Origin of the sequence: Haloarchaeobius amylolyticus, from assembly GCF_042678045.1 — an archaeon.
In the GTDB taxonomy this organism is placed as follows: Archaea; Halobacteriota; Halobacteria; order Halobacteriales; family Natrialbaceae; genus Natrinema; species Natrinema amylolyticus_A.
In genome coordinates this window covers 192,825-249,232 of sequence record NZ_JBHUDI010000002.1, presented here as the reverse complement: position 1 = coordinate 249,232, position 56,408 = coordinate 192,825, and the positions used below count along the sequence as shown (strand labels likewise).

The 56,408-nt window shown below is 61.3% G+C and carries 51 protein-coding genes and 3 pseudogenes (1 of these 54 only partly in view); 35 read left to right on the top strand and 19 right to left on the bottom strand.

The window, feature by feature from the left end; translation table 11 throughout:
* Window positions 1-754 carry the 3' portion of a zinc ribbon domain-containing protein gene (locus tag ACFR99_RS03805; RefSeq protein WP_390284536.1) on the top strand. It extends 683 nt beyond the left edge of the window, so 754 of the gene's 1,437 nt are visible here — the last part of the coding sequence; its start codon lies off the left edge, out of view; its stop codon occupies window positions 752-754.
* A 4-nt stretch (window positions 755-758) separates the two neighbouring features.
* On the opposite strand, the gene ACFR99_RS03800 is transcribed toward ACFR99_RS03805, so the two are convergent.
* Window positions 759-1,895 carry a thiolase family protein gene (locus ACFR99_RS03800; RefSeq protein ID WP_390284534.1) on the bottom strand — a complete coding sequence of 379 codons (1,137 nt, stop codon included), beginning with the start codon at window positions 1,893-1,895 and terminating at the stop codon, window positions 759-761.
* Window positions 1,896-2,341: 446 nt separating this feature from the next.
* Between ACFR99_RS03800 and ACFR99_RS03795 the strand changes: the two genes are divergently transcribed.
* The 4 genes from ACFR99_RS03795 to ACFR99_RS03780 are packed head-to-tail and all read left to right on the top strand — an operon-like array spanning window position 2,342 to window position 5,118.
* Entirely contained in the window at window positions 2,342-3,040 is a 699-nt protein-coding gene (locus ACFR99_RS03795) for an AzlC family ABC transporter permease (protein ID WP_390284532.1), read from the top strand.
* Window positions 3,037-3,384 (top strand): AzlD domain-containing protein, encoded by a 348-nt coding sequence (locus ACFR99_RS03790; RefSeq protein WP_390284530.1) that lies wholly within the window; start codon window positions 3,037-3,039, stop codon window positions 3,382-3,384. The genes ACFR99_RS03795 and ACFR99_RS03790 overlap by 4 nt, the downstream gene beginning before the upstream one ends.
* 40 nt (window positions 3,385-3,424) lie before the next feature.
* Entirely contained in the window at window positions 3,425-4,309 is an 885-nt protein-coding gene (locus ACFR99_RS03785; RefSeq protein WP_390284528.1) for a 3-hydroxyacyl-CoA dehydrogenase family protein, read from the top strand.
* Window positions 4,309-5,118, top strand: coding sequence for an enoyl-CoA hydratase/isomerase family protein (locus tag ACFR99_RS03780; protein ID WP_390284526.1), 810 nt, complete (start codon window positions 4,309-4,311; stop codon window positions 5,116-5,118). The genes ACFR99_RS03785 and ACFR99_RS03780 overlap by 1 nt, the downstream gene beginning before the upstream one ends.
* An 859-nt stretch (window positions 5,119-5,977) precedes the next feature.
* Here the strand turns inward: ACFR99_RS03780 and ACFR99_RS03775 are convergent.
* Window positions 5,978-6,748, bottom strand: coding sequence for an IclR family transcriptional regulator (locus ACFR99_RS03775; RefSeq protein ID WP_390284524.1), 771 nt, complete (start codon window positions 6,746-6,748; stop codon window positions 5,978-5,980).
* A gap of 155 nt (window positions 6,749-6,903) precedes the next feature.
* Between ACFR99_RS03775 and ACFR99_RS03770 the strand changes: the two genes are divergently transcribed.
* A complete protein-coding gene (locus ACFR99_RS03770) occupies window positions 6,904-7,230 on the top strand; it encodes an EthD family reductase (RefSeq protein ID WP_390284522.1) in 327 nt (108 codons plus the stop codon).
* Window positions 7,223-8,926, top strand: coding sequence for a thiamine pyrophosphate-binding protein (locus tag ACFR99_RS03765; protein WP_390284520.1), 1,704 nt, complete (start codon window positions 7,223-7,225; stop codon window positions 8,924-8,926). Before ACFR99_RS03770 ends, ACFR99_RS03765 begins: the two co-directional genes overlap by 8 nt.
* 6 nt (window positions 8,927-8,932) lie before the next feature.
* On the opposite strand, the gene ACFR99_RS03760 is transcribed toward ACFR99_RS03765, so the two are convergent.
* Entirely contained in the window at window positions 8,933-9,328 is a 396-nt protein-coding gene (locus ACFR99_RS03760; RefSeq protein WP_390284518.1) for a RidA family protein, read from the bottom strand.
* 107 nt (window positions 9,329-9,435) lie between these two features.
* On the opposite strand from ACFR99_RS03760, the gene ACFR99_RS03755 reads away from it, so the two are divergent.
* A complete protein-coding gene (locus tag ACFR99_RS03755) occupies window positions 9,436-10,398 on the top strand; it encodes an NAD-dependent epimerase/dehydratase family protein (protein WP_390284516.1) in 963 nt (320 codons plus the stop codon).
* A gap of 15 nt (window positions 10,399-10,413) precedes the next feature.
* Here the strand turns inward: ACFR99_RS03755 and ACFR99_RS03750 are convergent, their stop codons facing one another.
* Window positions 10,414-10,887, bottom strand: a complete 474-nt coding sequence (locus tag ACFR99_RS03750) for a VOC family protein (protein ID WP_390284514.1) — start codon at window positions 10,885-10,887, stop codon at window positions 10,414-10,416.
* A 138-nt stretch (window positions 10,888-11,025) separates the two neighbouring features.
* On the opposite strand from ACFR99_RS03750, the gene ACFR99_RS03745 reads away from it, so the two are divergent.
* Entirely contained in the window at window positions 11,026-12,294 is a 1,269-nt protein-coding gene (locus tag ACFR99_RS03745) for a M24 family metallopeptidase (protein ID WP_390284512.1), read from the top strand.
* A gap of 41 nt (window positions 12,295-12,335) precedes the next feature.
* Here the strand turns inward: ACFR99_RS03745 and ACFR99_RS03740 are convergent, their stop codons facing one another.
* The gene (locus ACFR99_RS03740; protein WP_390284510.1) at window positions 12,336-14,327 is read right to left on the bottom strand and encodes an oxidoreductase; all 1,992 of its coding nucleotides are present in this window, start codon (window positions 14,325-14,327) and stop codon (window positions 12,336-12,338) included.
* Window positions 14,328-14,600: 273 nt separating this feature from the next.
* On the opposite strand from ACFR99_RS03740, the gene ACFR99_RS03735 reads away from it, so the two are divergent.
* Both ACFR99_RS03735 and ACFR99_RS03730 read left to right on the top strand, forming a co-directional pair.
* Window positions 14,601-14,768: a hypothetical protein gene (locus ACFR99_RS03735; RefSeq protein ID WP_390284508.1), complete on the top strand. Its 168-nt coding sequence runs from the start codon at window positions 14,601-14,603 to the stop codon at window positions 14,766-14,768.
* The gene (locus ACFR99_RS03730; RefSeq protein WP_390284506.1) at window positions 14,768-16,393 is read left to right on the top strand and encodes a sodium:solute symporter family transporter; all 1,626 of its coding nucleotides are present in this window, start codon (window positions 14,768-14,770) and stop codon (window positions 16,391-16,393) included. The genes ACFR99_RS03735 and ACFR99_RS03730 overlap by 1 nt, the downstream gene beginning before the upstream one ends.
* A gap of 26 nt (window positions 16,394-16,419) precedes the next feature.
* Here ACFR99_RS03730 and ACFR99_RS03725 read toward each other — a convergent pair whose 3' ends face one another.
* Window positions 16,420-16,827: an acyl-CoA thioesterase gene (locus tag ACFR99_RS03725; protein WP_390284504.1), complete on the bottom strand. Its 408-nt coding sequence runs from the start codon at window positions 16,825-16,827 to the stop codon at window positions 16,420-16,422.
* 112 nt (window positions 16,828-16,939) lie between these two features.
* Here ACFR99_RS03725 and ACFR99_RS03720 point away from each other — a divergent pair, with 112 nt between their 5' ends.
* The 5 genes from ACFR99_RS03720 to ACFR99_RS03700 all read left to right on the top strand — a co-directional run bounded on the left by ACFR99_RS03720 (window position 16,940) and on the right by ACFR99_RS03700 (window position 25,023).
* Window positions 16,940-17,944, top strand: coding sequence for an LLM class flavin-dependent oxidoreductase (locus ACFR99_RS03720; RefSeq protein ID WP_390284502.1), 1,005 nt, complete (start codon window positions 16,940-16,942; stop codon window positions 17,942-17,944).
* Between the two features lie 130 nt (window positions 17,945-18,074).
* Window positions 18,075-19,361 carry a phenylacetate--CoA ligase PaaK gene (paaK, locus tag ACFR99_RS03715; protein ID WP_390284500.1) on the top strand — a complete coding sequence of 429 codons (1,287 nt, stop codon included), beginning with the start codon at window positions 18,075-18,077 and terminating at the stop codon, window positions 19,359-19,361.
* Between the two features lie 84 nt (window positions 19,362-19,445).
* Window positions 19,446-21,446, top strand: a complete 2,001-nt coding sequence (locus ACFR99_RS03710; protein WP_390284498.1) for an AMP-binding protein — start codon at window positions 19,446-19,448, stop codon at window positions 21,444-21,446.
* A 108-nt stretch (window positions 21,447-21,554) separates the two neighbouring features.
* Window positions 21,555-21,938 (top strand): PaaI family thioesterase, encoded by a 384-nt coding sequence (locus tag ACFR99_RS03705; protein WP_390284496.1) that lies wholly within the window; start codon window positions 21,555-21,557, stop codon window positions 21,936-21,938.
* 421 nt (window positions 21,939-22,359) lie between these two features.
* A complete protein-coding gene (locus tag ACFR99_RS03700) occupies window positions 22,360-25,023 on the top strand; it encodes a penicillin acylase family protein (protein WP_390284494.1) in 2,664 nt (887 codons plus the stop codon).
* A 377-nt stretch (window positions 25,024-25,400) separates the two neighbouring features.
* Here ACFR99_RS03700 and ACFR99_RS03695 read toward each other — a convergent pair whose 3' ends face one another.
* Together ACFR99_RS03695 and ACFR99_RS03690 are read right to left on the bottom strand one after the other, a co-directional pair.
* A complete protein-coding gene (locus ACFR99_RS03695) occupies window positions 25,401-25,991 on the bottom strand; it encodes an HD domain-containing protein (protein ID WP_390284492.1) in 591 nt (196 codons plus the stop codon).
* 3 nt (window positions 25,992-25,994) lie between these two features.
* A complete protein-coding gene (locus tag ACFR99_RS03690) occupies window positions 25,995-26,711 on the bottom strand; it encodes an EthD domain-containing protein (protein ID WP_390284490.1) in 717 nt (238 codons plus the stop codon).
* A 102-nt stretch (window positions 26,712-26,813) separates the two neighbouring features.
* Here ACFR99_RS03690 and ACFR99_RS03685 point away from each other — a divergent pair, with 102 nt between their 5' ends.
* The 6 genes from ACFR99_RS03685 (at window position 26,814) to ACFR99_RS03660 (ending at window position 33,777) form a co-directional block, all read left to right on the top strand.
* Entirely contained in the window at window positions 26,814-28,175 is a 1,362-nt protein-coding gene (locus tag ACFR99_RS03685) for an NAD-dependent succinate-semialdehyde dehydrogenase (RefSeq protein WP_390284488.1), read from the top strand.
* A gap of 309 nt (window positions 28,176-28,484) precedes the next feature.
* The gene (locus tag ACFR99_RS03680; RefSeq protein ID WP_390284486.1) at window positions 28,485-29,729 is read left to right on the top strand and encodes an ABC transporter substrate-binding protein; all 1,245 of its coding nucleotides are present in this window, start codon (window positions 28,485-28,487) and stop codon (window positions 29,727-29,729) included.
* Between the two features lie 7 nt (window positions 29,730-29,736).
* The gene (locus ACFR99_RS03675; RefSeq protein ID WP_390284484.1) at window positions 29,737-31,770 is read left to right on the top strand and encodes an ABC transporter permease; all 2,034 of its coding nucleotides are present in this window, start codon (window positions 29,737-29,739) and stop codon (window positions 31,768-31,770) included.
* A complete protein-coding gene (locus ACFR99_RS03670) occupies window positions 31,763-32,530 on the top strand; it encodes an ABC transporter ATP-binding protein (RefSeq protein WP_390284482.1) in 768 nt (255 codons plus the stop codon). The genes ACFR99_RS03675 and ACFR99_RS03670 overlap by 8 nt, the downstream gene beginning before the upstream one ends.
* Complete coding sequence (locus ACFR99_RS03665; RefSeq protein ID WP_390284480.1) at window positions 32,523-33,245, top strand: ABC transporter ATP-binding protein; 723 nt, start codon at window positions 32,523-32,525, stop codon at window positions 33,243-33,245. The genes ACFR99_RS03670 and ACFR99_RS03665 overlap by 8 nt, the downstream gene beginning before the upstream one ends.
* A gap of 133 nt (window positions 33,246-33,378) precedes the next feature.
* Window positions 33,379-33,777 (top strand): universal stress protein, encoded by a 399-nt coding sequence (locus tag ACFR99_RS03660; RefSeq protein WP_390284478.1) that lies wholly within the window; start codon window positions 33,379-33,381, stop codon window positions 33,775-33,777.
* A 170-nt stretch (window positions 33,778-33,947) separates the two neighbouring features.
* Here the strand turns inward: ACFR99_RS03660 and ACFR99_RS03655 are convergent, their stop codons facing one another.
* Together ACFR99_RS03655 and rdfA are read right to left on the bottom strand one after the other, a co-directional pair.
* Window positions 33,948-34,700: an IclR family transcriptional regulator gene (locus ACFR99_RS03655; RefSeq protein ID WP_390284476.1), complete on the bottom strand. Its 753-nt coding sequence runs from the start codon at window positions 34,698-34,700 to the stop codon at window positions 33,948-33,950.
* Between the two features lie 528 nt (window positions 34,701-35,228).
* The gene (gene rdfA / locus ACFR99_RS03650) at window positions 35,229-35,852 is read right to left on the bottom strand and encodes a rod-determining factor RdfA (RefSeq protein WP_390284474.1); all 624 of its coding nucleotides are present in this window, start codon (window positions 35,850-35,852) and stop codon (window positions 35,229-35,231) included.
* 224 nt (window positions 35,853-36,076) lie between these two features.
* On the opposite strand from rdfA, the gene ACFR99_RS03645 reads away from it, so the two are divergent.
* On the top strand, window positions 36,077-38,020 hold the full coding sequence (locus ACFR99_RS03645; protein WP_390284472.1) for an archaea-specific SMC-related protein: 1,944 nt from the start codon (window positions 36,077-36,079) through the stop codon (window positions 38,018-38,020).
* A 725-nt stretch (window positions 38,021-38,745) separates the two neighbouring features.
* Window positions 38,746-39,216, top strand: coding sequence for a helix-turn-helix domain-containing protein (locus ACFR99_RS03640; RefSeq protein WP_390284571.1), 471 nt, complete (start codon window positions 38,746-38,748; stop codon window positions 39,214-39,216).
* A gap of 1,047 nt (window positions 39,217-40,263) precedes the next feature.
* Here ACFR99_RS03640 and ACFR99_RS03635 read toward each other — a convergent pair.
* The 3 genes from ACFR99_RS03635 to ACFR99_RS03625 all read right to left on the bottom strand — a co-directional run bounded on the left by ACFR99_RS03635 (window position 40,264) and on the right by ACFR99_RS03625 (window position 43,127).
* Window positions 40,264-40,752 carry a universal stress protein gene (locus ACFR99_RS03635; protein ID WP_390284470.1) on the bottom strand — a complete coding sequence of 163 codons (489 nt, stop codon included), beginning with the start codon at window positions 40,750-40,752 and terminating at the stop codon, window positions 40,264-40,266.
* Window positions 40,749-41,219: an Hsp20/alpha crystallin family protein gene (locus tag ACFR99_RS03630; RefSeq protein ID WP_390284468.1), complete on the bottom strand. Its 471-nt coding sequence runs from the start codon at window positions 41,217-41,219 to the stop codon at window positions 40,749-40,751. Before ACFR99_RS03630 ends, ACFR99_RS03635 begins: the two co-directional genes overlap by 4 nt.
* A gap of 186 nt (window positions 41,220-41,405) precedes the next feature.
* On the bottom strand, window positions 41,406-43,127 hold the full coding sequence (locus ACFR99_RS03625; RefSeq protein WP_390284466.1) for an adenosylcobalamin-dependent ribonucleoside-diphosphate reductase: 1,722 nt from the start codon (window positions 43,125-43,127) through the stop codon (window positions 41,406-41,408).
* Between the two features lie 152 nt (window positions 43,128-43,279).
* Here ACFR99_RS03625 and ACFR99_RS03620 point away from each other — a divergent pair, with 152 nt between their 5' ends.
* The 4 genes from ACFR99_RS03620 to ACFR99_RS03605 all read left to right on the top strand — a co-directional run bounded on the left by ACFR99_RS03620 (window position 43,280) and on the right by ACFR99_RS03605 (window position 46,897).
* Window positions 43,280-43,903, top strand: a complete 624-nt coding sequence (locus ACFR99_RS03620; RefSeq protein WP_390284464.1) for a hypothetical protein — start codon at window positions 43,280-43,282, stop codon at window positions 43,901-43,903.
* 246 nt (window positions 43,904-44,149) lie between these two features.
* Entirely contained in the window at window positions 44,150-44,464 is a 315-nt protein-coding gene (locus tag ACFR99_RS03615) for a hypothetical protein (protein WP_390284462.1), read from the top strand.
* Window positions 44,465-44,615: 151 nt separating this feature from the next.
* The gene (locus ACFR99_RS03610; RefSeq protein ID WP_390284460.1) at window positions 44,616-45,953 is read left to right on the top strand and encodes an erythromycin esterase family protein; all 1,338 of its coding nucleotides are present in this window, start codon (window positions 44,616-44,618) and stop codon (window positions 45,951-45,953) included.
* A 122-nt stretch (window positions 45,954-46,075) separates the two neighbouring features.
* The gene (locus ACFR99_RS03605; RefSeq protein WP_390284458.1) at window positions 46,076-46,897 is read left to right on the top strand and encodes a DUF2267 domain-containing protein; all 822 of its coding nucleotides are present in this window, start codon (window positions 46,076-46,078) and stop codon (window positions 46,895-46,897) included.
* Between the two features lie 66 nt (window positions 46,898-46,963).
* On the opposite strand, the pseudogene ACFR99_RS03600 reads toward ACFR99_RS03605, so the two are convergent.
* Window positions 46,964-47,479, bottom strand: a pseudogene (locus tag ACFR99_RS03600) (DUF2267 domain-containing protein).
* Between the two features lie 167 nt (window positions 47,480-47,646).
* Between ACFR99_RS03600 and ACFR99_RS03595 the strand changes: the two are divergent.
* On the top strand, window positions 47,647-48,303 hold the full coding sequence (locus ACFR99_RS03595) for an HAD family hydrolase (protein ID WP_390284456.1): 657 nt from the start codon (window positions 47,647-47,649) through the stop codon (window positions 48,301-48,303).
* 9 nt (window positions 48,304-48,312) lie between these two features.
* On the opposite strand, the gene ACFR99_RS03590 is transcribed toward ACFR99_RS03595, so the two are convergent.
* On the bottom strand, window positions 48,313-48,954 hold the full coding sequence (locus tag ACFR99_RS03590) for a dienelactone hydrolase family protein (RefSeq protein WP_390284454.1): 642 nt from the start codon (window positions 48,952-48,954) through the stop codon (window positions 48,313-48,315).
* 123 nt (window positions 48,955-49,077) lie between these two features.
* Here ACFR99_RS03590 and ACFR99_RS03585 point away from each other — a divergent pair, with 123 nt between their 5' ends.
* Window positions 49,078-49,716, top strand: a complete 639-nt coding sequence (locus ACFR99_RS03585) for a phosphoribosyltransferase (protein WP_390284452.1) — start codon at window positions 49,078-49,080, stop codon at window positions 49,714-49,716.
* A 410-nt stretch (window positions 49,717-50,126) separates the two neighbouring features.
* On the opposite strand, the pseudogene ACFR99_RS03580 reads toward ACFR99_RS03585, so the two are convergent.
* Window positions 50,127-50,275, bottom strand: a pseudogene (locus ACFR99_RS03580) (universal stress protein); the annotation flags it as partial.
* 118 nt (window positions 50,276-50,393) lie between these two features.
* Between ACFR99_RS03580 and ACFR99_RS03575 the strand changes: the two are divergent.
* On the top strand, window positions 50,394-51,413 hold the full coding sequence (locus ACFR99_RS03575) for a BtrH N-terminal domain-containing protein (protein ID WP_390284450.1): 1,020 nt from the start codon (window positions 50,394-50,396) through the stop codon (window positions 51,411-51,413).
* Between the two features lie 525 nt (window positions 51,414-51,938).
* Here ACFR99_RS03575 and ACFR99_RS03570 read toward each other — a convergent pair.
* A pseudogene (locus ACFR99_RS03570) lies at window positions 51,939-52,574 on the bottom strand (IS6 family transposase).
* A 104-nt stretch (window positions 52,575-52,678) separates the two neighbouring features.
* Here ACFR99_RS03570 and ACFR99_RS03565 point away from each other — a divergent pair.
* Together ACFR99_RS03565 and ACFR99_RS03560 are read left to right on the top strand one after the other, a co-directional pair.
* The gene (locus ACFR99_RS03565) at window positions 52,679-53,164 is read left to right on the top strand and encodes a universal stress protein (protein ID WP_390284448.1); all 486 of its coding nucleotides are present in this window, start codon (window positions 52,679-52,681) and stop codon (window positions 53,162-53,164) included.
* Window positions 53,165-53,710: 546 nt separating this feature from the next.
* Window positions 53,711-54,175 carry a pyridoxamine 5'-phosphate oxidase family protein gene (locus ACFR99_RS03560; RefSeq protein ID WP_390284569.1) on the top strand — a complete coding sequence of 155 codons (465 nt, stop codon included), beginning with the start codon at window positions 53,711-53,713 and terminating at the stop codon, window positions 54,173-54,175.
* Window positions 54,176-54,420: 245 nt separating this feature from the next.
* Here the strand turns inward: ACFR99_RS03560 and ACFR99_RS03555 are convergent, their stop codons facing one another.
* Complete coding sequence (locus tag ACFR99_RS03555) at window positions 54,421-55,086, bottom strand: helix-turn-helix domain-containing protein (RefSeq protein WP_390284446.1); 666 nt, start codon at window positions 55,084-55,086, stop codon at window positions 54,421-54,423.
* A gap of 135 nt (window positions 55,087-55,221) precedes the next feature.
* Between ACFR99_RS03555 and ACFR99_RS03550 the strand changes: the two genes are divergently transcribed.
* The gene (locus ACFR99_RS03550; RefSeq protein ID WP_390284444.1) at window positions 55,222-55,641 is read left to right on the top strand and encodes an SRPBCC family protein; all 420 of its coding nucleotides are present in this window, start codon (window positions 55,222-55,224) and stop codon (window positions 55,639-55,641) included.
* 189 nt (window positions 55,642-55,830) lie between these two features.
* Window positions 55,831-56,067 (top strand): DUF2249 domain-containing protein, encoded by a 237-nt coding sequence (locus ACFR99_RS03545; protein ID WP_390284442.1) that lies wholly within the window; start codon window positions 55,831-55,833, stop codon window positions 56,065-56,067.
* A gap of 29 nt (window positions 56,068-56,096) precedes the next feature.
* Here ACFR99_RS03545 and ACFR99_RS03540 read toward each other — a convergent pair whose 3' ends face one another.
* Window positions 56,097-56,360, bottom strand: coding sequence for a DUF2249 domain-containing protein (locus ACFR99_RS03540; RefSeq protein WP_390284440.1), 264 nt, complete (start codon window positions 56,358-56,360; stop codon window positions 56,097-56,099).
* Between the last annotated feature and the right edge of the window lie 48 nt (window positions 56,361-56,408).

Sequence of the window (56,408 nt, the reverse complement as noted above, 5' to 3'; positions counted from 1 at the left end):
CGACGGCAAACTGCCATATCGAGCGGCTGACGCGCTAGACGTCAGTATTTCAGACATCTCGGCTGCGGAGACGGTAAGCACGCTCGGAGACACCGGTGCGGCGAGCGTGTTCCTCGGTGCTGCGACGGCCTTCGACGACGGTGCCGAACGGCTCCTCATCGCGGCCTACGGCAGCGGTGCGGGCGCGAACGCCTTCGTCGTCGACGGGGCCGTCCCCGTGGCCACGTCGCTCGAGGGCGACACCGACCTGACGTACGCCGAGTACCTCCGACGGCGCGGCGAGATCACCAGCGACGAGCCCGAGGGTGGCGGCGCGTACGTGAGCGTCCCCTCGTGGCAGCGGACCACTCCCCAGCGCCACCGACTGGTGGCTGGGCGGTGTCCGAACTGCGGCGCGCTGAACTTCCCGCCGGACGGGGCCTGTCACGACTGTAACGAGGTCCCCGACGAGTACGAGCCCGTCGAACTGCCGGGTACCGGCACTGTCGAGGCGGTGACCCAGATCGAACAGGGCGGTGCCCCACCCGAGTTCGTCGAACAGCAGTCAAAGAGCGGGTCGTTCGTTAGCGCCGTGGTCGCGCTGGACGGCCCCGACGGTGCGGAGACGGTCAGCGCGCCGACGCAGGTCCTGACCGGCGGTGACGAAGTCGTCGGCGTCGGCGACGACGTCGAAACGACGATCCGGCGTATCTACACACAAGAAGGCGTCATCCGCTACGGCTTCAAGGCCCAACTCACCGACGCGAAACGGTAACGACTCAGGGCCGTTCGAAAATCGTCGCCACGCCCTGTCCGAAGCCAACACACATCGTCGCGAGACCGTATTTCGCGTCCTGTTTTTCCATCTCGTGGAGCAGCGTCGTCGAGATCCGCGCCCCCGAACAGCCAAGCGGGTGGCCCAGCGCGATCGCGCCGCCGTTGACGTTCACCTTCTCGTCGGGAATTCCGAGTTCGCGAACGCAGTGGACGCTCTGTGCGGCGAACGCCTCGTTGAGTTCGACGAGGTCGATGTCGTCGATCGTGAGGTCGGCGTCCTCGAGCGCGGCACGGGTCGCGGGGATCGGTCCTTTCCCCATGACGAGCGGATCGACGCCGACGACGGCGCGAGTTTTGATTCGGGCAAGCGGCTCGAGCCCGTGTTCCTCGGCGTAGGACTCGCTCGTGACGAGTAGGCCGGCAGCGCCGTCGGTCAGCGGCGAGGCGTTGCCCGGCGTGACCGACGCCTGCTCGTCGTCACGGAAGACGGTCGGGAGCTCGCCCAGTTTCTCGAGTGTCGTGTTCGGCCGCGGCGTCTCGTCGGCCTCGACAAGGCCATCGTCGGTGTCGACGGGGACGATTTCGTCGTCGAATCGGCCGCTCTCGGCTGCTTCGGTCGCCCGCTCGTGCGAGCGGAGGGCGAACTCGTCCTGGTCGGTACGGCTCACGTCGTGTCTGCGGGCGATGGTCTCGGCGGTCTGTCCCATCGGTAGTCGGTCGGCGTCGTAGCGCTCTTCGATCGCCGGATGGAGCCAGTCCGAGAAGGGAATCCGACTCATCTGCTCGACGCCGGCGACGGGATAGACGGCACCGTCGCCGGCCTCGATAGCACGAGCGGCGTCGTTGAGCGTGCTTAGCGAGGAGCCACAGAGACGCGTGGTGGTCGAGCCGGGAATCGTCTCCGGGAACCCGCCCGCGAGCAACGACTGCCTGGCGAGGTTGCGTCCCTGTTCGTTCTCCTGGTTTGCACAGCCAAGCCGAAAGTCCTCCCAGGCCGTCGCTGGGACCCCCGTACGCTCGACGAGCGCCTCGAGGATCGCCGTGACGAGGTCTTCGGGGTACAGGTCGGCGAGCGCGCCGTCCTTTTTCGCCTGTGGTGTTCGGACTGCATCGACGACTACTGCCGTGGCTTGCGTCATCACGCTGTAAGTCGAACGGTTCGGAGTTTAAGCCTTCGGCTCTCGGCTGTGCCGGGATCGGATGGCTGGCGCCTCGATCGTTTTGAGACACGATACCGATACTCGCTCATTATCGTTCGATACTGTTTTGAGTCGGGCATGGAAAGGACAGGTAGGCAATACCCACCACACGGTAGTGCCTCGATCGTGATCACCACACCGCTCCGGATGCCTGCGATCGCTCGGCGGAAGACGAGACGGGCACGTCCAGCCCCGACCGCCGTCGAGACCGCAGTTATCGGACCGTCTGTGGTGTCACACTCCCGCTTCGGCGGGACGCATGTCGATCTCAATATGTTAGCGTCAGATACCGCATCGACGGGGCCGTCGTTCCCGTCGATTCAACCGATCGTACAGCCCTCGAACGACACCCGCAGCGTCATTGTCGCCCACCGACCAGGTCATCCATGAACGAAGATTTCAGCGCGGGAGCACGCGACTCCATCGGAATTCTGCTCGGGCTCGTCCCGTTCGCGCTCGTCTTTGGGATCGCCGCCGACGGTGCGGGGCTGTCAGTCGTCCAGACGACGGTGATGTCTGCGGGTATCTTCGCGGGCACCGCACAGCTCGTCACCGTCGAGTTGATCGGTGCGAACGCGGGGCTCACCATCATCGTCGCCACCGGGATCGTTGTCAACCTGCGGATGCTCATGTACTCGGCGTCGATCGCACCGCACTTCACCGACTACGGGAAGCGCACGCGGGCGTACCTTGCGTACTTCCTCACCGACCACGTCTATGCGATGTCGATCGCCGAGTACGCCGCTGAAGCCCGAAGCCGTGACAAGCGGCTGTACTACCTCGGGCTCGGCGTGAGTATCTGGGTCGTCTGGGTCGCCACGACGATCGTCGGCTTCGTCCTCGGTGCCGGCATTCCGGAGTCGCTGAACCTCATGTTCGCGATTCCGCTGGTCTTCCTCGCGATTTTGATTCCGGCGATCGAGGACCTCCCGCAGGTCGTCGCCGCGCTCGCAAGCGCTGTCGTCGCGATCGCCGCGGCGTACGCCGTCGCCGAGTTCGGGCTGCCGGCAGGAGTCGACCTCCTCGTCGCCGCGGCCGTCGGAATCGTCGCCGGTGTGACTACTGAGGGGGTGATGGGCCGATGAGCGAGTTCTCAACGCTCGGTATCTGGGCTATCATCCTCGTGATTGCCGTCGCAACCTACCTCATCCGGCTCTCCTTTATCCACCTGTTCGGCCGGATCAATCAGGTTCCGCCGCGCGTCAAACTCTTCCTCAGGTTCGTCCCCGCAGCTGTGCTCGCGGCACTCGTCGCCCCCGGACTCGTCACGCCGAGCCCGGACGTCGCCGCGATGGTCGTCGACGAGCGGTTGGCCGCCGGTATCGTCGCCGCCGTGGTGGCGTGGTGGCGCGGCAACATCCTGCTGACGATCGGCGTCGGGATGGTCACCCTCTGGGTCCTCGAGTTCGGCCCCGCGCTCGTCTTCTGAAACGGAAACGGCTTTTACGCCCCCACAGTATTGCTTGTGTATGCGAGTCGCAGTACTTGGAGCCGGCACCATGGGACACGGAATCGCACAGGTAACCGCCATGGCCGGCCACGACGTGATCGTACGGGACATCGAGACGGAATACGTCGAGAACGGCCTCGAGTCGATCGAGGACAACCTCGAGGGAGGCATCGAACGCGACAAGGTCACCCGCGAGGAGGCCGACGCCGCTCTCGAACGCCTCTCGGGAACGACGGATCTCGCGGAGGCGGTCACGGACGCGGACCTCGTCGTCGAGGCCGTGCCCGAGGACCTTGACCTCAAGAAGTCGACGATGGCGGACGTCGAGGAACTCGTCGACGACGAGACGGTCATCGCGACCAATACCTCTTCGCTGTCGATCACGGAGATCGCCAGCGCCGCCGAAAACGACGGCCGTGTGATCGGACTGCACTTCTTCAATCCCGTCCACATCATGGAACTCGTCGAGATCGTCGTTGCCGAGCAGACCGACGACGAGACCCTCGAGTTCGCCCACGAGTACATCGAGGACATCGACAAGACCCCTGTCGAAGTGACCGACGCCCCCGGCTTCGCGTCCTCGCGGCTGGGCGTCGCGCTCGGTGTCGAGGCGATGCGGATGGTCGAGGAAGGCGTCGCCGACCCGCAGGACATCGACACCGCGATGGAACTCGGTTACAACCACCCGATGGGACCGATCGAGCTCGGCGACGTCGTCGGGCTCGACGTTCGACTGGATATCCTCGAGTATCTCCGCGAGGAACTCGGCGAGCGGTTCAAGCCTCCGCAGGTCCTCAAACGGAAAGTCCGAGCCGGCAAACTCGGTAAGAAAAGCGGTGAAGGGTTCTACGTCTGGGAAGACGGCGAAATCGTCGGCACGAGCGGCGACCGGGGTGATGACTGATGTCGATCGAAGCAACTGCCGCCGAGTGTGAGACAGTGAACGCCGCCGTCGGTGACCGGCTCGAGCACGTGGCGACGATCGAACTGTGCCGACCGGACGCCCGCAACGCGCTCAACGCACAGCTGCGGGCGGAGCTCAAAGACGTTCTCGACGCCGTCGAGGACAGCGACGTGCGCGTCGTCGTTCTGACGGGTGCCGAGGAGTCCGGCGCGTTCGTCGCGGGCGCGGACGTGACGGAACTGCGCGAACGGGGCATGCTGGAGCAACGCGAAGCGAGCAAGCGCCCGCGCGTCTACGAGCGTGTCGACGACTGTCCGATCCCGGTCATCGCCCGGATCAACGGCCACGCACTGGGCGGTGGCTGTGAACTCATCCAGGCGTGTGACGTCCGCATCGCCCACGAGGATGCGAAAATCGGCCAGCCGGAGATCAACCTCGGCATCATGCCGGGCGGCGGCGGCACCCAGCGCCTCCCGAAACTGGTCGGTGAAGGCCACGCCATGCGGCTCATCCTGTCCGGCGAACTCATCGACGCCGAGGAAGCCGCGGACATCGGCCTCGTCGACGAGGTACACGGCGACGAGACGTTCGACGACAGCGTCTACGACCTCGCCGAGGCGATGGCCGAGAAGAGCCCGGTCGCACTCGAGTTCGCGAAGAAGTCCGTCAAAGCTGCCTCGCGGATGGGTCTAGAGGAGGGCATCGAGTACGAGGCCGAGCTGTTCGCACAGCTGTTCGCGACCGGTGACAAGAACGAGGGCATCGACGCCTTCTTCGAAGATCGCGATCCCGACTGGCCGAGCAGCTGATCGCGATCGTTTCCTGTGAACAAGTAGCATAACTGTTCAACCCCATCGAACGATTTTTCGAAGCCGGACAGGACTATCTACTGGAGCCACCAGCTAAACGTCTATTTTTCGTTCAGTACCGGCCGTTCATCGACAATGAACGCCAGTCCGTTTCCGCTCACAGGTGTGATTCGGGTATTTCCCGTCCGATCGCACGACAGCGGTCAGATTCGACGGTGAACCAGTCCCTTGTAAGCTATTACCAGTCGATGTTGCTCGAATCTGTGTTCACCCACATTGAATCGACAGTTCTCAGCGTTCTCGAGACTGATATCTGCTGCGAACCGTGAGAACTCCTCCTCTACTTCGTTGATATCGGCCCGACGATCAGCGCTGACTGGCTGTGATCCTGGCCGGCACAGCAGAAACGAGCCGATCGTCGTGTTGGACCGTACCATGCCCGTCTGGCGATTACACTATTAGTTCTGTAATAGCAGTGGGCTTGATTTCTCGAGCCGAGTCGATACACTCGCGTATTCGAATAGTTCGAATAAGTCGGGGTGGTAACCGATCGGTTATGCCGCCGTAGCCGGCCTTCTGGGGCCTATATTCGCGTAACGACCGGTCTCGCTAGCAGCGCCCCCCAGTACGCCCCTGCACGCCGGGATTTGTGTTCACTGTGAGTGAACAGACCCGCGAACGGAAAATGAGTCGCCCCGCCCGGCTCCCTGTCGGAGTACACCAACACCCGTTCAATAATACGTATTCGCGGGCGAACCGGCCGTCTCGTGGCCGCTGTTCGGGCGGACGATTGTGGGGGTAGCGGCGACGGACGTGGCCGGGTCACACCCTCGAGAAAACGTCCTGTGACGGTCGTCCGTCAGGCGTGTGCGAGGTTGATCGTGATTTCGTTGACCGTCCCGAGCAGCAGCGTCGGGAGTTCATCCCGGAGGAACGAGCCGTCGAGGCGATTCGCGGGCCCCGAGATGCTGATCGCGCCGAGTGCGATCCCGTTCTCGTCTTTGATCGGCGCTCCGATCGCGTGGAGCCCTTCGACGGATTCCTCGATGTTCAGCGCGTACCCGCGCTCGCGAATAGTCTCGATCTCGTCCCAGAGCTCGTCCGTGGTCGTTATCGTGTGTGGCGTTCGCGCTGGCAACCCGTACATCTGGACGATCTCGTCGATGCGCTCGTCCGGCAGATATGCCAGTATCGCCTTCCCCGCGGCGTGCTGGTGGAGGTAGTTCTGATGGCCCAGACGAGCGTACGTCCGCACGGAGCGTTTCCCCTGTGCGCCGTAGATGTGGACGCTCCGCCCGTGTTCCTCGACGGCACACCAGATCTTCTCGTCGGTCTCGTCGGCGAGGGTGTCGACTTTCGGTTTCACTTCCCGATAGAACGTGTGCCTGTCTCGAGCAACGACGCCGTAGTCCAGAAACCGGATTCCGAGGCGATATTCGTCGTCTTCCTCGATAAGAAAGCTGTTCGCCTCGAGCGTCTTCAGGTGGCGATGGGCAGTGCTCTTGGCACAGCCGAGGTGGTCCGTCACCTCGGCGATCGTTGCGGGCCCGTTCTCCTTGAGGTAGTCGACGATGTCGATCGCTCGCTCGACGGTTTCGACGGGCCGGTCGACATCGGGTGGGAGTGACATGCGATACTCAATGGGCTGATTTCACTAAAGCTTGTTCAAGCTATTCGAACGAGCTGTCGGACCCAATTGGACATCTCGTCATCGATTCCGGAGAACCTGTGCGAGGATCGGTAACCGTTAAACAAAAGAGCATAGAATATGAGGTAGCTAGTACCATGATCAAGATGGTAGACTTCCTCGTCCGCAAAGACGAGTACAGCCACGAGGAGTTCGCCGAGCGCTGGCAGGGCGAACACGCAGCGATCGCAAAGGAGCTGCCGGGCCTCCGGAAGTACACGACGTCCGTCCCGACGAACCCGGATGCCGTCGAATACGATGGCGTCCTTGAACTCTACTTCGACGACATGGCGGCGCTCAACGAGGCCTTCGAGTCCGAGGTCGGACAGGAGGTCCAGGCCGACGCCGCCGAGTTCATCGACCTCGAGGCGGGGCCGACGCTCGTCGTCGACGAGACGGTGCAACTCGACGAGACCCATGACTGAGACGGGCGAACGGCTCGTTGAGGAACTCGACGCCCAGGACGTCGAGTATCTGTTCGGCTATCCGGGCGGTCGGGTCATCGAAATCCTCGATTTCGTCCCGGAGTCCGACGTGACCATGGTTCGCCCACGTGACGAGCGCGAGGCGAGTATCATGGCGGAGATGTACGGGCGGATGACGGGCAAGCCCGGCGTCCTCGCGGGGCAGGGGCCGTGGATCGGCAGTCTCGGTGCCATCGGCCAGATGGAGGGGAAACTCGCCTCCTCGCCGATGGTAGTCATCACGGAGGCCAGCGAGCGCGGCGACTATTCCACGCTCGCGCCCTACCAACAGGCACGGGGCGACTACGGCGGGCTGGATCTCCCTTCGGCGCTCGAGGCGTACACCAAGGAACACTGGTTCCCCCGGTCGCCGACGGAGACCATTCGCAGCCTCCAGTTGGCGTTCAAACACGCGACGGCCGGCCGCTCCGGCCCGACCGCAGTCATCCTCGACGGCGATGCCGTCTCCGAGGAAATGCCCGACGACCCAGTGCCCCCGGTCTGGGACGGCCACGATCAGGTGCAAAACTGGGTGGCACGTCCCGATGCTGACGACCTCGCGACCGCCGTGGACGAACTGGCGGCCGCCGAACGCCCGGTCATCATCGCCGGCAACGGCGTCCACTCCGCGGGTGCGTACGACGAGCTGATGGCGGTCGCCGAGGCCACCGACGCCGTCGTCACTACCTCCTATCTCGGGAAGTCGACGTTCCCCGAAACACACGAGCAGGCCGCAGGCGTCATCGGCTCGTTCGGCCACGAAGGAGCAAATCAGGTCGTCAGCGAGGCCGACGTGCTGCTGGTCGTCGGGTCCCGACTCAACCCGATGGACACGAACTGGCAGGCACCCGGCTTCATCCGGCCGGACGAACAGACGATCATCCACGCCGACATCGACACGCGCAACGCCGGGTGGGTCTACCCCGCCGACGTCGCGCTCATCGGCGATGCGACGCAGAGCCTTGCCGACCTCGCGGACGCACTGCCCGCCGACGTGGGCAACGACTGGGCGCGTGACAGGGCTACCGAGGCACAGGAATCGTTCTTCGATCCGAAATGTGAGTCGGACGCCTCCCCCATCAAACCCCAGCGCGCGGTCAAAGAGATCGAAGCCGTCGTCGACGAGGACACCATCGTCACGGCCGACTCCGGCAACAACCGCTTCTGGCTCCTGAACTACCTGCAGGCCCCCGATACGGGGACCTACTACGGCAGCGGCGGCGTCGGGAGCATGGGCTGGGCTACGCCGGCAGCCGTCTCGGCGGCGATCACGACGGACAAGGACGTCATCAGTGTCGCCGGCGACGGCGGCTTCACCATGACGATGACCAGCGTCGAGACGGCCGTCGAACACGGCGTGGCGCCGACATTCGTCGTCTTGAACGACACCAGCCTGGGCATGGTCCGGCAGATGCAAGACGACGAAGGCGACATCGCTGGCGTCGAGTTCCACGACACTGACTTCGTCAAGGCCGCCGAAGCGTTCGGTGCCGAGGCGACACGTGCGGTGACGCCCGACGAACTCGCCGACGCGCTCGAGACCGGGACGAACGCCGACGTCCCGTTCGTCATCGACGTGCGCATCGATCGCGAAGAAGAGATGGTCGAGTCGCTCCAGTCGTCGTTCTACGAACAGGTCGGCGGCCTCCACGAATAGCCGGGGCTACTCGTCGATCGGGACCTCGACCTCGAGTTCGACGAGTAAACCGTCCTGTGCGAGTTGCTGTGGACCGAGCAGCGTGAGACACGGGAACGGCGGCTCGCTGAACACGTCGTTCCACACCTCGAAGAACGCGTCCCGGTTCGCGTGGAGGTCGACGACGTGGGCAGTCACTTTCGTCACGTCGGCCAGCGATCGATCGACGTCCTCGAGGAGTGTCTCGACGTTCTCGAACGCCTGGCGTGTCTGTGCTGTGACGTCTTCGCCGGCGAGTTCGAACGATTCGTCCCAGCCGACTTGCCCGGACATGTAGAGTGTGCCGTCCGCGACGATGCCGTGACTGTAGCCGATGCTCGAGGCGTCGATGAGCCCGTCTGGATCTAACTGTCGCCGTGCCATGAAGTAACAGACGCCGTGGGTCTCAAAATACCTGGCGGTAGACGTGTCGGCGGGACGGTGATAATAACAAACTTTTTTGTGTTGCTCCGTCACGTCGTTGGTATACGATGACAGAGTCAACTGTACTCGTCACTGGTGGTACTGGCTTCCTCGGTTCGTACGTCGTCGAGGACTTGGTCGATGCGGGACACGACGTCGTCGCCTACGACCTGTCGACGGACGACCGCATTCTGGACAAACTCGGCGTCGCCGACGAGGTGACCATTCGGCGGGGCGACGTCTCGGAGGCGACCGACGTCATCCGCGCGGTCAAAGAGACCGGGACGACACACATCATTCACCTGGCAGCGCTGCTGACCAACACTGCCCGCGACAACCCGCGTGCGGCCCTCGACGTGAACGTCACAGGCACGAACAACGTCCTGGAAGCCGCCCGTACGCTCGACGATCAGGTCGAACGCGTTGCCTGGGCGTCCAGTGCGGCCGTGTACGCGCCGCCGCACAACTACGAGGGCGAGTACGTCGACGAGGACGAACTCGTCTACCCCGACACGCTCTACGGGGCGACCAAGGAGTACAACGAACACCAAGCCCGGGTCTACTACGAGGACTACGACGTCTCTCACGTCGGTCTGCGTCCGACCGTCGCTTACGGCCCCTACCGGGAGACCGGCGGCTCGGCGTTCCTCGCGAACATCGTCGAGAAACCGGCCCTCGAGGAGTCGTTCAGCGTCGAATACGGCGATCAGGTCATCGACTGGCAACACGCCCGCGACATCGCCCAGGCGTTTCGGAAAGCGGCCTTTACCCCCGACGAGGACCTCAGCCAGCGGGTCTACAACGTCCGCGGGGAACTCGCTACCATCCGCGAGGCCGCCGACACCGTCCGCGAGATTATCCCGGACGCTGACCTCGACGTCTCCGACGACGGTGAACTCCCGTGGACCCAGAACCTCGACATGACCGCCGCACAGGATGACCTCGGCTACGAGGTCGAATACGACCTCGAGACCGGATTCCGCGAGTACATCAACACGCTCCGCGAGGAGAACGGGCTCGAGCCGGTCTGATCGGTTTCTCTACGCTTACGATTCGTCTAACCGCTGGCCGTCGACGTAGAGCGCATCGGCCGGCGGGCGGTCCTCGCCGTACCCTTCGTGGTACTCGAACAGCTGGAACAGCGCCCCCGTCGGGTTCGACGGAGGAACGAACGCCTCCGTCCAGTCGTCGTATTCTTCGTACTCGACGACCCGGTAGCCGGCGTCCTCGAGCGCCGCGGCGACGGTCGCGATGTCCGCGACTTCGAAGGTGATGTGGTGGAGTCCGGGGCCATGGTCGTCGAGATACTCGGTCAGGAAGGTGTCGTCGGCCTCGGGTTCGATGAGTTCCAATCGCGAGGCGTCCATCCCGAAGTCGTACTGGGCCCAGCGGAAGCGGCCTTCGACGGACTCCTCGATGAGCTTCCGACAGCCGAGCGCGAACAGGATCGGTTCGGCGTCGGCGATCGATTCGACGGCGATGCCGGTGTGGTCGACGCGAATCGGCGTCTGGTGGGACATAGCCACCAGTGGTCGCGGCAGCCAGTTATAGGCTCGGGTGGTCGCACGCTGACAGCACAGCGAACTGACCGGTGGGGTGTGTCAGCTGTCACCATCAAATCCGGAGTTTGATTAGCCCCCTCTGTGTACGTTGGTGTGATGTACGAGCGCGACTTCATGGAAGGAACGCGTGGAACCATGGCTGTCGACTGGGAAGAGCGCATCAACGTCCAGCGCATGCGCCGCGAGCGCAAAGAGCGAGCGCTCGAGCGACTCCAGGACTCGGAGTTGGGATCGATGCTGCTCATCAACGACCCGAACGTCCGCTACGTGACCGGGCTCGCGATGACCGGCGGCAGCGGTGCGGACCACTACACGCTGCTCACGGAAGACGGCGATATTATCCACTGGGACACGGCCGATCACGCCTCGAACCAGCGGTTCAACTGCCCCTGGCTCGACGACATCCGGTACGCCTGTCCCGGCCTCGGGAACGTCCCCCGGGCCTCGGGGAGCGCCTCGGCGCGACGCTGGCTCAAGGACAGGATGGCCGAGACGGTCTACGAGGCCATGGAGGAGTACGGCGTCGCCAAGGAGACGATGGGCATCGACGTGGCTAACGGCGCACTCGTCGAGCGCTTCGAGGACCGCGGCGTCGACGTCGACACGGACGCAGCTACGGACATCATGCTCGACGCGCGCAAGGTGAAGACGCGCGACGAGATCGAGTGTCTCCGACAGGTCGCAGCCATCTGTGAAGCGGGCTTCCAGGCTATCACTGAGAGCGCGAAACCCGGTAAACGCGAGTCCGAGGTCTGGGGCGACGCGGTCAACGAACTCTGGCGTCACGGCGCGATGGCCCAGGGCGGCTACGTCACCTCCGGCCCGAACACGTGGCCGAAACACCAGGCCAACACGACCGACCGCATGATCCGGCCCGGCGACCTCGTCTACGCCGACTTCTACAACATCGGCTACCTGGGCTATCGCTCCTGTTACTACCGCACGTTCTCCATGGGCGAGCCCACACAGGCCCAACAGGCCGCCTACGAAAAGGCCCGCGACGACCTCTACGACGTGTTAGAGCGCATCGAGCCCGGGGCGACGACTGACGAGATCTGCAAGGGCTTCCCCGACGAGGAAGGCGAGCACATGGACTGGTACGACGCCGACGAGTTCTGGCAGATGACGACCAACCACTGGGCCCACGGCCTGGGGCTCCAGCTCTACGAGGAGCCGCTCATCTGGCGCGGCCTCTCGCCCGACCACCCCATCGAGATCGAGGAGGGAATGACGATGGCCGTCGAGACGATGCAGCCGGCCGACCGCCAGGGCGTCCGTGTCGAGGAGATGGTTGTCGTCCGCGAGAACGGTGTCGAAATCCTCAGTCAATGGCCGGTCGAAGAGATCACCCAGATCGACTGCTGAACGGCGGCGACTCACGAATACCGCCCTCTGCGGGCGATCGTCTATACCTGCCGACCGAGATCGTGACCGGAATAGACGGCGTCGGCGATCCGCCGCGGCGAGACGCAGTCGCCGATTGCATGGACTTCCTCGATTTCGGTCGACTGCCGGAGCGAGTCGAGGTTCGTCGTAAGATCGCGGTAGAGGTCGTCGTTCGACTTTCGCATCGTCGTGAAGACGACGTAGTCCGCCTCGAGCGTGGTCTGCTCTCCCGAGTGGACGTTGGCGGCGACGACGTCGTCGTCGCGGATTTCTTCGAGTGCGTGGTGAGATATGAACTCGACGCCGCTCTCGAAGAGGGCCGTGAAGATCGTTCCCCGTTCGAACGTGTGCACCGCCTGATCGAACGCGCTCGCACTCGGCGTCACGAACGTCACGTCGTTGTCGGCGGCGAGCGACTGGGCGACGCCGGCGCTCACGTTGTACCCCTCCTCGTCGAAGATCACGACATCCCGTCCTGAGGGATCGACCTCGAGCGCATCTTCGGGAGTCAGCACGTGGTCACGGTCCCAGCCCGGAACGGGACGGTGCGTTCCCGACGTCTCACCTTTCTCTGACCAGCTCGCGCCAGTCGCGACGACGACGACCTCCGCACCGTAGCTCTCGACGTCGTCGTAGCTCATCTCTGCTTTGCTTCCCGTGTGGACGGCGACGTCGTCGAGCCGCTCGAGTTCGGTTGCCCGCCAGTCGCGAACCCGATTCCATTCACCGAGATCAGGCAACGTCCCTTCGAAGTTGACCCGGCCGCCGAGTGTCTCCGCTTTCTCGTTGAGGTGAACGAGATGTCCTCGCTCGCCGGCGACCCTCGCGAACTCCATGCCAGCCGGCCCGCCGCCGACCACGAGGATGCCTTTCGGTTCGTCGACTGTTTCGTACTCCTCGGGCGGCCAAATCGCTTCCCTCCCGACCGTCGGGTTCTGCGTGCAGGTGAGTGGGATTCCCTGTCTCGATTGTGAGACGCAGACGTTACAGCCGATACACTCCCGGATCTCGTCGACGCGCTCCTCTCTCACCTTTCGCGGCCAGTGGGGGTCCGAGATCGACTGGCGTGCCATGCCGACCATGTCCACGTACCCCTCCTCGAGGAGCGCGACCGCGTCGTCCGGGTCGGTGATTCGTCCGGTGCCGCCGACGGGAACGTCGAGTTCGTCGGTGGCAGCCTTCATGAAATCTATCTGGTAGTTCTTCGAATGGCGACGACTCGGCGCGATCATGTCGTCGATCGACTGTTTGACGCCGATGTCGATATCCCAGAAGTCGAGATCGTCGCCAATTCGCCGAACGATCTCGAGCCCGTCACCGTCCGCAGTCAGCCCGCCTTCGACGCGTTCGTCGATCGTGTACCGGGCACCGACGGCCATGTCGTCGCTTACGTTCTCGCGAACGCTCTTGATGATCTCCCGGAAGAATCGCATTCGGTTCTCGAGCGACCCGCCGTACTCGTCGTCGCGGTCGTTGTAGAACGGTGATAGGAACTGTGAGATGAGGTAGCCGTGTGCTGCGTGGAGTTCGATGCCGTCGTAGTCTGCTCGCCGCGCCCGGTCTGCTCCGTTACCGAACGCCTCGACGATTTTCTGGATATCGTCGTGTTCCATCTCCTTGGGCGTATAGTAGTTGCCGGTTGGAAGTTGCGACGCCGAAAGCGGCGGGCGGCGACTTCCGTAGTTCCCGGCCGTCGCACCGCCGTGCCACAACTCGACGAACAGCTTTCCGCCGTGGTCGTGAACCGCGTCGACCATCTCTCGCTGTGGCGGGATCGTCTCGTCGTCGTGGATGTATCCCGAGTCGACGGGCGTAACATCGGTCGATTCGTGAATCTGACTGTACTCCTGGACGATCAGACCGAATCCGCCCCGTGCCTTCTCCGCACGGAAGGCCGTCTGTTGGTCACCGAGCCCGTACGCGTTCCCGTGTGGCGGCTGAAAAACCCTGTTCGGCACCGTGACGGGGCCGAGATCGATCGACTCGAAGAGTGCGTTATGCTGGTCAGACATGTATTTCGTGTACATATAGCATGCGACAAAACTGTTTCTCCCACGGTCGTCGGCGACGGTTCGTCATCGAAGCTCGAACCGTCTCGAGAGTCGGTGACCAGCCGTCGCGACGGAAGGCGGCGTAACGCTTATAAATCACAAATCTGATTGTTTGATTTGTATGTGGGACGATACTACACATCATGGGGATTCGAACCACGAACTACACTCGAGCAGCCGAGCGGTGATCGGTGCGAGAGACCAACACCAACGCGACCGAGAGGTGATCGTCCGATGAGTTACCTGCTCGGGTTCCCGACGCCGGTCGTCGAGGTGTTCCTCTCGCTCGTCGTCCTCTTTCTCGTCGTCTCGGCGTACCTCGGGACGCAGTTGGAGGGGACAGAGACGGTTCGAGAACGGGACTCTCTCGGTGAAATTGACCCCAGTGAGGTGAACGATTGATGAGCGTCAGTGCCGGCGTGTTGATCCCGCTGCAGACGTGGGGTGATGACCTCGGTGTCGACTATTACTCGGAGACCGCAGTGATATTCTTCGCCGTGTTCGCCGTCCTGATGGTCGGGATCGGGATACTGGCGAGTCGATACCAGACCAACCAGGAGGAGTACTTCGTGGCGGGACGACGGTCGGGCGTCCTCGTCGTCGCGCTGGCGGTGTTCGCCTCGATCCAGAGTGGGTGGGGAATGATCGGTGTCACCGGAACGGGCTACCTCGTCGGCTTCGAGTACTTCATTTTGGTCGGAGGGTTGATCATCTTTGGGTTCACCGCGTCGTACTGGTTGCTCGGACGGAAGATGCGCGTACTCGGCGACGTGCGCAACGCGATTACCGCGCCAGACGCGATGTACTACCGTTTTCAGGACGAACGCGTCCGGTTGCTCGGTGCGGCGTCGGTCCTGCTCGGCAGTATGGGGTACCTCGCCGCCCAGTACGCTGCACTCGGGATCGTCGGATCACTCATCCTGCCGATCAGTTTCTTCGAGGCACTGCTGATCGGGTTGGTGGTCGTCGGCTTCTACACCGTCATCGGGGGGATGCTCGCGGCCATCTGGTCCGACGCGATTCAGGGTGCGATCATGGTAATTGGCGGCGTACTGACCGCTTACTACGTCGTGACGAACTCCGGGGTCGGCTGGAACGGGATGATCGAGACGATTCAAGCGGAAAATCCCGCGTACTTCGAGTTCACGCTGCTCGGCGGCGACGGACTCATGGCTATCGGTCTGGTCATCTCGGTGATCATCATCCAGGCGACCGTCGCCGGCCAGCCCCACGCGATCACGAAGTTCTACATGGTACGTGACGTCTCGGTGCTGAAGTGGGGTGCACTCATCACGGGGTCGGCGTACCTCGCGACGGCGATGTACTGGCTCGCCGCACCGTTTCTGCGGGCTGCCATCATCGATGGGACCGTCGCCGATCCGGGCAATCCGGATGCGACCCTCCCGCTCGCGCTCATCCAGTGGGCTCCGGACGTCGTCGTCGCGTTCGTGCTCACTGCGGTCATGGCCGCGATCATGTCGACGAGCAACGCATTTCTCAACATGGGCGCGTCCGCGGTCGTCCACGATTACTTCATTGAACACCGGGACGTCGACCTCACCCAAGAGCAGGAAGTCCGCTGGGGGCGTCTGACCACGGCTGTACTCCTTATCGCGGCGGGCGTCATCGCAGCCACTTTCCCCGGCCTCATCTTCGTTCTCGGTGCCGCGGGCTGGGCGATCTTCGCGGCCGTCATCTTCCCCTGTATCGCTATCGCGTACAACTGGCGGGGAGCGACCGCCGAAGGAGCACTCGCGGGTGGCGGCGCCGGACTGGTGCTTACGATCCTCCTCGCCTATGGTGGCGAGTACGCCGGTATCGAACTTCCCCTGGGATTCCTCGGTGGCCAACTCGCCACGATCGTCGCCGTCGTTGTCTTCGTCGCCGTTTCGCTCGTTACGAGCACGAGCGACTATCACGACTTGGACGAGGACATCAAGGCGGTGATGGATCTCGGCTGTCTCAAGGGCAGTCCGGAGGAATCTACCGGCATGGTCACAGGTGATGGAACCGGAACCGACGACTGACCCCGCCGATACGCAAATCTCGCGCGCTACTCCACTGACTCGTCTTCGAACGCCGTAATGTTCTCGCGCCACGTGTCGGGCACCGATCGAGTCTCTCCCACTTCGTCGAGCACCACGTGAACGACCTCGCCGTCCGCCGCGATACCGTCGTCCGTCCGTACCTCGAAGACCGTGGTGAGGCTGGACGCGCCGATTTTCGAGACGCGGTAGCGAACCGTCACCGCGTCCTCGAGTTCGATCGGGGCGGTGTAGTCGATCTCCTGGTGGACCAGGGCACCGTCAGTCTCCTCGAGTCGTTCGCCGACGACCTCCTGGAAATACCGGGCGCGCGCTTCCTCGACGTACATCAGGATGACGGCGTTGTGGACTCGTCCCATCGGATCGAGGTCGCGAAAGCGAACTGGAACCTCCGTCTCATATGTGAACGTTGCCATGGAACGACTGTTCGACTCGACGGACTTCGGTGTGGCGGTCTGGTCGTCGCCCCCGGGCGGAACCTCGCCCCTTCGCCAAGGATTAAGGCGGCTCACCCGAATTGAGTAGTGTATGCAACTCGGTACTGGCCTGTTTACCTGTCAGCAGCGACCGGACGACGACCGTTCGATGAGCGAGATTTACGACGAGATGCTCGAGCTCGGCCGCGTCATCGACGACGCCGGCCTCGACAGCGCGTGGGTATCCGAACATCACTTCCTCGACGACGGGTACATGTCGGGGATCTCGCCCGCGCTGGGTGCGCTGGCGGCGGTCACGGACGACATCGAACTCGGGCCGTGTATTGCGCTAGCCCCACTGTACGATTCGGTCCGCTTCGCGGAGGACGTCGCGACGATCGACCAGATCGCGGATGGACGGACGACGCTCGGCCTCTCGATCGGCTCGAACGTCGATGAGTTCGACGCGTTCGGCATCTCCAAGGACGAGCGAGTCGACCGGCTGACCGATACCGTCAACGTGCTCCGCGGTGCGTGGTCGGAGGGGCCACTCGACTACGAGCCCGACTTCCACGAGATCCCGGCCGACGTCGACGTGACGCCGAAACCAGCCCACGACGTCCCGATCATGCTCGGCGGCGCTGCCAAGCCCGCCGTGCGGCGGGCCGCTCGCATCGGCGACGCCTGGTGTGCGCCCTCGGCCATCTCGCTCGAGGGCGTCCGCAAGCGCAAGGAAGACATCGAGAACGTTCGCGAACACGAGGACATCGACGGCGACTTTCAGGTGTACGTCCTCCAACACGGGTTCGTCGGTGACTCCCGCGAGGAGGCCTGGGAGGCGATGCGCGACGGCTACTTCTACATCCAGCGCCGGTACGAGGAGATCTTCTCCGGCGAGTCCGTCGACGAACTGTCCGACGAACGCAAACAGGAACTGAAAGAGCAGGCGATCTTTGGCACGCCCGAACAGGTCGTCGACGAACTCGAGACCTATCGCGAGGCGCTTGGCGACGATATTCACTTCATTTTCCGGACGTACCACCCAGGTGCCGGCACCGAGGAGATGGCCGAGTGTATCCGGCGACTCGGCGACGAGGTCCGCCCCGAACTGGTCTGAGATAGGCTGCTGTCACTGGGCCCGGCGCACCCGCATGATGTGTCACGGGTGCATCGGCACTGGCTGACAGCAGTCCGTATGCGCATCGATATCACGAATCTTTTTGAGGAGGACCGTTCATCGTTTTGGTATGCGAAGTAGTAACGAGTCACTCGATCCGGCAGCGCTCCGTGAACTACAGGCAGATCGGCTCACGAAGACGGTCGAACGTGCGTACGAAAACGTCCCGTTCTACCGCGAGCGACTCGAGGAAGCCGGCGTCGAACCGAGCGACATCGAGAGCCTCGACGACATCACGAAGCTCCCGATGACGACCAAAGAGGACTTCCGCGACGAGTATCCCGATGGCCTGTTCGCCGTCGACGACGAAGAGATCGCGCGAATCCACGCGTCGTCCGGGACGACCGGCAAGCCAAAGATCGTCTCCTACACCGACGACGATCTCGATATCTGGGGCAAAGCCATGGCGCGATCACTGGCCGCGGCCGGCGTCGAACCCGGCGACACCGTCCAGAACGCCTACGGTTACGGCCTGTTCACAGGCGGGCTGGGATTCCATCAGGGCGCCGAGGAACTCGGCACAACGGTCGTGCCGACGAGCAGTGGCGGTACGCAACGGCAGATCGAACTCGCACAGGACTTGGAGAGCGACGTCCTCGCGTGTACGCCCTCCTACGCGCTGTATTTCGCCGAGACGGCCGAAGAGATGGACCTGGATCCATGCGACCTCCCGATTTCCGTGATTGCCTACGGTGCGGAGACCTGCACCGAACCGATGCGCGAGGAGATCGAAGAGCGACTCGACGCGACCGGTATCAACAACTACGGGCTGTCGGAGATCATCGGCCCGGGTGTCGCCGCGGAGTGTCACGAAGCCCAGGACGGCCTGCACATCTGGGAAGACCACTTCTATCCGGAAGTCGTCGATCCGCGCACGGGCGAACCCGTCGCGGAAGGTGAAGAGGGCGAACTCGTGTTGACCACGCTTACGAAAGAGGCGCTGCCAGTGCTGCGCTACCGGACCGGCGACCTCACGACGCTGAACTACGACGAGTGTGAGTGTGGCCGCACGATGGTCCGCATGGACAACGTCACCGGCCGTGCGGACGACCTCCTCATCGTTCGCGGTGTCAACCTCTACCCGAGCGAGATCGAACACGTTATTCTCGACGTCGACGGCGTCGCCCCCCACTACCGCATCGATCTCCACAAGGAGGGGAGCCTCGACGTCATGAAACTCACCATCGAAAAAGCCGAGGAGAGCGACCGCAGCGAGAACGAACTGCGAGACGTGATCCTCTCCCGGTTGCAGAACGTCCTCTCGTTTACGCCGGACGACCTCGAGCTCGTCGACCCAGGCGGGATCGCCCGCACCGAGGTCGGCAAAGTCCAGCGCGTCTACGACCATCGCAGGTGACCGCGACCGGACGCATCACGCATCGTCGAACTGGCACGCACAAATTTTTAAGAGGATACTGTCACCAGTTGTGCATGGGTTACAATGGCAGGATCACTCGACGGACTCGAGGAGATACGCTACGAACCGGACGAGCAATTCGTTCAGGACAGCAACGTCTACGCGTTCATGCAGGAACACGGCATCGATGACTTCGAAGAACTCCACGAACGGACCGTCAGCGAGGTCGACGGGGTAGCGGCCTCCGGCCTCGACTGGTTCTGGGACGAGGTCGTCGACCACCTCGGTCTGGAGTTCTACGAGGACTACGATCGGGTCCGCGATGCGAGCGACGGACCACAGTTTACGGACTGGTACCCCGGTGGCGAACTCAACATCGCCCACAACGTCGTCGACCGTCACGCCCAGCCGGACGCCGAAGCCCGGAACAGAGTCGCGACCATCTGGGAAGGCGAAGACGGGGAGGTCCGCGAGATCACCTACCACGAACTGCACCGGCAGGCGAATCAGGTCGCCAACGCCCTCGAGGAGCGCGGCATCGACACCGGCGACACCGTCGGCCTCTACATGCCGATGGTTCCCGAGATCGTCCCGCTTCTCTATGGGTGTTTCAAGGTGGGCGCGATCGCGGTCCCGATCTTTTCCGGCTTCGGCGTCGATGCCACCGCGACGCGCATCGCGGACGCCGAGTGTTCGGTACTGTTCACCGGCGACGGTTTCTACCGGCGCGGCAGCGAAGTCGCACTCAAAGCACAGGCCGACGACGCCATCGACGAAGCCGGCTACGTCGAACACACGATCGTCTACGACCGGCTGGGAACCGACGAGACGTCGATCCCGTGGGACGACGACCGCGACGAGTGGTGGGCCGACGCCGTCGGGACACAGTCCAACGAGTACGAGACGAAGTCGCTCCCCGCGGATCAGGAGTCAATGCTCCTATACTCGTCGGGAACGACGGGACAGCCAAAGGGGATCGTCCACACCCACGCGGGTGGACTGGTCCAACCGGCGAAGGAGATCTACTTCTCGTTCGACCACAAGCCGTCGGATCGGTTCTTCTGGGTGTCCGATATCGGCTGGATGATGGGGCCGTGGACACTCATCGGCAACCACGCACACGGCGGCACGATTTTCCTCTACGAGGGCGCACCGGACTACCCCGAGCCGGATCGGTTCTGGCAGCTGATCGACGAGCACGGCCTGACGGTTTTCGGGATTTCACCGACTGCCATTCGCGCACTCCAGAAACAGGGAGAGGAATGGCTGGACGGCCACGACCTCTCCTCGCTGCGGCTGCTGGGATCGACCGGCGAGCCGTGGGATCCCGATTCCTGGCAGTGGTTCTTAGAGAACGTCGGCCGCGGTGAAGCCCCCATCATGAACATCTCCGGCGGCACCGAAATCTTCGGCTGTTTCCTCCAGCCGACGCCACTGCACTCGCTGAAACCCGGCACCCTCGGCGGGCCGGCGCTCGGCATGGACGTCGACATCGTCGACGCCAGCGGCGAGTCCGTCGCCGACGACCACGAGGAAGGCTATCTCGTCTGCAAGTCCTCCGCACCGTCGATGACAAAGTCGCTGTGGAGCGGTGACGAGCGCTATCTAGAGGAGTACTGGTCGCGGTTCGACGACATGTGGGACCACGGCGACTGGGCACAGCAGGACGCGGACGGCTTCTGGTTCCTCCACGGCCGCTCTGACGACGTGCTCAATGTCGCCGGCCGCAAGGTCGGCCCGGCCGAAGTCGAAGGCGCGCTCATCGAACACGAGGCCGTCAACGCCGCTGTCGCTATCGGTGCTCCCGACGACACCAAAGGGACCGCCGTCGTCACGTACGTCGTCGTCACCGACGGCTACGAGGAAACCGACGACCTCCGCGAGGAGTTGCGTACACAGGTCGGTGCGGAACTGGGCAAGCCGTTCCGCCCGCGCGAGGTGCTGTTCGTCGACGACTTCCCCAAGACCCAGAGCGGCAAGATCGTCCGCCGCATCATCCAGTCGGTCTACACGGGCGAGGAACTGGGCGACCGCTCGAGCATCGAGAACCCCGACGCCATCGACGAGATCGCAGACGCCCGATAGCGCCGCACCGTCCCTCGTTCGATTCGGCCACGAATCGAGCATCGGCCCACGTTACCATGCCGAAAACCAGAACGGTTAATTAGCCGGAAAGAAAAAATCTCGACCGTCATGGACATCGAAGCGTTCTTCGAGAACATGCCGTTCGCCGACCTGCTCGGTGTCGAGGTCACCGAGGCGGCGGACGGACACGCCGAAGGAACCGTCGAGATGCGAGAGGAACTCTCCTGGAACGAAGACCGGATAATGGCGCACGGAGGTGTGACGTTCACCCTGGCGGACACCGTCGGCGGTGCCGCACTCGTCTCACTGGTCGACCAGCCCGTTCCGACCATCGACATGCGCATCGACTATCTGGAAGCTGGAACCGGCGATCTGCACGCGGAAGCCGACGTCGTTCGGCTCGGGAGTGACGTCGGCGTCGTTGACGTCGCGGTGTACGCTGCTGACGACACCCAGGTCGCAGACGCTCGCGGCGTCTACAAGACAGGATAGCCCGTTTCAGTGACGGCCCCCGACTCGAGACATCCCAATGCTGGCCGTCTCGAGATGAGCCAGCAGTTTTTGTTGCGGGACGATCGCTTCCGTTCTCCGTTCGCTGAGCGGACGAGCCCGTGCCCGATATCAGGTGATTAGAGTGACTACAAACGGGCGAAGCAGTTTGATTATACAGAATCGCTATGATACATTCTGCTGATTAGCTCGATTTTATGACTGTTTTTATGACCTATAATACATAAACTGGTTTCATTATTGTATAAATATCACCTCATGAAACTGTTCCCTATTGTTATATGATGTGTTACCCTCATATGAGGGTGTGTCAGATAATAGCCAGCACCGTTGGCACGATGTATCGAGACGAAGTCTCCTCAAAGCGGGTTCGGCGGTCGCCGGAGCGGCGGGAATCAATGCCGTGGCGCAGACGGAACTCGCCTATGCAGGGTCAGACGATCAACCGACCACAGTCACGATAAAACGCGACGAGTACGGCGTTCCCCATATTTACGCACGGGATGCAGACAGCCGTGCGCCCGTTTTCTACGGGTTCGGATACGCGACAGCGAAAGATCGACTTTATCAACTCGAGTTGTACAAACGATACTATCGAGGGACGGTCGCCGAGGTCATCGGCAGCGGCGATGGTGACGACGACTGGGTACAGTTCGACAAGGAAGCGCGCCGAAATACCGCCGGGGAACCGTCCCTCGACGAACAGGCCGAAAAACAGATGACGGCGGACCAGCGGCGGATACTGCAGGCATTTACCGACGGCATCAACCGTTACGTCCGGGAGGTGCGCAACAGCGACGATCGCGACTTCCACAAGGGCTTCCACGAGAACGACTTCGAACCGGAGGAGTTCTCGTTTTCCGATGCCGCTGGCATGTTCGTTGCGACCATGTCGTACTTCAGCGGAACACAACTCGAAACGCTCGGTGCAGCACTCGTCGATGCGCTCGAGGAAGAAACGGGAAGCCGAGAACGCGCGATGGAACTGTTCCGAGACTGCAACTGGGGTGACGATCCAGGGGCACCGACCTCGACCGTGCAACCTGAGGTCGGATATCAGCCGCCGTACGTCGAGGCCAATTCGGTGAGTGAATCTGCACCGACTTACGAGAGTCGAGGGAAGACCGGGAAACTCAACGATTCGACGAACAAGGTGACTGGTGGTCTCACGACGACGCCGGCGAACGCACAGAATGTCCACGAAATTGAGATGGGTCGGATTCAGACACTGGCGTCGGGTCTCGACAGTCTCGGACTTGCCATGAAGTACGGCAGTAACGCACTCGTTGTACAGGGTGATATCACCGAATCCGGCGATGCCCTCTTGTTCGGTGGGCCACAGATGGGATTCAATACCCCATCCGTCATGTACGAGGCGGGACTGCACGGTCCGGACTTCGACGTGACGGGCTCGACGGTCGCCGGCTATCCGTTCATTATGTTCGGGCATAACCAGAACGGGGCGTTTACGTCGACCGCAGGCCTGGACAATAGCATCCAGACGTTTGTCGAATCGATTACGACCACCGAGGACGGACCGGATACGTACACGTTCCAGGGCGAAGAGTACGAGATCGAAACCGAAGAGCAAACGATCGCCGTAAAGAACGGCGACGACGTCACCTACACCGAACGGTTCACCCGTCACGGCGTTATTACGACGTGGGACCCGGAGAACAACCAGGCCATCGCACAGACGCGTGCGTACGCAGGGAAGCACATGCGGTGTCTGCGGGCGTATCTCGAGTCGCAATTCGCCGGCGACGTCGAGGAGTTCAAGGAAGCGGCCCAACAGTGTGATTACTCACTGAACTTCTTCTGGGCCGGCAAGAGTGGTGATATCGGGTACTTCCATCTGGGACGATATCCCGATGCCGAATCCGTCGACTGGGATACCCGACTGCCCGCCGACGGGACGGAGTACGAACTCACGGACGACGATTATCTCCGTGCTGCCGACGGGGACGTCCCGTACGCCATCAATCCGGAACCAGGATACACCGCGAACTGGAACAACAAGCCCGCACCGGACTGGAACAGCGGTGATCTCAGCTACTTTTGGTCGACGCACCACCGCGTCCAGCGAATCATCAATCTCGTCGAGCACAGCCTGGAAGAAACCGGCACGGTCGATTACGAGCGACTGAAGGAGATTATCTACGATATTTCCTTCGCCGACCGCAGAGCACTCCGGTACAAACCGCACCTCCTCTCCGCGCTGGACGATGCGGACTTAGACGAAACGGAACAGCAGGCGAAAGCAGCGCTCGAGTCGTGGGAGAACTATCGACAAGGCGACGGGGAAGATTTCACTGGGAAGTACACCGCCGGGTTCACGATCTGGGACGCGACGTTCCCGAAACTAATCGACGAAGTGTTTCGCGATGAGTTCGGTGACGCGTACGACTTAGCGAAGAACTTCCTCAACTACAGATACGGTCAGGGAACGCTCATGCGCGTCCTCCACCGGGATGAGGCAGCACTCAAGCCGAACGCTGAGTACGTAGACGGTGATCCGAACGACGAACTGGTCGCTGCCTTCCGCAGCGCCGTCTCGGAACTCTCGGAGACGTACGACGGCGCCCCTTCTTCCTGGCGAAAGGACGCGCGTATCGCTGACCTCAACAACATGGCACTGTTCGGGATGCCGATCGGAGTCAGCGACGCCGGCGATATGCCCTGGGTAGACCGTGGAACGGAAAACCACATCGTCCGGCTGAGTGACGAGCCGAAAGCCGAGAACGTCCTTCCCCCGGGTAACGACGGCTACGTCGCTCCCGATGGGACGACCGGCGAACACTACGACGATCAACTCCAGCTGTTCATCGACTTCGAGTACAAGCAACTGCTGTTTGCCGACGAAGACGTCGACGCTGCCACGGAATCGACACAGGAACTGACGCGACAGCCCGGTGGTACACCCGCGGACGCTCCCGATAACCGATCGGGCGATGGCACACCCGACGACACGACTGACAGCACGCCCGGGTTCACGGCACTCACCGGTGCCGGCGCCGTGCTCGGTTCGGCACTCGTCTGGCTGCGCCGCCAAACCGACGAGGACTGATATTGTCGGACAGAACTATTTGAAGATCGCTCGCTCAGACTCGGCCGTCACTGCCGGAGACGGCCGGTTTTCGCGAGCGACTTCTCACTGACTTCTGTCTGGCAGTACGACACCGGATTCATCGTTCCGATTTTCGTCGCGTCCCTGACCATTTCAAGGTGTTCGGCGACGTGTGGGTTCCTGTCTCGAGCGGGCTTCGCCGTGGCCCCATCTCGATGACTATGGATCCATCTGGCTGACGTATTGCATCGCTCAGCTGGAAGGGGCGGATCACTCGAGACAGAGACTGTTTGCGGGCTTCTATCGAGCCGTACTATCAAAGTAGACGACTGATCGGTTCGAACTGAGAGACTCGCTTCGGGGAGAAGCGGGCAGTGTCAGTCCTGTGTTTGCGAGTACTCGTCGACCCACTCTTGGAGCGTGATGCCCATCGCCGACTGGGTGATCGCGTTCGAGGACGCCGAGTTCGCGCTCTTTACGAGCTCTGCCTCCAGCGTTCGGGTGGGAATCTCGCCGATGAAGTGAGGAATCGCCCGCTGGACCGCGAGCGGACAGCCGACCTCGTGGGCGAGCGCATATCCCGACAGCGAATGTGGGACTTCTTCGGTCGCGTACCGTCGGTCGGGCTCGAGCAACTGTTCGTCGTCGACGAAGTCGACGTACTCGTAGCACTTACCGACATCGTGGAGGAGACACGCGGCTACGACGACGTCGATGTCGGGGTCCGCGCCGTGGAAGTCGCGTTGCTCCTGGGCCGATTGGCGGGCGATGCGCGTGACGCCGCGAACGTGCTCGACGTTGCTTACCTCGTGAATGTTCCAGGCGTAGGGGATATCCTCGATGTGTCGCCACCCGCCTCGATCGAGACCGAGCGTCCACGCGTCGACGACCTTCTCGCGGAGCTCCGGGCTGTCGATCGAGTCGAGTTCGGGAAACGCCTCGCGGACCTGGCTCTCGTAGTCGGGCATGAGTTAGCGCTCGTCTTTGACGAGTCGTTCTTGCCCGATGAACCGCGGGCGCTCCTCGAGGGCAAGGAAGTTGTCGACGTCCTCGCGGGCCTCCTTGGCTTTCCCTTTGTTGGGGTCGTAGTCACGGGAGCCCTCGCTACCCAACGCGGCATAGAGCTTCGAGAGGTCCTCGAAGTACAGTTCGGCGACGCCGTCGAACTCCGCGTTCTCGGGATCGGTCGGCAGGACGGTGTTGTACTTGACGACGCCATCGATCTCGCGAGCGATGGGTGTGTGGTTGGTCTGCCAGTAGTCGACGAACTCCTCGTGAGTCATGCCCTCCTGGCGGACCAGAAACGCCGAGTGTTTGTAGAGGCGGTCGGTGTCACTCTCGACGTCGTCTTTCTGGACGATCTCCTCGCCGATGAATCGCGGGCGCTCCTCGACGGCCAGGAAGTTGTCGACGTCGTCACGGGCTTTCGCCGCGATCTCTTTGGTGGGGTCGTAGTCACGGGAGCCGGGACTGCCGAGCGCCTCGTGGAGATCCTCGAGCGTCTCGAAGTACAGTTCCGCCAGCCCATCGAATTCGGCGTGTTCGGGTTCGGTCGGCAGTACCTGCTGATACCGCACGACGCCCTCGATATCCTTCGCGATGGGCGTGTGGTTGTTCTGCCAGTGGTCGACGAACTCCGCATGTGACATACCCTCTTGTCGAACGAGCAGGGCTATGTGCTTGTACATCACTGGTCACTATCACACCCCTTCAAAATAAATCCTCAGGTTGACCGGGGACTGTTCGTGGAATGAAAATACCTAAGGATAGTGCTAGCGACACTCACTGTCATGGACGCGGTCAATCCAGCCACTGGCGAACAGCTCGCCGAATACACCGAGGACGACGACGCGGACGTCGAGGCCACGCTCGAGACCGCGGTGGACGCCTTCGAGACGTGGCGCGACCGCCCGCTGCGCGAGCGTGAGGACCTCTTGGCGTCCGCTGGCGACGTGCTTCGAGAGAACAAGCGGCGGTACGCGGAGTTGATGACCGAGGAGATGGGCAAACCCATCTCCCAGGCCGTCGCCGAAGTCGAGAAGTGCGTGTGGGCCTGCGATCACTACGCGGAGCACGCGAGCGCCTATCTCGAGGCCGACCACCACCCGAGCCCACCGGGAACGTCGGTCAAGACCGTCCACGATCCGCTTGGCCCGGTGCTCGCGGTGATGCCCTGGAACTTCCCGTTCTGGCAGGTCATCCGCTTTGCGGCACCGTATCTCACCGCCGGCAACGTCGGCCTGCTCAAACACGCCTCGAACGTTCCCGGGTGTGCCATGGCGCTCGAGGAGGTCTTCCGCGAGGCCGGCTACCCCGAGGGCGTCTTCCAGACGCTCCTCGTCGGTTCGAGCAAGGTCGAGGACGTCCTGACCGACGATCGGGTACGCGCTGCGACGCTCACCGGCAGCGGGCCGGCCGGCCGGGCCGTCGCCGAGACCGCCGGCAAACACCTCAAGAAGACCGTCCTCGAACTGGGTGGGAGCGATCCGTTCGTCGTGCTGGACGACGCGGACCTCGATCGCGCCGTCGAGACGGGCGTGCAGGCGCGCACGCAGAACGGTGGCCAGTCCTGTATCGCGGCCAAGCGGTTCATCGTTCACGAGGCCGTCTACGACGAATTCGTCGACCGGTTCGTCGACGAATTCGAGAGCCTCACGGTCGGCGACCCGATGGACGAGGCGACCGACGTCGGGCCGCAAGTGGACCCCGACCTGATGGCGCAACTCCACGACCAGGTCGAAGCCAGCGTCGAGGCCGGGGCGACGGTTCTAACGGGCGGCGACCCCCTCGACAGGGAGGGGGCCTTCTATCCGCCGACCGTGCTGACCGACGTTCCCGAGGGCTGCCCCGCGGACGCAGAGGAGACCTTCGGCCCCGTGGCGGCCGTCTACGAGGTGGCCGACGAAACCGAAGCCATCGAACTCGCAAACGAGACGCGGTTCGGGCTGGGCGCGAGCCTCTGGACCGATGACCGCGAGCGCGGACAACGACTCGCGCGCGAGATCGATGCCGGCTGCGTCTACATCAACGAGATGACGAAGTCGGACCCGCGCGTGCCGTTCGGCGGGATCAAAGACTCCGGCTACGGCCGAGAACTCTCGGAAGCTGGCATCAAAGAGTTCGTGAACCGGAAAACGGTGTGGGTTCAGTGAGACGGACTCGGTTCCGGCGCGCACTCGAGCATCGCTCGACTCGAGGTCGCGATAGCTGGGCTGGCAATCACGGGCAGCGACGGTCGCGATATAACCGGTAACGCGGAAACTCGCGCGGGAACGTTCCTGTGACTCGAGTTTCTTGATATTTCTGTCGACGATAGAACGCCGGTAAGTAGCGACGATAATCCTTCCAGCTGCGACAGTTCGTCCATTGTTAAACATAAAACCCTTGTTGATCAACCCCCACTATATATGAAGGGAACATAATGATTTATTAGGTATTGGTGTGCAGTGGATAGCATACCCATGCGAGGGCCAATCAATGGAGACAGTAACAGTATCGTATCCGGTTCCTCACGTCGTACGTTCCTGTCGGCCGCCGGCGCAGCGGGCGCTGTAGCGCTCGCCGGCTGTGCCGGTGGCAGTGGGGAAGAAACGGTGACGATCGCAAGCCTCAACCCGATGAGCGGGGCCTACAGCTCACTCGGTCCGGCACAGCGTGATGGCGTCAAGCTGGCCGTCCAGCAGATCAACAACAGCGACGAGTTCGACTACGAGATCGATGTGGTGTACGACGATACCGAGACGGAGGCCGGAGCCGCGTCCCAGGCCGCCCAAGAAGTCGTCCAGCAGGAGCAGGCCGACTTCGTGTTCGGTGCGATCTCCAGTTCCGTCGCGCTGGGGATCAACGAGTTCGCCAGCGATGCGGAATTCGTTTACTTCCCAGGTGCGGCGGCCGTTCCGATCACGGGTGAGGAGTGCAACGAGTGGGTCTTCCGCTTCGAGACGAACACGGCCCAGATCGCCGAGGCGATTTCGGCGTACACAGTAAACGAGATCGGCTCGAACGTCTGGTTCCACATCGCCGACTACGCCTACGGGGATTCGGTCTACAACCGGACCAGAGAACGGATGCAGGACGCAAACAGCGACTTCACCGAGGTCGGGAAGACGGAATCTAGCCTCGGCTCCTCGAACTTCGGCTCGTACATCAGCCAGATCAGCGGGTCCGACGCCGACGCCGTCATCCTCGGCATGACCGGCGGAGATCTCGTCAACTTCGTCAATCAGGCCGCAGATCAGGGTCTTACCGAGGAGAAAGCGATCGTCGGTCCGACGATGTCGTTCAAGAGCGCACGTTCGGGGACGGGCGCCAGCGCGGTCGGCACTTACGGCGGCGTCCGCTACGATCCCTCGGTCGATCTCGGTGACAACCAGCAGTTCGTCGAAGCCTACCAGGAAGAACACGACGGCGTTCCCGGGAACTTCGAGCGGGTCGGTTACGAGTCCATTCGCCTGATGGTCCGAGGCATGCAAGAAGCTGGGAGTACCGACCCTGCAGACGTCAGGGACGCCCTCGAGGGCGGGACGTTCACGACGGTGCTGGGAGACATCACGCTTCGGGAGTCCGACCATCAGGCCACGAACCCCACCTGGATGGGCGAACTGATCGAAGGCGACGGCGACATGGCTGACGTGGACCTCCTCAGCAAGGTCGAGGGCGAGAACACGCTGCCGCCGGGCTCCGAGTTGGGCTGTGAACTGAACTAAAGTGACAATGACATTCGTAGCAGACCTAATCGAACAACTGATCAACGGCGTCACCCTCGGGATGGTGTACGTCCTGTTAGCTGCGGGACTGTCCATCATCTTCGGGGTCATGGACGTCATTAACTTCTCACACGGGGAACTGTTCGCCCTCGGTGCGTATTTCGCAATCAGTATCACTGGCACGCTCGGGGTCGGACTCGGGTTCTGGACGGCACTGGTCGTCGCACCGCTGCTGGTCGGTGTCGTCGGTGTCGCCATCGAACGCTTCACCATCCGACCGCTGTACGGCCGGAATCCCTTGTACCACATCCTCCTTACCTTCGGGCTCGTTCTCATCATCAACGACCTGATCAAGTTGGTCTGGGGGACCCAACAGCGAAATCTCGGAGTTCCGGGATATCTCAGCCAGCCGGTCGGCGTCGCGGGCATTCAGGTGTCCCTGTACAATTACTTCATGATCCTCTTCGCGGGGGCGCTTGCGCTCGGGATCTACCTGTTCTTGGAACGGACCAAGTACGGGATGATCGTCAGAGCCGGCTCACAGGACAGACAGATGGTCCGCAACGTCGGTATCGATATCGACAAGTACTATACGCTCGTGTTCGGTCTCGGTGCCGCGCTCGCGGCCGTCGGCGGGATCGTTCTCGGCGGCTACCAGAGCGTCAGTACCGGGATGGGGAACAGCGTCATCATCCCCGCGTTCATCATCGTCGTGCTCGGCGGACTCGGGAGTTTCCGCGGTGCCGTCTTCGGTGGCCTCCTCGTGGGTGTTATCCGCACGATGACGCGGACGTACGGCGGCGCGGAGTTCGGCGAGATCGCCGGTATCACTCTCTCACTGCCGGACCTGGAAGGGCTCACTATCTTCCTGTTGATGATTGCCGTCTTGCTAATCAAGCCACAGGGCCTGTTCGGGAATCCGGAGTTCCAAGACGAAGGCGGTGAAGAGGGCGACCTCCTGACCGGTGCCGGCGGCGGCGTGTTCACCGACAGTGTCCGGATGAAGCTCGGGGCGGCAGTGGTCGGCCTGCTGGCCATTGCCCCCTTCGCCATCCTCCTGACCGGCAGCGATTACTACATCATCCTCCTCAATCGCGTTCTCATCATGGCCATCTTCGCGCTGAGTCTGGACATCGTCATGGGTTACACCGGCCTCGTCCCGCTTGGCCACACGATGTTCTACGGCGTCGGCGCGTACGTGGCCGCGCTGGTGATGATCCACTACACGTCGTCGTTCGTCATCGCGCTCCTCGGTGCGATCGTCATCTGTGCGCTCATCGCGTGGATCGTCGGTAGTCTCTCGATTCGGGTCTCCGGCGTCTACTTCGCGATGATCACGCTGGCGTTCGCCGAGTTGTTCTACAACGCAGTATTCAAGTTCCAGTTCACCGGGGGCAGCGACGGGTTGCTCGGCTGGGACACGTTCTTCGGAATCGCCGGTATCGGTGCCGAACTCGGTGACATCGATCTGCTGATCGCCGGGTTCGAGATCACGCCGAACATCATCTTCTACTACACCGCGCTGATTCTGGCGGTCGCATCGCTCCTGTTCGCCCGTCGGTTCATGAACGCGCCGTTCGGGAGCGTTCTCCAGTCCATCAGCGAAGCCGAGGAACGCGCCAAGTTCATCGGCTACGACGTGACGAAGTACAAACGCCGCGCGTTCGTCATCAGCGGTGGGATGGCCGGAATGGCCGGCGGTCTCCTGGCTGTCAAGCCGAGTACGTTCATCATCTCGCCGGATCAGACCCTCGCGTGGATTCACTCCGGTGAGGTCATCGTGATGACGCTCCTGGGCGGTATGGGGACGCTCTTCGGACCGATGATCGGTGCCGGCGTCTTCATCGGTGCCGAGGACATCCTCTCGTCGTACACCGAGCAGTGGCGACTGGTGATCGGGACCATCTTCGTGCTGTTCGTGTTGTTCGTCCCACGTGGGCTCGTATCGATCCCGTCGCTGCTCGTTCAGCGTCGCCAGAGTACGGAAAGCGACAGCCCGTCAGTCGGGTTCGACGAATCGGAGGTGAACACGCATGACTGAGACGGTACTCGAAACGAACGGACTGACGAAACGCTTCGGTGAACTCACCGCCGTCGACCACGTCGACCTCGAGGTCGAGAAAGGCGAGTTCCGGAGCGTCATCGGCCCGAACGGCGCCGGCAAGACGACCACGTTCAATCTCATCACTGGCGCGCTCATCCCTTCCGAAGGGACCGTACGCTTCAACGGCACGGACATCACGAACATGCCGCCACACGAGCGCGTCCACCACGGCGTCGGCCGCTCGTTTCAGATCACCAACGTGTTCGGCGGTCTCACCGTCCGCGAGAACGTCCGACTCGCCGCACAAGCGATGTACGGCGACGAAATCAGTCGTCGAGAGGCGATGTTCCGCGACAAGGACTCGTTCGATGAATTGACCGATCGGACCACCGAAATCCTCGACAAGATCGGCCTTCGTGACCGTGCAGACGAGCACGCAGACACGCTCGCATACGGTGATCAGCGCCGTCTGGAAATCGGTCTCGTGCTCGCGACAGACCCAGAACTAGTGATGCTCGACGAACCGACCGCAGGGATGAGTAGCGAGGAAACGCACGAAACGATGGAACTCATCAGTGACGTCCTCTCGGACCAGTCGCTGATGCTTATCGAACACGATATCGATCTCGTCATGCGTGTCTCCGACCGGATCACCGTCCTGACTCGCGGGCAGGAGCTCGCGAGCGGGACACCGGAGGAGATCGCGGACAACGAGGACGTCCGCGACGCGTACCTCGGAGGTGCTCGCGATGAGTGATCCACTACTGTCGATACAGGACTTGCGTGCCGGCTATGATATGACCGAGGTGCTACAGGGGCTCTCGCTCGAGGTCGAGCGGGGCTCGGTCGTCTCGCTCGTCGGCCGCAACGGCGTCGGCAAGACGACGACGCTTCGATCGATCGTCGGCAACCTCACCCCGACCGGCGGCTCGATCCAATTCAACGGCGACGATATCACGACCCTCGAGACCGAGTCAACCATCAGGAAGGGGATCGCGTTCGTCCCGGAGGGACGCAGGGTGTTCCCCGGTCTGACGGTCCGTGAGAACATCGAGATGGGCCATATGGGTGTCGACGCGAGCGACGGGCCGTCGGTCGACGAAGTGATCAACATGTTCGAGAACCTCCAGGAGCGCGAGGACAGTTACGGATCGGTGCTCTCCGGTGGCGAACAGCAGATGGTCGCCATCGCGCGTGCACTGATCGCCGATCCCGACCTGCTCCTGCTCGACGAGCCGACCGAAGGGCTCGCACCGTACATCGTCAGACAGATCGAGGATATCATCGAAGATCTCAACGATCAGGGGATCACCGTCCTGGTCGTCGAGCAGAACATCCCAGTCGCACTCGGGGTGTCCGACTACACGTACATCCTCGAGAAGGGCCACATCGTCCACGAAGGACCGTCCGAGGACGTCAGTGAGAACGACGCGGTACTCGACGAGCACCTCGGCGTCGGGCTGGCCGACTAGCGGCTCGCTCCAGCGATACTGTTCGGACCGCCAGTCGCCGAGACCGGGTCGATCACGTCGATCCGATATCTCGACGCCCTCGTGCTGCGAGACGGGCGGTACTTATTTTAGAGCCGTCTGCGAATACGTGTTCATGAAAGAGATCGTACTCGGTATCGATCAAAACGTCGAACGTGCAGCCGCCCAGGCCGAGACTGTTATCGACCTGTTCGACATCGACAACATCCGTGCGTACCTGCTCCATGACTTCGTTGACAATCCGGAAGGTGCGTCCGTCACACAGGTCGACGCCGTAAAACGAGCACAGGAACACCTCGAAGACGCAGGCGTGACGGTCGAACTGCGAGAGGGGAGCGGCGACCCGGCAGAGTCGATTCTCGAAACCGCCGAGGAACTCGACGCCGATGCGATCTGTGTCGCCGGGCGTAATCGATCCCCTGCGGGCAAGATGCTGTTCGGGAGTGTGACCCAGTCGGTCGTGCTGAACACCGACCGACCGGTTCTCATCTGCAGCGAAGCGGAGACGGCATAGCAGGTCCGTCCGCTTACCAGCGATCCGTCGCCAGTGACAACTTCGATAACACACGGCACCCAGTATTCGAGAGAATAGAACGTCACTCGAAGCGAATAATTGCCGCTATCGCTGGGGAGGGATAGTGAAAGGAACGAATCCGCCTTCGGTGCCCGTTCGAGTAAGTAGAACTAACGGTACGAGAGATTGACGCGGAGTTCGCCCGCGATACCCCGGACGAGGTTTGCGAGTTCGTTTTCGACACGGTCGCTGTCGAGGCGGTTAGATGGACCCGAGATGCTGATCGCTCCGTAGGAGTTCCCGGCATTGTCCGTGATCGGGGCGCCGACACCGGAGACGCCCTGCAGGAACTGCTCGGAGCCGTACGCGACGCCCCGGTCCCGGATCTCCTCGAGTTCAGCCTCGAGGTCCGCGCGGGTTTTTCCGTTGCCGAGCGGGTAGTCGTAGCTATCCAGGATCTCCGCCCGTCGAGTTGCTGGCAGGTTCGCGAGGATCGCCTTTCCTGCCGCTAGCTGATACAGTTCGATGTGATGTCCGATCCGAGCGTTGGTTTGAATGCCGTGTTTTCCCACGGACTTGGCGATGAACACGGCCTTCCCGTTTTCTTCGACGGTCCACCAGGCTTTCTCGTCCGTCTCGTCGGCGAGTTCGTCGAGTTTCGGAAGCACCTCGTCGTACATCTCCTGGGTCTCCTGAACCATCATTCCCATATCGAGCACCTTGAGGCTGAGACGGTACTCCTGCGAGTCGTTCTGGACGACGTAGCCTCGGTCCTTGAGCGTCGAGAGGTGAACGTGTACGGTGCTCTTTGGCATACTCACTGCGTCGGCGAGCTCCGTTACGCCGGCGGACGTGTGCTCTTTGAGTGCTTCCATGATATCGAGCATCCGTTCGTCCGAGCTGACCGTGTTGTTCTTTCCCATAAAACGGAAAACGGACTCGATACCAATAATGTTGTTCATTGTCGTTGAATCTACCGGGAATCACATCGACATACCTTGTCCGACGCGTTCAGGTAGGCGAGATTCCAGCGATATACAATCATAACTGTCTTCTCTCACAACTAGTACGGAACAACAGAGAACAGAAATCACGAGACGGAACCGAGATCCTGTGGAGAGAGTGTTACAAACGTCTCCTTCATTCGATTTACTCGAACGGATCCGGCGGACGATCCCTGGAGAAGAGGCCACGTTGCTCTCCAGATGGGCTCGAGAGTGCGTCTAGTGGGATCACTTGCGATTGAGAGACGTACCCAATATGAACTATGTTAGTGTGTAACCACACACCATTCATCAGGAATGAACAGTCGGGAACAGTTTCGACGAACGATATTTACCCGCGAGCACCACCCATTACACACCTATCTTTGTAATCCAGATGTCCTGAACGAGGTCGGTACCGACCACAAGACAGCTACTAACGGACCCTGGGATCAGCAGGGTGAGCGCTTATTCCTCAGTGTCACACTCACACCCCCCATCACTAAGCAGTTCAGTGAGGTTCTTGTGGGTCCCACAGTCAGTGCAGTGGACGTTAATCTCGACGAAGATATCGAATGAACCGAGTGTGAGCGTGTCCGTCTCTCTGAGATTCGAGAGCGTCGTCTCTACGACGGCGATGAGCCGGCCGCGAAGCCCGTTGATTGTCTGTCGAGCGGACTCGATTCGATCACCGGTCTCGGTCCCTTTTTCGACACCCCGTCCTTTTGTCAGGTACGTGTGGATTGCCTGGTGCGTGACGAAGTCGTTCTCTATCTGTTCGACATCAACGCCGTCGCGCTCGAGTGTTTTCCGGACGCGAGTTTGCTCGCCCCGACTCACGTCGTCGTCGGTGAGGGCGCGATAGATCGTCTCGATATCGCCGCTGAAGCGTTGCTGTGACGTTCCTGCGAGCGCACTGCGAAGCACTTCTTTGTTGAAGTACTCTGCGAGTTCACGGAGGCTGTAGGAGTCTCTCCCGTCGCCAACCCAGTATTCTTCGAGTTCACGTCCCATCCCGTCGAGCGAATACCGATCGATTACCTTTCCGACTTTGTATCTGGGGGTGCCGTTCGAATCCGAAGCATCAGCCATTATCAAGACCTATTCGGCCAGGAATACTAAAGTGTGTTCGTTGGCCGCTCCAGTGAGACTAGCTTCGCTCGAAATAACTCAAAAATATTTCATTACCGGAGTACGTTAAGTTCTGTATTGGCGATGAGTCTCCGCCGCTGAGCGGGAACTGCTGGTGTCGAAACGACGAACGCCTTCCTACTGCTATGTAAAAATTTATCAGCGAACGGCCCGAACATGAACGTATGGAACAACACGGAATGATTCGTGAGACTGGAACGATACACGCCGAGAACATCGGTGGAATCGAAGAGACGACGGTCGAGTTCTCTCCGGGAGTGACGATTCTCGAGGGTCGGAACGCGACCAACCGGACGTCGTTCCTCCAGGCGGTGATGGCGGCGCTCGGCAGCGAAAACGTCTCGATCAAAGGTGACGCGGACGAAGCGTCCGTCGAACTCACGCTCGGTGACGAGACGTATACCCGGACGCTGAGCCGACGGTCCGGTACCATCGTTTCCGACGGAGAACCGTATCTCGAGGATCCAACGCTCGCTGATCTGTTCGCCTTCCTGCTCGAGTCGAACGAGGCTCGTCGGGCCGTTGCCGCGAGCGATGACCTGCGGGAACTCATCATGCGGCCGGTCGACACTGACGCCATTCACTCCGAAATCGATCGCCTCGTCGAGAAGCGCCGCGACCTCGAACGCGAACTCGACGAGATCGACGATCTCAAAGGTGAGCTCCCCGGGCTGGAGGAGAAGCGAACGCAGCTCACACAGGAAATCGAAGCGAAGAAGGACGAACTCGCGGAGAAAGAAGCGGAGCTACAGGAAGCCGACGCCGATGTCGAAGAAACGCGCGAGGAGAAATCCGCCCTCGAGGACAAACTCGACGAGCTGCGCTCGAAGCGAAAGCAACTCGACGACATTCGTTACGATCTCGAGACGGAACGCGAGAGCCTCGAAGCGCTCAACCGCGAACAGCAGGAACTCGAAGACGAGCAAGCCGACCTTCCCGAAGCGCCAGTCGGCGAAATCTCGGAGATCGAGTCGGAGATCAGCCGGCTCCGAGAGCAAAAGCAGACTCTCGAGACGGAGGTCAGCGAACTCCAGAGCGTCATCGGATTCAACGAGGAGATGCTCGAAGACGCCGATACGGGTGCGCTCGAGACGCTCTCCGGAGGTTCGACGGAAGACGTCACCGAGCAGTTGCTCCCGAGCGACGACGTGACCTGCTGGACGTGTGGAAGCGAGGTCGAAAAACAGCAGATCGAATCGACGATCGATCAGTTACGGCAGGTCAGCCGGACCAAATTCGACGACGTAAACGAGTTGGACGACGAGATCGACGACCTAAACGAGAAAAAGAAATCGCTCCAGCAGTCCCAGCGGGAACGTGACCGCATCGAACGGCGCCTGTCGGATCTGGAGCGGGAAATCGAGCGCAGCGAGAACACGATCGACGAGCTGCAAACGCGACGCGAGGAGATCACCGACGAAATCGAGACAGTCGAAGCGGAGGTAGAGGAGTTAGAAAACGAAGACTACAGTGCCATTCTGGACCTCCACAAGGAGGCAAACCAGATCGAATACGAGCTCGGAAAACTCGAAAACGACCTCGAGCGCGTCGAGAGTCGGATCGAAGAGATCGAAGAGCGTATCGCCCAAGCGGACGACATCGAAGCCCAACGCGACGAGATCAAAGCCGAAATCGAGGACCTTCGAACGAAGATCGAGCAGATCGAGGAAAACGCGGTCGAGGAATTCAACGAGCATATGGACACCGTCTTGGAGATGCTCGGATACGCGAATCTCGATCGTATCTGGATCGAACGCGTCGAACGCGATGTGCGTGAGGGCAGGCGGAAAGTAACGAAGTCAGTCTTCGAGCTGCACGTCATCCGCACTTCCACGTCGGGTGCGGCGTACGAGGACACTGTCGATCACCTCTCGGAGAGCGAACGGGAAGTAACGGGACTCATCTTTGCACTCGCTGGCTATCTCGCACACGAGGTGTACGACGACGTCCCGTTCATGCTACTCGATTCGCTGGAAGCGATCGACTCCGAGCGGATCGCAACCCTCGTAGACTACCTCACCGAGTATACGGGCTACCTGCTCGTCGCATTGCTCCCGGAGGACGCCGCAGCCCTCTCCGACGAGTACGAGCGAGTAACCGAAATCTAGGCCGCTCCATCGGCTTCGTTCTCCGTCCGGTTCGCGTTCGTGCAAGCCTCAAACGATTGTCCGACGGATCGTTCGACATCCCGCGTTGTCGTCTCGGACCCCCCGTTCAGTTGATCGCTACGAGTCAGCGTCTGTCCGCGGAGTATCCTCGAGCAAGGTCGAGTATAACTAGTGACAGCCATTTACTAGGTTGATTTTTGATGGACGACATGCATCTATGTATTGAATTAATAGTTCGATAGATTCGAACAGGATTGCACATCGTCTCGATCGTAACTGGGAGCCGTGTTTTGATCGTATAGAACGCGGGCATGTTCCATCGCCGTGGCAACTTCGAGAGGTTCCATCAGGTGACGTTACAGTATTGCGAACGTAAAGCGAGCCTTCGTAGTGGTTCGTTGAGTGACGGCTGTGAATCGATGTCGCAGTTGCGACGGTACAGGTCACATCGATAGTAACCGAGAGGTGAATAGTAGCATACTTCGTTACATATTTACTCGGAGATCGGACGTCGAGACGACAAATCGGGATCATATCGTCCCTGAAGTTCGGGGATCGGATCTTGAATCGAAACTCGAGTTCGAATATATGAAACTAGATTCATACTCAGATACCAGTTTGGCTGTTCCGAACTACTGTATCTCATCGCCGCATTTGCTACTACTAATGACTGGGAGTGACCCCGATCGTGTCCGGACGACAGAACAGTCACTACAGATAATCAAATAATTCAATCATTCGACGGGGCGACGTTAGCAGAGCTCGTCGACCACTTTGATCTGGCAAAGCGTAGCGTCCAACCCCACCTGACGACGCTTCGACACCACGGATACGTCGTTAAAGAAGGCAAACAGTACCATATCGGACTCAAGTTCTACAACCGAGGAGAGTACGCCCGTTCGCGGAAACAAGCATATCACCTCGCCGCCGAGGCCGTCCGAGACATTGCGGACACGACGAACGAGGAGGTCGACTTCCTCGACGCCAACGATGGGAAGGCGCTCACAGTCTACGAGTTGGAAGCGCAACTCGTGACAACGGCACTCGAGTCGGTGGACCGGTGGGTTCGATTTTATCGAACTATATTGTACAGGATCGACTCGAATAGTCAAAGTTCTCCCCTACGAAGGTCTTTTAGGATGCGAAAGAAGAGGTCGTTGATGCGGTTGACAACAATCTCGAAACACTGTTCATAGCAAAAATAGACCATGCAAGCAGTGATATCACAGTATCAAGGTAGATCGTGTGGTGTGCGGAGCGACACCGCGCGAGCGGATACGATTGGGTGTCTATCTCTATCGACTAGTATTACCATTTTTGTATACCGATGAAATATTAGAGGGTTTCAGTATTAAACGGCCGAGATTGGCGATTCAGAATCCGATACAAAAGGCCGATCTCCAGCCATTAGTCGAGAAATAGTCGGACCCGGTCATGATAAATAAGATAGTAGTCCAGATAGACCATCAGCGCTGCTGGCCGTACATTGCTGCCGATCCCAAAGCAAACGAAGTCCGTCACGGTAGGTCCTACTCAGTACATACGACCGTACTTACAGAGATTTCTGAACGAACGCGACAAGAAATATGGCGTTGGAGACGTTCTATTTGATACGAAAACATAGAAATTGGACCGCCGTCAAAATGTGAGATGGGCCACAAAAGAACGCACCTATTTAGAAATTGTCCCAGAAACCTGGATCCAGCAACCGCTGGAACATGATTACAGAGTGTACTATTGTATTGATCTCGCAACGAGTACGTTAAAATCGGATTGCTGTCCGGTTGGATTCGCTGCCGTAGCCGTCCATGCGGCGACGCTCGATACCGACGAGGACGTCAGCCAGTCGGGCGTGGGCGACGCGGCCGAATCAACGAGGTCACTATCCGAAACCGGTACCAAGAACTGCTTGAGGCCGACGACCGTGTGATGGAATGATAGCGACCGTTCCGCCACCTCGAGCGCCACCGTTTCAGGGAAGCGATCCCTGTTATCCGGGTGAAAACTCCGCAGCGACCGCGTATCGGGACCTGTTTTCGGTACGGGGACCACAGCCGTGTACACCAGTATCCGTTCCCCTCACGTTCAACACCACCAGCTATCGCTTTCCCCGCAAAGACCGAGACGGGCCGAGAACACCGGCTTCCCTTTAGCTCGACTGCGGACAGCAGACTTCTTCGAGAACGCCGACAGTGCCCCGCGTTAGTCGCAGAGCCTAAAAAACTGAAAGCGATGCGAGCAATTCATCTCGTTTCGCCAGGATAGTCGCCGCTCGCTTCGATCTCTTGGACCGCCGTCGGCGAGAAATATCTGACGATATGAACGTCGTACGTGGCGTCTTCGGCGACGTTCCCCGCGACGCTCGTGACCGGTGTCACGATCTGGCCCGCGTTGTCGCTCCCGAGAAAGACGACCGACGGCCGCTCGTCGTCGGCGACCCGCTGAAGCTCTGTCGCGATACCGCTGGAAGCGGACGTAGGCGATCGCTCGTACCGGAACGACGCTTCGGGGGCGATATTGACGACCTGTTCGTGGATGAAACTGGCAATCGTCTGGACGTCGAACTCCTCGTCCTTCTCCAGCCAGTTCTTCTCACGAGCGTACCGTTCGTCGTCTTCCGGAATGACGGCGACCGCGACGACGTCCTCGTCGAGCGCGTCGGCGTACTCGGTGGCGCGTGTCAACGCCGCGTCCGCGAGGTATGACTCGTCGTACGAGACCAGAAACGTCACTCCGATTCCTCCGTCCGGATCTCGATCGTCTCGCCGTCGAGTTCGCCTGGTTCAGTCTTGGGAAGGGTGATTGTGAGGACGCCGTTCTCGTATTTCGCTTCGACGGCGTCTTCGTCGACCGGTTCCGGGAGCCGGATGGACCGGTGCATGCGTCGCGTGCGTTCGCTCTTGATGTAGCGCTCGTCCCCTTCCTCCCGCTCTGCTTGTTCGTGCTCTGCGGTGATGTGCAACGTCTCGTCCGAAAGCCGAAGGTCGATGTCTTCGCTCTCGAATCCCGGGACGTCGGCCGTCAGTATGAACTTGTCGCCGCGATCGGCAAGGTCCACGCCGATACCGCCTGTCGCGATACCACTTTGCGGGACGTCGAACTGTTCTCCGTCCCACCTGTTTACCATCTCTTCGAATTGTTGTCGAAGTTGTTCGAACTGCCGTTCGAGGTTCCGAAGCGGGTTTCTATCCATGCTCATCTTGTGATCAGGGGCTTGCCCCGGACTGACTCCAACGACCCTCTATATAAATGCTTCACAGCGTCCGATATCGCCCGAAGCCGTTCGTCGACGGGCGGACGCCTCGAACGTTCGATCGTCGCATCCGACGCGCTGGCAACCCCGCAGTCGATAGGCTCAGTGCCACTCCGGTACTCGTTCGTCGCATCAGGGAGAGATGTAGTCACATTCGCCTGCACACTCCTCCTGGAGTGGTGTCTCGCCGAGCACTTGTTCGGATCTGGCCCCACTCCGAAAGACGGTGATTCCCTTGACCCCGAACTCCCGTGCAGTGAGGAAGACGTCTTTGACGTCCTCAACGGACGCCGATCGTGGCAGGTTCACCGTCTTGCTCACGGCGTTGTCGACGTGTTCCTGAAACGCGGCCTGAACGCGGAGATGGCCATCGGCGGGCACGTCGTGGGCCGTGTGAAACAGCTGCTTCACGTCGTCTGGGATCTCCTCGACGTTCTGGATCGAGGTCCGATCGTGGAGCTCTGCCATGAGTTCCTCGGCGTAGAACCCGCGTTCTTTCGCGAGATCGACGAACCGGTCGTTGACGATCTCGAGTCCCCCCATCACCTGCTTCGTGTAGGCCACGTTGTAGATCGGTTCGATACTGGCCGAGCAGCCTGCGATCAGCGAGATCGTTCCCGTGGGGGCGATGGTCGTGGTCGTCGCGTTTCGCATCGGCTCCGCCCGGGTAGAGTCCTCCCACGCCGGAAACGGCCCGCGCTCATCTGCCAATTGCCTCGACGCCGCCCACGATTCGTCGTGGATGAACGACATCAGCTCGCCTGCGAACTCGACGGCCTCGCGGGAGTAGTACGGAATCCGGAGATCGACGAGCATATCGTGAAAGCCCATCACGCCCAGTCCGAGCTTGCGGGTCGCCGTCATCATCTCCTCGATCTCGGAAACCGGAAAGTCGGACAGCACGATGGCGTTGTCCAGAAATCGGACGCCCATGTGGACGGTCTCGCGAAGTTTGTCCCAGTCGACTGCCTCGCCGTCGGTATGTCGGGCGAGGTTGATCGAGCCGAGGACGCACGCCTCGTAGGGGAGCAGCGGGACTTCGCCACAGGGATTGGTCGCCTCGAGTCGACCGAGCTGCGGTGTCGGGTTGTGTTCGTTGATCGTGTCGAGAAAGAGAAGCCCCGGATCGCCGGTTTCCCAGGCTGTTTCGGCGGCCAAGTCGAGGACGTCGTCGGGGTCTGCCTGTCCCACGACCTCGTCCGTCCGCGGATTGACGAGGTCGTAGGGCTCGCCGGCGTCGTATGCCTCCCAGAACATCGCGTCCGTCGCCACCGAGAGGTTGAAGTTCCGGAAGGCGCCCGTCCCTTCCTTGGCGGTGACGAACATTTCGACGTCGGGGTGGGACGCGTCGAGAACGCCCATGTTCGCCCCGCGTCGACGGCCGCCCTGCTTGATCTGTTCGGTGGCCGCGTCGAAGATCCGCATAAAGCTCACCGGCCCCGAGGCGACTCCACCCGTCTTCTTGACGACGTCTCCCTCGGGACGGAGGTTCGAAAACGAGAACCCGGTGCCGCCGCCGCTCTGGTGGACGAGCGCGGCCTGCTTGAGCGCGGTGAAGATCGACTCCAGCGAGTCCTCGACCGGCAGCACGAAGCAGGCGGCGAGTTGCTCGAGTTCCGTCCCAGCGTTCATCAGTGTCGGTGAGTTCGGGAGGAACTCGAGGGCCGTCATCGCCTCGTAGAACGTCCGTCCGGTCGCCTCGACGTCCCCGTCGAACCGTCCCTCGGCCTGTGCGAGCGTTTCCGCTACACGACGGAACATCCCTGCCGGCGTCTCGACGACGTTCCCGTTCTCGTCCCGTCGGAGGTATCGTCGGCGAAGGACCGTCTCGGCGACGGAGTCGAGCGAATCCATAGGTCTCTTTCGACGTGCAAATACTAAGAGATTGACTGTGTTCCGACGCAACCGCGGGCGGTCGGCGGTTGCGGCGATAACGACTCACTGCCATCGTGTCCCTGACGAGTGCAGGCGTCACTGCCTTATCCTGCTTACTGGTAGTCCCTGTTATGTGTGCACTGTTTACGGCTGACGATGTCGGCAAGTCCGTCGAGAGCGACGACGGGGAAGAGATCGGCGTTATCGCTTCGGTAGACGGCACTGTCGCCTACGTTCAGCCGGGCGCCGACGCCGTCGACTCGACAGCTGTCACCGAGCGACTGCGACAGCTAGACCTGGATTCCGTCCGCGAGATCACCGAGGAGGCCGTCCGACTCGAGGACGACCTGCCGATCGAGGACCAGGCGGTCGACGGAGAACGATATCGCGGCCTCGAGGCGGATCCGATCGAATTGGCCGGCAGCGACGGAGATCCCGTCACGCCGGACGAGTTCACCGCTGAGCAGGACGAGGACATGGAACCGACCGACGCTGCCGTCGAGCCGGACGAGGATATGGAGCCGACGGATGCAGCCGTCGATCCGGACGTCGATCTCGAACCGACCGACGAGCCGCGCCGAACCGACCCAGAGGTCGAGCCGACCGACGTCAGCGATTCGGAGTCGACCGACGGCGAGTCGACTGCTCGAAACGAACAGCGGGCAGAACTCGAGGATAGACCCGAGCAGAAGCAGCCGACGGTCCGCAAAGACGAGACGGACGAGGAGACCGAAAGTGAGGACGAAGCGCAGTAACGGTCGCGCCGGGGGCTCCGTTCGTCGGTTGTTGTCGGGTTCTCGTGGTCACCCGGCGTCGGGAGTGATAATGTGGCTGTGACCGTGCTCCGACGCAACCGTACGGCGATCGGCGGTTGCGACGGTAACGGCTCACAGCCATCGTTGTGAGGCGACGAGACGGCCGAAACCTGACCGAGAACGCTGAAGAATCCTGGATACCTGACATACGAAAAGACAATTGACCTCTTCGTGATACGACTACGTATGGTTGAAACAGAGTGGCTGGAACTCGGTGGAACGGAAGTACAGTACGGCGACCACACGTGGGAGCTCACCGGCACGGTCGACATCTCACAAACGGGTGATATGCTGGCGGTCGAAGCGAAGCAAGTAGACGACGTCCGGCAACGGACGGCCGTCCTTCGGTTCGAACTGCAGGACGGCGCGCCCTCGCTGAACCCGGGCAATCTCGGCTCTCATTTCGACAGGCTCGAGCGAACAGGCGACACGCAGTATCTCGTCGTCAAAACGGAACCGCGAACGTATCGATACGAACTCCAGGGGCTCGAGTACGAATGACTGCCGACGAGTCACCCGCCGTGGCTCGGGGGCCGCCCGTCGTGGACCGCTCGACGGAGATCGGCGATCGTTACCACCTGCGGTGGCGCGCCACGGCCGGGACACGGACGCACTGTTCAATGAGCGAACCCGACCGAACTCGGACGAACACATGACCGAAATCCAAGACAGAGCATCGTGGCGCGAACCCACCGAAACCGAAGCCGCCGTTGCCGACGTTCGATCAGTCGGCCACGACCTGGACAACCCCGATGATCTGGACCGACTGGTCGACCGATTCGGTGACCGAACGTACGTGCTGATCGGGGAGGCCTCCCACGGGACCTCGGAGTTCTACCGCTGGCGCTCGCGGCTGACCGCTCGCCTCATCCAGGAGCGGGACTTCTCGTTCGTCGCCGTCGAGGGCGACTGGACGGACTGCTACGAGGCCAATCGATACGTCAAGGGTCTCCCGGAGTCCCCTGAAACCGGCCGCGAGGTTCTGGAAACCTTCGACCGGTGGCCGAACTGGATGTGGGCGAACTGGGAAGTCCTCGAATTCCTCGACTGGCTCGAGGTCCACAACCAACTCCGCGACGAGGACGACCGGGTCGGCTTCTACGGGCTCGACGTCTACAGCCTGTTCGAGTCCCTGGAAGCGGTCGTCGACTACCTCGAGGACGTGGACCCGGACGCCGCAGCCGAAGCGAGGGAGGCGTACCGGTGTTTCGAACCCTACGGCGAGGACGCCCAGGAGTACGCCCAGGCGCTCAGAATGGTCCCCGAAACCTGCGAGGACGAAGTCCTCGAGACGTTGACCCAGCTCCAGGAGGCAGCCCCGGCGTACGACCACGGTCGGGACGACTACTTCAACGCCGAACAGAACGCACTCGTCGCGAAGAACGCCGAACAGTACTACCGGGAGATGGCTCGCGGCAACACCGATTCGTGGAACATCCGAGACCGACACATGGTCGAGACGCTCGAGCGCCTCCAGAGTCACTACGGGCCGGATTCGAAGGGGATCGTCTGGGCACACAACACCCACGTCGGCGACGCTCGAGCGACGGATATGGAACAGCGCGGACGGCTCAACATCGGTCAACTCGTCCGCCAACACGAGGGGCCGTCGGACACGGCGTTGATCGGCATGGGGACGTATCGTGGGACCGTCATCGCCGCGGAGTCGTGGAACGCGCCGATGGAAGAGCTGACAGTGCCACCAGCACGGCAGGGCAGCTACGAGCACGTCTTCGATCGGGCCGGTGGGCACGATCAGTTCTTGGTGACTGATGATCTCGACGACGATACAGCACTCAGCCAACCCCGGGGGCATCGCGCGATCGGCGTCGTCTACCATCCCGACCGGGAATCCGGCAACTACGTGCCGACCGTCCTTCCCGATCGCTACGACGCGTTCATCCACCTCGACGAAACGAGTGCGCTCCATCCGCTCGTCCAGCACGCCGATCGAACGCACGTCCCGGATCTCTATCCGTGGGGGCTGTGAGCTACTGATCCTCCGTTTCGCTCGCGGCCATGAGCCGACCGCGAGGAATCCCCACCGTGGGTACCAGCTAGAACTAATCGTGTCGCGGTGGTCGGTAGCCGAACAGGACGGTGATTTCACACATGGACGATCAAGAATTCATCACGACCGTTCGTCGACGGGCGAACCTCGAGTCAGACGCAGTCGCCCGATCGGTGACAATGGCAACGCTGCAGACGCTCGGCGAGCGACTCACGATGGGGGAAGTCGACGATTTGGCGGTGCAGCTCCCGGAATCACTCGCCGATGCGTTGCGCGAGCACGGAGAGGTTCCGGGGGATTTCTCGTTCGACGAGTTCCGCTCCCGAGTGGACGACCGGGCGAATATCGAGGGCGACAGTCCGCCGACCCTCGTGCGAGCAGTCGGCGTCACCCTCGCCGAGGCTGTCGGCGCCGAGTTGGACGACGCTCGCGCACAGCTTCCCCCAGCGTACGACCGCCTCTTCTGGATGGCCGACCCCGAGGAGTTCCTGGGGACGGTTCGCCGCCACACCGATCTCGAGTCGCGGGCGGCGGCCCGAGACACGACGATCGCGACCCTGCGGGTCCTCGGCGAGCGGCTCACTCACGGCGAGGCCAGACAGTTGGCCGTCTACCTGCCCGACGCGTTCGCAGCCGCCCTCGAAACGTCAGAAACGCCGGCGACGGACTACGATATCGTCGAGTTCGTTGACCGGGTTGCCGAGCAGGAACGGACCGAAAGTGATGAGTCGGAGCTGGCCGACCGGATCACTGACGACGGCGAAACCGACACCGGCGAGGTGAGAGACCACGTGCGGGCGGTGATGGCGGCACTCGCCGACGCCGTCCCGCCGGCGGAGTTCGATGACGCGCTCCAGCAACTCCCTGACGCGTACAGTCCACTTCTCGAACTGGTCGATCGGGCGGACGGCTCGGCAGCGTGAGTCCGCGATGCGGCTGCCGACGAGTGGCCTCTCGTCGGCCCTGCCGCGACGGTTCGGCGTAGTCGCTCATTCCGATTCGCCGTCGGTCGACTCCTCGTCCGCTGACTCGATAGTAGCTTGCCCCGTCGCGTCGAACTGTGGGCCGCCGCCGATCTGTGCTTCCTGGGCGTCGCCCCAGCCGCCACCGTCGACTACCTCGAACAGCTTGCGCCAGTTCTCGTCGGCTTCGCTCTCGGGCAGCTGATTGCGGAGTTGCTGGAAGTCCGACGGGGGGACCGCAGTTTCGATGAGGTCGACGACGACTCGTGCATGGTACGCTGCCTCTGACGGGTCGATCTCTTCGATCTCGCTGACGCGCTCGACGAACTCCTGCCAGTCGAATCGCTGACCGTGTTCCTGGACGGCACCGGTTAGATACCACTTGATCTCGAGCGGGAGCGACCCGGCGAGATCGTTGGCGTTCCCCTCTGGAATTCGCTGGCCAAGTGTCATGAGGGTCGCCCGGATCGCTCACACTGCGCGGCCAGTATCGGGGAACTCGAGTCGATGCTGAACCGTGCCGGTGAATTCGTCGAAATCCATACAGCTCCGTTTGAGAGCCAGCGATGTTAAGCTATGTAGTGTCATTATCTCCGGACATAACGACGCACCCACGTGCGACGAAGTGCGCTGGATCGGCCTCGACGGTCGCAGCCGGATGCGATGTGGACGGGTGGGGTATTATCGGACCAGCCGACGAACAGGCAGCCATGACACTCGTTGCCTTCGATTTCGACGACACGCTCTCCCAATCAGACCTGAGTATCCTCCTCGGGAGAGAGTACGACGTCGCAAGCGAGATGCGTGGCCTCCTCGAGCAGGGACTCCGTGACGAGACCGATTTCGAGACCAGCCTTCGAGAGCGTGTCTCGCTGCTCGAGGGGATGCCGGAACGCCGCATCGAATCCGCGTTCGATCGATGTCGGTTGCGCGACGGCGCCGCCGAGTTGATCGTGGACCTGCGACGATCCGACGTGGTCGTCGCGATCGTCACGGGTGGTTTCGAACGGGGCGTCGAGACGACGCTGGATCGAGCTGGGGTCGCGGTCGATCACCTTGTGGCGAATCGGCTCGTATTGGAAAACGGGGCGCTGACGGGCGACGTTGAAGGCCCCGTGCTGGACGACGCGAAAGATCAGCCACTGGGGGAGCTCGCCGTCACCTCCGGTGACAGCCTCGACCGGACAATCGCGGTCGGTGGCGGGGTCACGGATCTCCCGATGCTTCGGGCCGCCGGAACTGCCATCGGATTCGAACCGGAACCGGTCGTCGAGCAGTACTGCGATCACGTCGTGACGTCGATGCAAGAACTTCATCTCCACTTCGATCAGCACGACGTCATCGACGTGGACGGGAGCGAACGCTGATTCGATCTTTCACTGCAGGTGCTCGGCGAACCAGTCGGCTGCCACGTCGGCGACTTCCTCGAGTTGTCCTTCTCCCTCGAAGAGATGCCCTGCCCCCTCGACGACGTGGAGGTCCTTCTCGCAGGTGAGGTGGTCGAGGGCCTCACGGTTGAGGTCGAGTACTTGTGTGTCGTTCCCACCGACGATGAACAGGGTCGGTGCCCGAACCTCGTCGAGTACCTCGGACGCCATGTCGACACGGCCGCCGCGCGAGACGACCGCATCGACATCGCCCTGCAGGCGCGCCACGCCCCGAAGCGCGGACGCAGCACCCGTACTGGAGCCGAAGTACCCGATGTTCACGTCGGGGACGTCCTCGCGATCCCACAGCCACTCGGTGACCGCGACGAGACGGTCAGTTAGTAACGGGATGTCGAACCTGTTCTCACGGTACTGATCCTCCGCTTCGGTGAGCAGATCGAACAACAGGGTCCCAAGGCCTCGATCGCGGATGACGTCCGCGACGAAGTTGTTGCGCGGACTCTTTCGACTGGACCCGCTCCCGTGAGCGAAGACGACCACACCGGGTGCATCCGCCGGTATTTCGAGCATGCCCTCGAGTTCTACGTCATCGGCGGGGATTGACACGAGCGTTTCCGACTGATGTGCCATACCCCTCTGACACTAGCAGGGGCTTTAGAGGAGGGGGCCGTCCTGCCTCGGACGATCGATCGGTCACGCCGACATCACCACCCGTGTATTATATAAGTCGGTCACGTTCTCGGACCCAGAACCATGGCAACATCCCGGCGATTCACAGACCGAACAGAGGCGGGAGAACAACTCGCGGAGGCACTCTTGGAGCGAGAGATCGACGCGGATATCGCGCTGGCCATTCCTCGAGGCGGCCTTCCGCTCGGACGAGCAGTCGCCGACGCGCTTGAAGTGTCACTCGACATCGTCGTTGCGAAGAAGATCGGCGCGCCGGGCAATCCGGAGTACGCGATCGGGGCCGTCGCGAGCGATGGAAGCGTCTGGCGAAACGAGGCGGCGTTCCGCGGTACTGGCGCCGACGAGGAGTACTTCGAACGACAGCGCGAGGTAGAAGCGGAAAACGCGCGTCAGAAGGCCGAGCGCTACCGGGGCGATCGATCGGAGCCCGATTTGGCGGGGAAAACCGTTGTCGTCGTCGACGACGGCGTCGCGACGGGATCGACTGTCAGGGCGTGTCTCGAGAAACTCCAGGGAACGGACGCCGATCGGATCGTCCTGGCAGTGCCGGTCGGTCCGCCCGACACCATTGACGAACTGGAAGCGGAGGCTGACGAAGTCGTCTGTCTCGAGACGCCTGCCGGCTTCAGGGGTGTCGGACAGTTCTACGAAAACTTTCAGCAAGTATCCGATGAGGAGGCGATGGCGTATCTAGACCGGTGATCGGTCGAGGACGAGAACCGTCGATCAGTTCCCCGTACCCGGGAACGGGGGTGTCTCGATCTACGGGATCGGCATGGTCGACGACGTGAACGACAACGAAACCGTGGCGATGGCCGAACTGTTCGACGACAAAGATCACGGAATGGACGTCCTCTAGTAACAACTGGAACGAGTTACATACCGATCGCATAGCCCTCGTGCGATCGGGTGTGCAGTGACGTTCAGTGGCTACTATAGATCCGGGGGTCAACCTCCACACGAACACGACGAGACACGCTGTGGGCAGCCACTCCTGTTCGACTGCACACCGATCGAATGCTATCCATCGCTTCCGCCGAGGGGTACGGCGCAAGCCACGCGATACCGAGGCAAGGGAGGTCCTGGAGGGGATAGGTACGTGATAAGAAGATAACCCGTTCGCTTCCGCCCTCGTCGTACGCGGTGGGATCGACCGCGTGAACCACTGTGATCGATCCGTCCATCGCGTCCGCGATGTCGGCGGCGTCGGAGAGACGTTCTTGGAGTCTTCGGATCCGTCGACGGCCCCAAGACACTCCATGATCGTGAGGTCGGCCCGGGCTGTGTGCCCTCAAAGCGCCGGTTGCCGCCCATCGGATGTGTGCCGTTATGCACCGCCAGGGTGTATTAATTACCTGCACGTCGATCGTACGTCCTGTATGGAACTCGTCGAAGGCTACGATCACCAGTCCGGCGTCCACTGTGGAGCGGCCGCAATCCGGAACTTCGCGGCATACTACGGGTGGAACGACAGCGAGGCAGCGTGTTTCGGCATCGGGGGCGGTCCAGCGTTCGTCCTGTACGAGCATCCCGAGAAACCCTGGGTCACGTTTCGGGCGAGTCCGATCTGGCTGGAACGTGCCTACTTCGAACGGCTCGGCGTTCCTCACCTGTACCAAGAGGGAAACGACGTCGAGGCGGCCTGGCAGAACGTCACCAGTTACGTCGACGATGGCGACCCGGTGATGCTGTTTCTCGATCCGGGATCCCTCGAGTATCTCCCCGAGGAACCGACTCATCTCCCGCCACACGTCGCCGTGCTAATCGGCTACGACGACGAGACGGCACTGCTTTCGGACGCGGCGATGGAGACCCGACAGGAAGTCCCTTGGTCGACGCTTGAGGACGCCTGGAGCCACGATCGGTTCGTCTCGCTCGAAAACGAGTTTCTCGTCGTGACCCGCGCGGCACGGACGGAGGACGAAACGGACGCAGCTGCGGCTGGCCTGCGACAGGCAGCGGCGTACATGCTCGACCCACTCCACATAAAACGAGACGCACGGGGTCCGGGTGAGGAAGGACTCCCCGCGTTACGGTCGTTCGGGGAGTATCTCGGTACGTGGCCGGATCTGCCGGAGCCGGCCAGACCGATCCGAGCCGCAAAGCGAAGTATCGACGAACACGGAGATGGAACGGCGTTTCGTGGTCTCTTCGCCGAGTCGCTCGCAGAACTGGGACAGCGGACCGACCTCGATCCCGCGCTCGGCGACCGGATGGCGGACGTCGGTTCGGAGTGGCAACTCGTCACCGAGCGACTGGACGAGATCCTGGAACAAAGAGGGTCTCACCCCGAACGCTTCGAAGAGGCGGCGAGTCTCGTCGGCACCGTTGCGAACCGCGAAGAGACAATCTTCGAGGACCTCCAGGAGGAACTGGGACCGGTCGACGGCCATGAGTGAGCGGGGCTGACCCTGAGTTTTTGATCGCCTCTTATCGAGAGGTGCGAGACGGGAGCGAATCCGGAACGCAGCACATCTCGCGGCGTTCGATTGCGAGATTGACTCGATCTTCCGCGTCGATCAGCAGATTACCCTGTCCGAGTAAGAGGAACCCTGACAGAATCCGACATCGTCGACCAGGTGTATCGTTTGGGCGACTTCGCGCCTGGCGAGCAAGCGGAGGTGGCCCTCGTGATGCTATTTTGCTGTAGCCGGAAGGAGCCGCCTGGCTCGAACGATTCTCGTTTCCGTTGTCGAGGTGAGAGACCAGCTCTTTGCGGACGTCGACGAGACCGCTGCCGACTGCGATCGATCGGTCGCGATCGATTCCGATATCGCGACCCGAAGCGCCTCGTTCACATCGTCCTCGGTGCCTACGGGTTGTTCGACGCGGAGCGAGCGTTGTATGCAAGCGTCGCCAAGACGGTCGTACGCCGAGAGCCGGTTCCCGTCACCGTCGTTCGCTGAGGGACCGTACGGCATCGTTCAGGTTAGCTGACTCCAGTAGTATGCGTAGCTTTGCAACCCTGTTTCGACGGTTGCTGGACCGGCATTTCTGAAACGGTTTCTAAACTGGTAGGTATATCGTTCTATCTCTTAGAATATATGTTCAACAGCGTTCCGATTTCCGCGTGTTTCGTATCGAAACCGGAGCTCGTGATCATGAAGTGGCGCTTTGAGCCATGGTGCTGAATCGATGAGAAACACAGCGTCATCGACATCGTGTTGCTCCCGCAGTTCAGTGAGAAACATCGAGGTAAGTGCTGTCGTTCGCGCTGAATAGAGCTTGACGTGCAGAAGTCCGTTCGTTTCCGGATCGACGGCGGCGTGCAGCCAGTAGCGCTGATTTTCAAGTTAGATCACTGTTCCGTCAAGCGCGACGTGATCCGGGTGCTTTCCGCCTGTTGGCTGTAGATCGGTCCTCTACACCCAGTTATGAACAGTTGATTGTGCCCATTTGACACCGAATCCATACAGAACAGAAACAGTATTTGAAAGTGATATATCTGCCAAATGGTGCTGGATACTCAATTCCATCAGCTTGTGCGGTGTCGCCTCTCGCTCCACACACTCTAATCGGATCGCTGCATTAGATCCGTTGAGGCGGTCGATTTCTGACATGAACCGCTAGCAAATCGCACTGTCTTATCCTTCATCCTAATCTGAACAGCGTCACCGTACGACCCCCAAGCTTGTTCACCGCCAGTAGCGAAGTACCGATAGCAATGACGTTTCTCGTACCCTTTGACGGGTCCTATCTGGCCGAGGCAGCGCTGTTACGAGCAGCCGAGTACGGCGAATCGCTGGACCAAGAGGTGCTCGCTCTGACCATCGTTCCGGACGACGAAGCGTACGCGATCGATGTCGGGTGGTATGAAGAAGGAGAGGACGAACCCTTTAGTGTCCCGTACGTCGCCGGAAAACTCCAAGAGGGAGTCACCGATATTGCCCCACAGGCCGCGTTCCGGTACGAGCGAATCGATCAGGGAACAGCCGCGGCAATTACGACGCGGATCAGAGCGATTACCGAGGAGATTCGGCCGTCGGTCGTCTTCCTTGGAACCGACAACGTCGGCGAAATCGCCCAGCCGGTGACCAGCGTCGCCGGCGGCGTCGCGGAAAATCCGACGTACGACGTCCACATCGTCCGATACTACGCACCACCCTCGATTCCAGAGGTTCGACTGGCAGAGGGGATGTACGAGACGTAGCGGTGGCAGTTCCACCGTTTAGGCTGGGTCAACGACATCATGAGCGTTGCGATACCAGGGTGGGGCCCGCCAACTCGTTTCACACTATGTCACAATCGACGGATGTCGGAGTGCTTTTGATGACCGTTCGGAGCGAACGGAATGATATGTTCAGTACCGTGCTCGTCCCGACCGACGGCAATGCCGGTGCCGAAGCGACCACCACCAACGCGACCAGTTGGCACAAAGGATCTCACGCCGACGTGAGTCTGCGAAGAGTCTGAAGGCGCCGCCGGCAGTAGACGTGGCCCTTTGACGCTGTCTTTGTCTTCGATCAGACACTCGTTCACAACTCGTCGACATACACGATCGTACAATTAAAATATCCACTCAGTATGACTTTAAGCTGATATATATAACATACTCGTATTATGTCAAGAAAGGACAATCTCGAGGCGGTACCGACCTCGCGCTGAACACCATCCGCTCCCGACAAGGACCGAGCATGCGACGGAATCGTACAGGACCCACCCGGTGTTTTTTACGACGGTCGTCGTACCCGGTGCTATGTCACAGGACATTGGTGTAGAACTGGAGCGGGACGAAATAGAGGAATTTCTACAGGATCAGAGCCTCGGGGTACTCGGCCTCGCAACAGATGGGGAGGCGTACACAATTCCAATCGCGTTCGCCTACGACAGGGGAACGAACAGATGTTTTTTCCGATTCGTAATGAGTGATAACAGCAGGAAGCGCGCGTTCGTCACCGAAACCGACCGCGCAAGCCTGACCGTCTACGAGTGGAACACAAAAAGTCAGTGGGTGAGCGTCGTCGCCAGCGGACCGATCCGACACGTATCGGATTCCGATCTGAGTCATGCGGCAACGCTGTTCTCCGAAGTGGGTGAGGAAGCAGCCCTCGAGATCTTCAATGACGACCTTTCCGAGTACGAGTCGGTGTGGTACGAACTGTCGGTCTCGGAGATCACCGGCCGCGGCCAATACGTCGGCTCGAGGGAGAGCCTCGTCTGAGCGGGCTCCACCAGTCAGCGCGAACGAAGTCAAACCAGACGCCACGTACGGCGTGATGGATCTCCTACGTAACCGGCGCAGCCGAAGCTGACGGGTTCGGTGGTCTCGGCGGCGAATCTCCAGCGGATCCTCAACGGATCGACGAGCGAGAACCAGCGAGACGCCTTCGCCGACGCGTGCACGGGCGCGTCCAGGCCGTCCTGACCGACGAGAGCTTATTTACCGTCGAAACAGTCGAGTGACCGCTACTGTGTCGGGGGTGCCACTTCGTTCGTATCGATGTTGTCGGCGCTCGTGGCGAACTGTTTGATGATCTTCTCCTCGGCGCGGTGGAGCGTTTCACTGCACGTCGACTTGGCGATGTCGACGTCGTCGGCGAGTTCCGTCAGCGTGACCCTGCGCGGGGTATCGTAGTATCCCAGTTCGATCGCTCGCTGTACGAGTGTCGTCTGTTTGTCGCTCAACAACTGCGTCGTTTCGATGCGGTGCGTGACGGACTTCACGTCGAACGAGATATCGAACTCGCGTAACTGGTCTGCGAGCAGCGAGAGCCGTTCCCGTGCCGCGGTGATCTCCCAGTCGACTGCGCCGTCACTGACTGTAAACGGTAACTCGAGCGGTGTGCCGGCTTCTCGAACCGGGAACAAGAGGATCGGAGACGACGTCTCGAACTGGATGAGGACGCTGTCGTCCGTTCGCTGGAGCAGATCGATGTTCGTGACGTCGTCGTAGTTGTCCATCGTTCGAACGACAGCGCCGATGTCCGAGTGGGTGACCTCGGTGAGTGCGACACCACCCATCTCCTTGGGGAACGCAGTGAGAATTTCGAAAACCGCGTTCGGATACTCCCGCGAGAGTTCGCCGATCCAGATCCGGTCGGGGATCGTGATTCTGATCTCAGCACTGGGCATGGGAGTCGATATGCGGCCCCGCCGTGTATCAGTGTGGTCGAACATGTTCGGTTCCTATGTGGGGTCGGAGACTCTAGTCGGATCGACCCTGTGAAGACCGCCAACGGTAAGCCGCTGCCGTAGCTCTCTCCGAGTATGGAAACGGTCTCGCTGTCGCGGCGGTTCGACGCAGAACCGGAGACGCTCCGCGAGCTCATAACGGACGTCGAACCGTTCATGCGCGGGGCGAACTTCGATTTCGTCGAGAGACGGGGAACGACGCTCGAGATCGCGAACAGCGTCGGTCTCGCGACGATCGAACTCGAGCTCGAGATCGTCGACGATCCGGACGCGGTACTCGTCTACGAGCACCGCGACGGGATCTTCGAGGAGATGGTGACGCGGTACGAGCTGACTCGACACGGCGATCAGACCGAGGTCACTGCAACGACGGATTTCGAGGTCGACGTCGCGCTCGTGGGGATGATTCTGGATGCGACGGTCATCAAGCGACAGCGACGGCGGGAACTCTCCGCACAGTTCGAGTACCTCGCCGAACGAGTTGGAGACGAGTAGGGACGGCGGGCCGATCGTGAAACGGCCAACGGTAATTCTGGGCTGCAACCGTCTTGGGTGCCGGCGGGAGGCCCGTTTTCGGGGCTCGAGCGTCGAAGGTGCCCGAACAGTCCGGACAGCCACACGGAGACTGCGAGTGCGAACACCATCGGCAGAATGGGTTTCCCCACACGCTGCGTGGGTCCGTGTATGAGTACAGAAACGACCGACAACACCACGCGCACGCTGGACGTTCGCGAGATCGACGGTGAGCCGTTCGGCGAGATCATGGCCGCACTCGAGACGCTCCCGGAGGCGGGAACGCTCGTCCTCGTCAGTCGCTTCGAGCCGGTTCCGTTATACAACGTTCTCAAACAGAGAGGGTTCACCGCCGAACCGTCCCAGCGAGCGGCCGACGAGTGGCATGTGTCGATCACCCACGCGTAGATCGGTCACCGGGAGTGGCCGACAGGGCCCTACGCACGCCAGATGACCGTCACGACGCACTCGTCCGTCTCGACGGTCTCGTACTCGTATCCGCGATCGGTCAGTTGCGGATACAGGTGCTGTGGCGCTCGATCGTTCAACTGGACGAGGACGGTCTCCGCCCCGAGGTCGCTTAGCTGCTCCAGCGTATTCTGCAGCGGCTGTGGCGGTGGGAGATCCCGTGCGTCCAACAGCTCCCGGGGAGTGTCTGACGGTGCAGGGGTCCGTGCAACGATTTCGTCTGTCTCGACCATATGGACGGATAGGAGCCACTACCCCCAGGCGATTATCCCGAAGATGTT

What these genes read in the sequence shown, in the direction of transcription:
- ACFR99_RS03550 (WP_390284444.1), top strand. Translation starts at nt 55,222, where the DNA reads ATGGAAACGGTCTCGCTGTCGCGGCGGTTCGACGCAGAACCGGAGACG.
- ACFR99_RS03710 (WP_390284498.1), top strand. Translation starts at nt 19,446, where the DNA reads ATGGCAGGATCACTCGACGGACTCGAGGAGATACGCTACGAACCGGAC.
- ACFR99_RS03720 (WP_390284502.1), top strand. Translation starts at nt 16,940, where the DNA reads ATGCAACTCGGTACTGGCCTGTTTACCTGTCAGCAGCGACCGGACGAC.
- ACFR99_RS03595 (WP_390284456.1), top strand. Translation starts at nt 47,647, where the DNA reads ATGACACTCGTTGCCTTCGATTTCGACGACACGCTCTCCCAATCAGAC.
- ACFR99_RS03660 (WP_390284478.1), top strand. Translation starts at nt 33,379, where the DNA reads ATGAAAGAGATCGTACTCGGTATCGATCAAAACGTCGAACGTGCAGCC.
- ACFR99_RS03615 (WP_390284462.1), top strand. Translation starts at nt 44,150, where the DNA reads ATGGTTGAAACAGAGTGGCTGGAACTCGGTGGAACGGAAGTACAGTAC.
- ACFR99_RS03755 (WP_390284516.1), top strand. Translation starts at nt 9,436, where the DNA reads ATGACAGAGTCAACTGTACTCGTCACTGGTGGTACTGGCTTCCTCGGT.
- ACFR99_RS03670 (WP_390284482.1), top strand. Translation starts at nt 31,763, where the DNA reads ATGACTGAGACGGTACTCGAAACGAACGGACTGACGAAACGCTTCGGT.
- ACFR99_RS03690 (WP_390284490.1), bottom strand. Translation starts at nt 26,711, where the DNA reads ATGTACAAGCACATAGCCCTGCTCGTTCGACAAGAGGGTATGTCACAT.
- ACFR99_RS03675 (WP_390284484.1), top strand. Translation starts at nt 29,737, where the DNA reads ATGACATTCGTAGCAGACCTAATCGAACAACTGATCAACGGCGTCACC.
- ACFR99_RS03590 (WP_390284454.1), bottom strand. Translation starts at nt 48,954, where the DNA reads ATGGCACATCAGTCGGAAACGCTCGTGTCAATCCCCGCCGATGACGTA.
- ACFR99_RS03555 (WP_390284446.1), bottom strand. Translation starts at nt 55,086, where the DNA reads ATGCCCAGTGCTGAGATCAGAATCACGATCCCCGACCGGATCTGGATC.
- ACFR99_RS03760 (WP_390284518.1), bottom strand. Translation starts at nt 9,328, where the DNA reads ATGGCACGGCGACAGTTAGATCCAGACGGGCTCATCGACGCCTCGAGC.
- ACFR99_RS03785 (WP_390284528.1), top strand. Translation starts at nt 3,425, where the DNA reads ATGCGAGTCGCAGTACTTGGAGCCGGCACCATGGGACACGGAATCGCA.
- ACFR99_RS03775 (WP_390284524.1), bottom strand. Translation starts at nt 6,748, where the DNA reads ATGTCACTCCCACCCGATGTCGACCGGCCCGTCGAAACCGTCGAGCGA.
- rdfA (WP_390284474.1), bottom strand. Translation starts at nt 35,852, where the DNA reads ATGGCTGATGCTTCGGATTCGAACGGCACCCCCAGATACAAAGTCGGA.
- ACFR99_RS03795 (WP_390284532.1), top strand. Translation starts at nt 2,342, where the DNA reads ATGAACGAAGATTTCAGCGCGGGAGCACGCGACTCCATCGGAATTCTG.
- ACFR99_RS03770 (WP_390284522.1), top strand. Translation starts at nt 6,904, where the DNA reads ATGATCAAGATGGTAGACTTCCTCGTCCGCAAAGACGAGTACAGCCAC.
- ACFR99_RS03575 (WP_390284450.1), top strand. Translation starts at nt 50,394, where the DNA reads ATGGAACTCGTCGAAGGCTACGATCACCAGTCCGGCGTCCACTGTGGA.
- paaK (WP_390284500.1), top strand. Translation starts at nt 18,075, where the DNA reads ATGCGAAGTAGTAACGAGTCACTCGATCCGGCAGCGCTCCGTGAACTA.
- ACFR99_RS03730 (WP_390284506.1), top strand. Translation starts at nt 14,768, where the DNA reads ATGAGCGTCAGTGCCGGCGTGTTGATCCCGCTGCAGACGTGGGGTGAT.
- ACFR99_RS03765 (WP_390284520.1), top strand. Translation starts at nt 7,223, where the DNA reads ATGACTGAGACGGGCGAACGGCTCGTTGAGGAACTCGACGCCCAGGAC.
- ACFR99_RS03610 (WP_390284460.1), top strand. Translation starts at nt 44,616, where the DNA reads ATGACCGAAATCCAAGACAGAGCATCGTGGCGCGAACCCACCGAAACC.
- ACFR99_RS03540 (WP_390284440.1), bottom strand. Translation starts at nt 56,360, where the DNA reads ATGGTCGAGACAGACGAAATCGTTGCACGGACCCCTGCACCGTCAGAC.
- ACFR99_RS03645 (WP_390284472.1), top strand. Translation starts at nt 36,077, where the DNA reads ATGGAACAACACGGAATGATTCGTGAGACTGGAACGATACACGCCGAG.
- ACFR99_RS03745 (WP_390284512.1), top strand. Translation starts at nt 11,026, where the DNA reads ATGTACGAGCGCGACTTCATGGAAGGAACGCGTGGAACCATGGCTGTC.
- ACFR99_RS03800 (WP_390284534.1), bottom strand. Translation starts at nt 1,895, where the DNA reads ATGACGCAAGCCACGGCAGTAGTCGTCGATGCAGTCCGAACACCACAG.
- ACFR99_RS03665 (WP_390284480.1), top strand. Translation starts at nt 32,523, where the DNA reads ATGAGTGATCCACTACTGTCGATACAGGACTTGCGTGCCGGCTATGAT.
- ACFR99_RS03585 (WP_390284452.1), top strand. Translation starts at nt 49,078, where the DNA reads ATGGCAACATCCCGGCGATTCACAGACCGAACAGAGGCGGGAGAACAA.
- ACFR99_RS03630 (WP_390284468.1), bottom strand. Translation starts at nt 41,219, where the DNA reads ATGAGCATGGATAGAAACCCGCTTCGGAACCTCGAACGGCAGTTCGAA.
- ACFR99_RS03620 (WP_390284464.1), top strand. Translation starts at nt 43,280, where the DNA reads ATGTGTGCACTGTTTACGGCTGACGATGTCGGCAAGTCCGTCGAGAGC.
- ACFR99_RS03680 (WP_390284486.1), top strand. Translation starts at nt 28,485, where the DNA reads ATGCGAGGGCCAATCAATGGAGACAGTAACAGTATCGTATCCGGTTCC.
- ACFR99_RS03695 (WP_390284492.1), bottom strand. Translation starts at nt 25,991, where the DNA reads ATGCCCGACTACGAGAGCCAGGTCCGCGAGGCGTTTCCCGAACTCGAC.
- ACFR99_RS03565 (WP_390284448.1), top strand. Translation starts at nt 52,679, where the DNA reads ATGACGTTTCTCGTACCCTTTGACGGGTCCTATCTGGCCGAGGCAGCG.
- ACFR99_RS03625 (WP_390284466.1), bottom strand. Translation starts at nt 43,127, where the DNA reads ATGGATTCGCTCGACTCCGTCGCCGAGACGGTCCTTCGCCGACGATAC.
- ACFR99_RS03735 (WP_390284508.1), top strand. Translation starts at nt 14,601, where the DNA reads ATGAGTTACCTGCTCGGGTTCCCGACGCCGGTCGTCGAGGTGTTCCTC.
- ACFR99_RS03560 (WP_390284569.1), top strand. Translation starts at nt 53,711, where the DNA reads ATGTCACAGGACATTGGTGTAGAACTGGAGCGGGACGAAATAGAGGAA.
- ACFR99_RS03790 (WP_390284530.1), top strand. Translation starts at nt 3,037, where the DNA reads ATGAGCGAGTTCTCAACGCTCGGTATCTGGGCTATCATCCTCGTGATT.
- ACFR99_RS03780 (WP_390284526.1), top strand. Translation starts at nt 4,309, where the DNA reads ATGTCGATCGAAGCAACTGCCGCCGAGTGTGAGACAGTGAACGCCGCC.
- ACFR99_RS03750 (WP_390284514.1), bottom strand. Translation starts at nt 10,887, where the DNA reads ATGTCCCACCAGACGCCGATTCGCGTCGACCACACCGGCATCGCCGTC.
- ACFR99_RS03725 (WP_390284504.1), bottom strand. Translation starts at nt 16,827, where the DNA reads ATGGCAACGTTCACATATGAGACGGAGGTTCCAGTTCGCTTTCGCGAC.
- ACFR99_RS03685 (WP_390284488.1), top strand. Translation starts at nt 26,814, where the DNA reads ATGGACGCGGTCAATCCAGCCACTGGCGAACAGCTCGCCGAATACACC.
- ACFR99_RS03740 (WP_390284510.1), bottom strand. Translation starts at nt 14,327, where the DNA reads ATGTCTGACCAGCATAACGCACTCTTCGAGTCGATCGATCTCGGCCCC.
- ACFR99_RS03655 (WP_390284476.1), bottom strand. Translation starts at nt 34,700, where the DNA reads ATGGGAAAGAACAACACGGTCAGCTCGGACGAACGGATGCTCGATATC.
- ACFR99_RS03705 (WP_390284496.1), top strand. Translation starts at nt 21,555, where the DNA reads ATGGACATCGAAGCGTTCTTCGAGAACATGCCGTTCGCCGACCTGCTC.
- ACFR99_RS03545 (WP_390284442.1), top strand. Translation starts at nt 55,831, where the DNA reads ATGAGTACAGAAACGACCGACAACACCACGCGCACGCTGGACGTTCGC.
- ACFR99_RS03605 (WP_390284458.1), top strand. Translation starts at nt 46,076, where the DNA reads ATGGACGATCAAGAATTCATCACGACCGTTCGTCGACGGGCGAACCTC.